Raw genomic sequence first — 57,671 nt, 5'->3', positions numbered from 1 at the left:
TCCGGTACAGGCCCACCACCACCCGGTGCGGGCGCAGTTCGGGGTAGGACTCGGCCGCGTCCTGGAGCACGGTCAGCTCGGCGATCCGGCCGCCCTCGACGTCCAGCACCACCTGCGGAGTGAGGGAGTTGACCCCGGCCGTCTGGAGCCAGGACCGCGACCAGGACGCCATGTCCCGCCCACTGGTCTCCTCGAGCACCGACAGCAGATCGGCGAGGCGCGTGTTGCCGTACGCGTTCCGCTTGAAGTAGCGGCGCGCGCCCTCCAGGAACGCGTCCTGACCGACGTACGCGACGAGTTGCTTGAGCACCGAGGCGCCCTTGGCGTACGTGATGCCGTCGAAGTTGAGCTTGGCGTCCTGGAGGTCGCGGATGTCGGCGGTGATCGGGTGGGTGGAGGGGAGCTGGTCGGCGCGGTAGGCCCAGGCCTTGCGGCGATTGGCGAAGGTGATCCAGCCGTCGGTGAAGCGGGTCGCGCCGACCAGTGCGAACGCGCCCATGAAGTCGGCAAAGGACTCCTTGAGCCACAGGTCGTCCCACCACTCCATGGTGACCAGGTCGCCGAACCACATGTGCGCCATCTCGTGCAGGATGACGTTGGCCCGGCTCTCGTAGGACGCCCGTGTCACCTTGCCGCGGAAGATGTACTCCTCGCGGAAGGTGACCAGGCCCGGGTTCTCCATCGCGCCGAGGTTGTACTCGGGCACGAACGCCTGGTCGTACTTCCCGAAGGGGTACGGGTAGTCGACGTGCTCGTGGAAGAAGTCGAGCCCCTGTTTGGTGACCAGGAAGATGTCGTCCGCGTCGAAGTAGGGCGCCAGGCCCTTGCGGCACAGCGCGCCGAGCGGGATCTCCAGCTTCGTACCGTCCTCGAAGATGCGCTCGTAGGAGTCGGTCACGTAGTGGTACGGGCCCGCCGTCACGCAGGTGATGTACGTCGAGATCGGCTTCGTCTCCGCGAACCGCCACACGCCGTCGGTCAGCGTGCCGGCGCCGTTGGACCACACCGTCCAGCCCTCCGGCGCGCGCACCTCGAAGCGGTAGGGGGCCTTGAGGTCGGGCTGCTCGAAGTTGGCGAACACCCGGCGGGCGTCGGCCGGTTCGTACTGCGTGTAGAGGTAGACCTCGCCGTCCTCGGGGTCGACGAAGCGGTGCATGCCCTCGCCGGTGCGGGAGTAGGCGCAGCGGGCGTCGACGACCAGCTCGTTCTCCGCGGCCAGGTCCTCCAGCTGGATCCGTACGCCGTCGAAGACCGCGCCCGGGTCGAGGTCCCTGCCGTTGAGGGAGAGGGCTGTCACGCTCGGCGCGATCAGGTCGGCGAAGCTGGTGGCGCCCGGCTCGTTGCAGCGGAAGCGGATCGTGGTCACCGAACGGAAGGTGCGCGGTTCGCCGTCCGCGTCGCCGACGGCGGAGCGCAGGTCGAGCGACACCTCGTACCCGTCGACGGACAGCAGGGCGGCCCGCTCGCGGGCCTCGTCACGGGACAGATTCTCACCGGGCACGGACGGCACTCCTTCGAGCATGACGGACAGAGCGGGAATACGGCGGAACAGGACCGATCCTGCCATGTGCCCCTGACGGGGGGCACCCGGGAATGAGGTCGGCCGCCCCCGGTGTTGTTCGCGGAAAGAGCCGTATTTCTTGAGGAGAGCAATGTCCGAGACCGCGACCACCTCCACCAAGACCCCCGTCGACTTCTGGTTCGACCCGCTGTGCCCCTGGGCCTGGATGACCTCCCGGTGGGTGCTGGAAGTGGAGAAGGTGCGGGACATCGAGGTCCACTGGCACATCATGAGCCTGGCGGTGCTCAACGAGCCCAAGCTGGACGAGCTGCCCGAGGAGTACCGCGAGCTGCTGTCCACCAAGGCCTGGGCGCCGATCCGTGTGGTCACCGCGGCCTGGCAGAAGCACGGCGCGGACATCCTCGGCCCGCTCTACACCGCGCTCGGCACCCGCATTCACAACCAGGGCGAGGGCCCCACCCGTGAGGCCATCGCCGGCGCGCTCGCGGACGTCGGCCTGCCCGCCGACCTGATCGACTACGCCGACCAGGAGGACTTCGAGTTCGACGCCGAGCTGCGCGCCTCCCACAAGGAGGGCATCGACAAGGTCGGCCAGGACGTCGGCACCCCCGTCATCGCCGTGCCCGGCCCCGACGGCGAGCAGATCGCCTTCTTCGGTCCGGTCGTCACCCCCGCCCCCAAGGGCGAGGAGGCCGCCCGCCTGTGGGACGGCACGGTCGCGGTCGCCTCGGTCCCGGGCTTCTACGAGATCAAGCGCAGCCGCACGGCGGGCCCGGACTTCAGCAACCTGTAGACATCCTCACTCGGAGGCGGCGGCCTTCTCCTCCCGGAACTTCTCGGGGAGATCGCCGCCGCCTCGCGCGTGGTACGCGGGCTGGTACCGGACACAGCCCTTGACGACGCAGCGCCACAGGTCCTCCACGTAGTGCCGGGACCCCTTCTCGTCACGGACCGCGGCCTTCTCGGCCCCGTTCATCATCTGGAAGTCCTGCCACCCGAGACAGTTCGGGCACCACCGTCGAAGCACAGTCATGAACGCCTCCTCGCCACGCACGACCAGGCCGGTAGTACACCGCGATTCGCCTGCGCCCGCTCCCGAAATCACCGGGTCCGGTAAGGGGGGATCCGGCGAGACGGCGGCCCTTGCGGGGTTTCGCGGGGGCGGGTCGGGTCTCGACGGCGGCCGTCCTGCGCCGCACTTCGAGGCGCGCGACCGCTGCCGGGTACGCGCCGCGCGGCGCGCTCCGGCCGGCCCGGGCGCTCGCCGCGCGTACGTGGCCTCGGGCCCACTGGTTCTTGGGCCCGCCGGCCTCGGGCCCACCCGCCCTGGACGCATCGGGCCTTGGATCCGGCGCCTTGGGCCCGTCGGCCAGAACCTGTCCGCTCCGGTCTCACCGGCTCCGGTGGCGCGCCACCGCCAGCCGGCCGAGGTGGTCCTCGAAACCGGTGGAGTAGTACGCCGCGCGGTCCGGGTCAGGCGCGACGATGCGGGTCGGGCGGGTCCATGCGCTCGTGTCCAGGGAGATGCCGTGGCGGGTGGCCGCCGCCATGACCGCGCCGCGGGCGCCCACTTCGCCCTCGGTCACCCGGAGCGGGCGGCCCAGGACGTCGGCCAGCAGCTGCATCCACGCGGGGCTGCGCGTGCCGCCGCCGCAGACGGCGAGGGTGCCGGTCAGGCCGGCCGCCGTCAGGCAGTGCCGGGCCGCGTAGCCGATGCCCTCGCAGGTGGCGCGGATCAGGTCGCCCTTCGTCGACTCCAGGCTGACGCCGGTGAGTTCGGCGCGCAGGCGGGGTTCCACGAAGGGGGCACGTTCGCCGGACGGGGCGAAGTACGGCAGCACCCGCACACCGTGCGCCCCGGGCGATGTCCCGGCGAGCAGCGTGTCGACCTCCTCGTGCCGGACGCCCGTCGTCGACAGCACCCAGTCCAGGGCCGCCGTACCGACCATCGCCGGCATCGCGCGCAGCCGGTGCCCGGGCCGGTCGGTCGAGATGTACAGGCCGGCCGGCTCGCCGCTCAGATCCAGGTCGGTGGTGGCGACCAGCGCGGCCAGACAGGTACCGACGATGAGCAGACCGTCGCCAGGAGCCGTGACACCCGCGCCGAGCGCGCAGGCCGCCAGGTCGTACGGCCCGTTCGACACCCGTGTCCCGGCCGGCAGGCCCTCGCCGCGCGCCTCGGCGGTCGTGATCGGGTCGCCGACGGGCGCGAGCAGCCCGCGCCGGTGCCCCAGGCCGAGCAGCTCGACGACCGACTCGTCGTACCTCCGGGTCCGCGGGTCGAGGAACGGCATCGACGCGTCGGAGACATCCGTGCCGGCCGGCGCCCCTGTCAGCCGACGGAAGACCATGTCCTTGCAGTACAGGGCGGTGGCGGCCGCGTCGAGGGACTTCGGCTCGTGCCGGTCCAGCCAGGCCAGCAACGGGCCCGGGCAGCCCGGGAACATGGCGCTGCCGGTGCGGCGGAACACCGTCTCGAAGGTGCCGTCCGCCAGCCACCCGTCGAGCAGTTCATGAGCCCGGCCGTCCATCCAGGAGAGGGCGGGACGCACGGGCATCCCCTGTCCGTCGACCAGCCAGACACCGTCGCCCTGCCCGGTCAGCCCCGCCAGCTCGACCGGCCCCGGCACCCGTAGCGTCAGCCGCCCCAGCACTCCGACGACCGCCCGGTACACCTCGTACATGTCCTGCTCGACCCGGCCCTCGTGCAGGGCGAGGCCCACGGGGCTTGCCTCGACGGCCAGTTCACGACCGGCGTGGTCGAAGGCGGCGGCTTTCACGGCGGACGTGCCCACATCGATGCCGATGTACATGCCGGGGGCCTCCTCGGGGCGGACGGTGATGTGTGGGGGTCGGGGTTCACGTCACACGGCGACGGCGTTTCACCTCGTAAGTCGGCGGCCGCTCACGTCAGTTGGTGCGCCAGCGGCTCCCCCCGCACCCACCGCCCGACCTCCTCCGCCGCGATCCGCGCCGCCTTCTCCGCCACCGCGCGCGCCGCCCCGCCCAGATGCGGGGTCATCACCACCCGGTCGCCGAGCCCGAACAGCCGTGACCCCGCGGGCACCGGCTCCCGCTCGTACGTGTCGAGTCCCGCCGCCGACAACCGCCCGCTCTCCAGGGCGTCGCAGAGCGCGTCCTCGTCGAGCAGCGGGCCGCGGGCCGCGTTCACGACCACCGACCCCTCGGGCAGCAGGGCGAGTTCACGGGAGCCGATCAGACCGCGGGTCTCGGGGGTGAGACGGGCGTGCAGGGTGATCACCCGGGAGCGGCGCAGGAGTTCGTCGAGGGAGGAGACCCGCAGCCCGTGGATCTCACCGCGGACATAGGGGTCGTACACCATCACCTGCGCCCCGAACGCGCACAGCACCCGCGCCACCCGGCTGCCGACGGCGCCGTAGCCGACCAGCCCGACAGGGAGGTCCTCCAGCTCCAGACCGCTGTGTTCGTACGTGTAGTAGGCCGAGCCCTGCCAACTGCCCTGTCCGGCAAGGAGGTTGTGCGCCTGCGGGATCCGGCGCAGGGTCGCGAGGAGCAGGCCGACGGCGAACTCGGCGGTGGCGGCGGCGTTTCGGCCCGGCGCGTAGGAGACGCGGACGTCGTGGATCTTCGCCGCGTCGAGGTTGACGTTGACCGGGCCGCCGCGGCACACGACGACCAGGCGCAGCCCCGGGGCGGACTCCAGGACGCGTTCGGTGACCGGCGCCATCTGCGTGACCAGCACCTCGCGGTCGTCGGCGAGCGCCTCGATCAGTCCGTCCTCGGTGCCGCTCGCCTCCTCGACCTCGGCGACCGGACCGAACGGTTCGAGCGGCCACGGCAGGGTCAACTCCCGTACCGACGCTTCTCGTTCGCGCAGCTCGACGGCCACGGCGCGGGTGATCAGACCGGGTACGACGAAGTGGTCACCGGCGGCCAGGACACGGACAGGGTGGTTCGGCGCGGGGAGGGGGCTGTTCATGGCGGTGGCTCTCCCGTCGGGCAGACCTCGTAGCGGACCTTGTGCTCGTCCAGGTCCCGCAGTGCCTCGGCCGGCGCGCCGTCGTCGACCAGGAGCAGGTCGAAGCGGGAGAGCGGGGCGACCCGGTGCAGGGCGGTCCGGGCGAGCTTGGTGTGGTCGATCAACAGCACGTTGCGCGCGGCCGAGTCGAGCATCGCCCGCTTCACCGACACGATGTGCTGCTCCTGGTGGTAGGCGTAACCGCCGTGCACGGCCGACGTCGACGCGAAGCAGACGTCCACCCGCAGGGACTGGACCGCCTCGACGCAGGAGACGCCGAGGAAGGAGGAGTGCAGCGGGTCGTAGTCGCCGCCCAGCGCCATCAGGTGGATACCGCGCTGGTCGGCGAGGAGGGTGATCGCCTCAAGGAAGTTGGTGACCACCGTCAGCGGGGTGATCTCGCCGAGGCGGAGCCTGCGGGCCAGCTCCAGTGCGGTCGTGGAGTCGTCCAGCATGATCGCCATGCCGGGCTCCAGCTGCCGCATCGCGCGGTCGGCGAGCGCGGCCTTCTCGGCGAGCATGGTCTTCAGGCGGTACTGCACGTTCGACTCGAAGACACCGGACGGCTGCGCGGTCACCCCGCCCCTGAACTTCCGTACGATCCCCTGCCGTTCGAGCTCGTCGAGGTCCCGGTGGATCGTCATCAGGCTCACGCCGAAGCGCTCGGCGAGATCGGCGGCGGTCGCGGAGCCCTCGGCCAGGACGAGTTCGGCCAGCGCCGAGCGGCGGACCGCGGGACCCTGCTGCGCGCTGCCGCTCACGGCCTCTCCGATTCATGGTCGTCCGTCGTGGTCATCGGGCGTCGTGATCCGCAGACATCCCGTCGGCATCCGTCGTACTGGACCGCCAACCGAGCGTGTAACGGCGAATGTCGGCCGTCAATCCCTCGCGCGAGCGAAAAACTCGGGTCAATATCGATGATGGGTGTGAAGTTCTCAGAGTCGGTCGTGACGCGTGGGAGGTCCGGATGGCGGCGGATGAGGGCGAGGCGTGGCTGGGCGTCGACCTGGGCACCCAGAGCGTCCGCGTACTGCTGGTCACGGCCGACGGGACGGTCCTCGGCCGCGGCTCCGCACCGCTCGCCGGACGCCGGGACGGGGTACGGCACGAGCAGGACCCGGAGGACTGGTGGCGGGCGCTGCGCACGGCGTCCCGGGCCGCGCTCGCCGACCGGCTGCACGTACGCGTCGGCGGCCTCGCGGTCTGCGGCACCTCGGGAACGGTCCTCCTGACGGACGGCACCGGCCGCCCGGTGACGCCGGCGCTCATGTACGACGACGGGCGCGCGTCGGCCCAGGCCGCGCGGGCGCGCCGGGCGGGCCTAGCGGTGCAGGACACATGGGCACTGCCGAAGGTGCTGTGGCTGGCGGGGGAGTACGAGGGTGCGGGCGGCCGGGGTACGGGCGGCGCGGGTCCGCTCCGGGGTCGGGGCGGGAGTGGCGGACGGCGATCCGGGCAGCCCTCCGGGTCGGCCGCCCACCCCGGATCCACCTCCCGCCCGCACCCCCACCTCCGCCTGGTCCACCCGCCCCGCCCGCCCCGGCTCCGGCTCGCCCACCAGCCCGACCTGATCGTCGCCCGGCTCATCGGTGAGCCGCCGCCCGCCGACTCCAGTCACGCCCTCAAGACCGGCTACGACGCGGAGGCCGGCGCCTGGCCGCACACCGCGCTGGCCGAACTGGGCCTGCCCGACGAGCTGTTCCCCGAGGTCGTACGGCCTGGCACCCGGCTCGGCGAGGTCACGTCGGCCGCCGCCGAGGCGACCGGCATCCCCGCCGGCACGCCGGTGATCGCCGGCATGACCGACGGCTGCGCGGCGCAGATCGCGGCGGGCGCGCTGCGGCCCGGCTCCTGGAACTCGGTGCTCGGCACCACGCTGGTCCTCAAGGGCGCCTCCGTCACCCCGGTCCGGGACGACACCGGCGTGGTCTACAACCACCGTGCGCCGGACGGCACTTGGCTGCCGGGCGGGGCGTCGAGCGTGGGCGCGGGCGTGCTGACCGCGGCCTTCTCGGGCGCCGACCCGGCCGCGATGGACGCACGGGCGGCGGCCTACGAACCGTCCGGCGCGGTGACGTACCCGCTGGTGTCACCCGGTGAACGGTTCCCGTTCCTGGCGCCGGCCGCCTCGGCGATCGTGCTGGGCGAGCCCGCCGACGGGGCCGACCTGTGGGCGTCCCTGCTCCAGGGCGTGGCCTTCGCGGAACGGCTCTGCGTGGACTACCTCGACCAACTCGGCGCCCCGCTGGACGGCCCCCTCACCTTCACCGGGGGCGCCGCCCGCAGCGCGTACTGGAACCAGCTGCGCGTCGATGTCCTGGGCCGCCCCGCCCGCGTACCCCACCAGACCGAACCGGCCCTGGGCATGGCCGCGTTGGCCGCCCACGGCACCGGCCGCGGCCCCCTGCCCGAGATCGCGGAGCGCATGGTCCGCATCCACACGGTCCTCGAACCCGACCCCGCCCGCACGGCCCTGTTCGCCGAGCCGTACGGCCGCCTGATCGACGAACTGACCGCGCGGGGCTGGCTCCCGGCGCCGGTCGCGGCCCACGCGCACGCCCGCCGCACCGGGACGACGGCGGACTGACGTCGCGCCGCGTACGCGTACTCCCGCCGAGCCTGGATACTCCGAAGCCATGAGCACCACCCTTCTGCTGGCCAGGCACGGGCAGACCGTCTGGCACGACGAGAACCGCTACGCCGGTGTCAGTGACGTCCCGTTGACCCCCACCGGGGTGGCGCAGGCCGAGGCGCTCGGGCACTGGATCGCCGCCCGTCCGGTCGACGCGGTGTGGACCTCGCCGCTGTCCCGGGCCGTGGCCACCGCCGAACCCGCCTGCCGCGCCCTAAGCCTGGTCCCGTCCCTCGACCCGGACCTGCGGGAGTGCGACTTCGGCGTGGTGGAGGGGCGCACGCTGGCGGAGTTCGCGGCCGCCTACCCGACCCGGGCCGAGGCCTTCCGCGTGGACCCGGCCGCCAACCCCTTCCCCGGCGCCGAGGACCCACGGGCCGCCGCGGCCCGCGGAGCGGCGGCCCTGCGCCGGATCGCCGCCGCGCACTACGGCGAACGGGTCCTGGTGGTCGCCCACAACACCCTGTTCCGCCTGGTCCTGTGCACCCTGCTGTCGATCCCGGCCAGGGAGTACCGCCGGGTCTTCCCGAGCCTGCGCAACGCGGCGGTCACCGAACTCCGGGTGGGCATCACGGGATCGACGGCGCTGCTGTCCCTGAACGTGCCCTGTGACCCGGACAACCGGTAAGCCGTCGCCCCATGGGAAGCCCCTGGGAGTCACGTCCTCCCAGGGGCTTCCGTCATTCCGCCTGCCGGTGAAGGTTGAGAAGACGATCACGAGGCAGGACGTTCATCGCGCCCTCAGGGGGCGAGCAGCAGCACATCCGCGCGGGACCTGGCGGCCTCGTAACGCCGGGCCACGTCCTGCCAGTTGACGACGGCCCACATGGCGTCGATGAAGTCGACCTTCTGGTTCCGGTACTGGAGATAGAAGGCGTGCTCCCAGGCGTCGAAGACGAGGATCGGGGTCGCGCCCTGTCCGACGTTGCCCTGGTGGTCGTAGACCTGCTCGACGACCAGCCGCCCGCTCAGCGGCTCGTACGCGAGGACACCCCAGCCCGAACCCTGCGTGGTCGCGGCCGCCTTGGTCAGCTGCGCCTTGAAGCCGGCGTACGACCCGAAGGACTCGGCGATCGCGTCGGCCAGGTCTCCCACACCGTCCGCCGCCAGCGGCTCGCCGCCCCCGTCACCGGTCATGTTGTGCCAGTAGATCGAGTGCAGGATGTGCCCGGAGAGATGGAACGCCAGGTTCTTCTCCAGCCCGTTGATCGCCCCCCACGACTCCTTGTCCCGCGCCTCCGCGAGCTGCTCCAGCGTGTCGTTGGCACCCTTCACATAGGCCGCGTGGTGCTTGTCGTGGTGCAGCTCGACGATCTCGGGACTGATCACGGGGGCGAGCGCGGAGTAGTCGTACGGCAGGTCGGGAAGCGTGTAGACGGGCATGGGTGGGTTCCCCTCCGAACCTCTTATTGCACAAGACTTGCAACTACACGTTAGCAACAAGAAGACCCCCGCGGGTGCACCGCGGGGGTCTTTCGGAACGGCGGGTCCTTACGCCGCCACGGACGTGTAGTGCGAGGCGTCGCCCTCGATCGCGTAGCTCTCCTTGCCCTCGATGCCGACGGGGACGTCACCGGCGACGGTCACGCGGTTCAGGCGGCGGGGGAGGCCGTCGTAGTTGTCGACGGCGTAGTGCTGGGTGATGCGGTTGTCGAAGAGGACGAGCTGGTTCGGGGACCAGCGGTGGCGCAGGATGTTCTCCGGGCGGGTGACGTACGACTGGAGCAGGTCGAGGATCTTGCGGGATTCGCCGACCGACAGGCCCACGATCCGCTGCGCGAACCCGCCGATGAACAGGCCGCGTTCACCGGTCAGCGGGTGGACGCGGACCACCGGGTGAGCCGTGCGGAACTTGATGGACGTGAACTGGGCGCGCTGGGCCGCCTTGTCGTCGTCGATGTCCTCCGTCGGCACCGCGTAGTCGTAGTCGTTGGTGTGCTCGGCCCACAGCGTGTCGGCCAACTGGCGCAGCGGCTGCGGCAGTTGGCGGTAGGCGGCGGCCGAGCTGGTGATCAGGGTCTCGCCGCCGTACGGCGGGAGCGTGATGCTGCGCAGGGTGCTGGCCTGCGGCGGGTTGAGGACGAACGTGACGTCCGTGTGCCAGTGGTTGGCGCGGCCCTGCTCACTGTCGACGGGCAGCACGTTCGGGGCACCGGCGACGGAGGGCACGGTCGGGTGGGCGGTGGTGAGGTCGCCGAAGTGCCGGGCGAACGCCTCCTGGCCGGCGTCGTCGAGGTGGACGTCGTCGAAGACCAGGGCCTTGTGGGTGTTGAGGGCCTCGCGGAGGGCGGCGACCGTGTCCTCCGCGAGCGGCTGGGAGATGTCCACGCCGGAGACGCGGGCGCCGATGTGGGCGGTGACCTTCTGGATCTGGATGTCGAGTGTCATGACCTGGGCCTTTCAGACGAGGGCGGGTGTCTGGACGTACTGGTTGGCGGGGCGGGGGAGCCCGTAGCGCTCCCGGAGGGTCTGCCGGGGCCCGTACTCACTGCGCAGCAACCCACGGGCGCGCAGGATCGGGACGACGTGGTCGACGAAGGCCTCAAGACCCGAAGGCAGCACCGCCGGCATGATGTTGAAGCCGTCGGCCGCGCCCTGCGTGAACCACGTCTCGATCGCGTCGGCGACCTGCTCGGGTGTGCCGGCGAAGGTGAGGTGGCCGCGCCCGCCGCCGAGCCGCCCGATCAGCTCCCGCACGGTGAGCCGGTCGCGCCGGGCCAGTTCCACCACGAGGGTGTAGCGGCTCTTGGCACCTTCGACGGTGTCCTCGGAGGGCAGATCGGCCGGCAGTTGGGCATCCAACTCCAGTACCCCGGCGGGCAGTTGGAGCAACCGCTCCAACCGATCCACTCCGTGCTCGTACACGATGTGGTCTTCGAGCAGCCGCTCGTTCGCCCGCGCCTCGGCCTCCGTGGAGCCGAGCACCGGCACGATCCCGGGCAGCACCTTGATGTGGTCGGGGTCCCGGCCGGCCGCCGCCGTACGGGACTTGAGGTCGGCGTAGAAGGCCCGCGCGTCCTCGATCGTCTGCTGAGCGGTGAACACCGCCTCCGCGTACCGCGCGGCGAAGGCTTTCCCGTCCTCGGAGGACCCGGCCTGCACGAGCAGCGGGTAACCCTGGGGCGTACGCGGCACGTTGAGCGCGCCCTCGACGCTGAAGTAGGCCCCCCGATGCCGAGGCGGATGAATCTTCCGGTCGTCCCCCCACACCCCGGCGGCCTTGTCCGCGAGGATCGTGTCGTCCTCCCAGCTGTCCCAGAGCTTGAGCGCCACATCGAGGAACTCGGCGGCCCGCGCGTACCGCTCCGCGTGCGCGGGCTCGGCATCCAGCCCGAAGTTCCGAGCGGCCTCGGCTCCTGCGGTGGTGACGATGTTCCAGCCCGCCCGGCCGCCGCTGATGATGTCCAGCGAGGCGAACTTACGGGCCAGGTTGTAGGGCGAGTTGTAGGACGTCGACGCGGTGGCGATCAGCCCGATGTGCTCGGTCGCCGTGGCGAGCGCGGTGAGCAGCGTGAGCGGCTCCAGCGCACCGGCCGGCCGCTGGGCCAGGTTGTTCCACAACTGCGGCCCGTCGGCGAGAAAGAGCGAGTCGAAGGTGCCGCGCTCGGCGGTCCGAGCGAGCTGCACGTAGTGGTCGAGCCGGACGTGCGCGTACGGATCGCTCTCCGGCAACCGCCAGGAGGCTTCGTGGTGGCCGGTGTTCATGAGGAAGGCGTTGAGGTGGAGGGTGCGGGGCATGAGGTGTCCTTCGTGTGTTTCAGCCCGTCCGGCGTTTGAGGACGAGGCCGTTCAGGCCGAAGCGGGGTCTGGGGGCGCAGCCCCCAGTGGGGTCGAAGGGGCAGCGCCCCTGGGATGGGACGGGTAGGGGCGGCGGGGGCGAGGAAATCCGGCGTCACCCGACGTCCTCGGTCACACCGAGCGCCGTCAGCAACCGCTCCCGGTATTCGCCGAGCAGAGGATCGCGATAGGAGCGGGGATGGGGACGATCGATGGCCAGGTCGAGCCCGACGCGCCCGGCATCCAGCACCAGCACCCGGTCCGCGAGGACGATCGCCTCGTCCACGTCGTGCGTGACCAGCAACACCGACGGCCGATGCCGCTCCCACAACTCCCGCAACAGCGCATGCATCTTGATCCGCGTCAACGCGTCCAGCGCCCCGAACGGCTCATCCGCGAGCAACAGCTCCGGCTCCCGCACCAACGACCGCGCAAGAGCCGCTCGCTGCTGCTCACCCCCCGACAACTCACCCGGCCAGGCCCGCTCACGCCCGGCGAGCCCGACCTCCGCGAGAGCGGCCCGCCCCTTCTCCTCCCCACCGGTCCCCAGCCCCAGCAGTACGTTGTCCAGCACCCGTCGCCACGGCAGCAGCCGAGAGTCCTGGAAGACGACCGACACCCTTTCCGGGGCGGCGAGTTGACCACTCCCGGCGACCTCGTGGTCCAGGCCCGCGACGGCCCGCAGCAGCGTGGACTTGCCGGAGCCGCTGTGCCCGAGCAGGGCCACGAACTGTCCGGCGGGGATGTCCAAGTCGAGGCCGTCGAGGACCGTACGCCCCTCGAACGACCGGGTCAGGCCGCGCAGTCGGACCGCGGTGGGCCGGGTCAGTTGCTCAGTGTGCGGCGCCACGACAGCACCCTCCGTTCGATGAGACGGACCGTGCTGTCGGAGATCAGGCCGAAGATCCCGTAGATGAGCAGACCGACGAGGATCACGTCGGACTGGCCGTAGTTGGTGGCCTGGAACATCATGTAACCGAGGCCGCTGGTGGCGTTGATCTGCTCCAGGACCACCAGGCCCAGCCAGGAGCCGGTGACGCCGAGCCGGAGTCCCACGAAGAATCCGGGCAGCGCGCCGGGGATCACGATCTGCCGGACGAACTGGATCCTCGACAGCCCCTGGACCTCGGCGAGTTCGACGTACCGGCTGTCGATGCCGGACAGCGCGGCATGCGTGTTCAGGTAGATCGGGATGTAGACGACGATCGCGATGATGGCGATCTTGAAGGTCTCGCCGATGCCCAGCCAGAGGATGAACAGCGGGATGAGACCCAGCGTCGGGATCGCCCGGTTGAGCTGCACGGTCCCGTCGATCAGCGCCTCCCCGACCCGGCTGAGCCCCGAGGCGAGCGCCAGCAGCACCCCTGCGGTGAGCCCGATCGCGAAGCCGTACGCGGCCCGTTCCAGCGAGGTCAGCACATCGGTCGGCAGTGTGCCGTCGGTCCACAGCCGCCCGGCGGTCCGCGCCACCGTCCAGGGCGCCGGGATCGCCCCGGGATCCAGCTGCCCGGCGGCGGAGGCGATCGCCCACAGGCCGATGAACAGGGCGGGCCCGATCATCCGGGCGGCGGGCAGCCGCTTGCCGGGGGAGAGGCGCCGGCGCCTGCGCACCCGGTGGACGGTGTCGTCCTCGACGGCCACGGCGTCCGCGCCCGCGCTCACGGTGGTGGTGCTCACGGCGCTCATTTGCGGTACTCCGCCGGTACGGCCCGCGCGGCGATGGCCTCGAAGCGGCGGTCGAAGAGCGAGTCGACCTTGAAGCTCTTCACGAAGCCGCCCTCGGCGAGCAGCTCGGCGGTCTCCTGCTCCCACTTCACCGCCTCGTCCCAACTCGGCGGGAACAGCGGCTTGTTGGCGAGCTTCGTGATGCCCTCGGCCTGGGCGAGGGTCAGGTTCTGCGTCTTGACGTAGAACTCCTCGTTCCAGATCTCGGGGTGCTCGTACTGCCACACCTGGCCCTGCGCCCACTGCGGGATGTACGCGGCGACGGCCGCCGCCTTCGCCGGGTCGGCCAGCACGGAGGCCGGCGCCCACAGCAGGTTGAGCAGGTCGACGACGTCCGTGTCGATGGTGCGGGCGCCCTTGGGCCCGTACTGCTGGAGGTAGGCGGGCGCCTGGCTGTTGCCGAGCGGGGCGATGTCCACCTGGCCCGACTGGAGGGCGGTGAGGAACTGGTTGCTGGTCAGCGGCACCAGCTTCACGTCGTCGTACGCGATCCCCGCCTCCTTCAACGCCCGCAGCAGCACGACGCCTTGGGCCTGGCCCTGCGAGAAGGCGAGCTTGCGGCCCTTGAAGTCGGCGACCGTGCGGATGTCGCTGCCGGGCTTGGTGGCGAAGAGGTAGTTGGGTTTCCGGGTGACGTTGATCGCGACGATCTTCGCGTCGAATCCCTGGTAGTGCGCCTGGATCGGTGGAATACCGGCGTTGTTCGCCAGGTCCAGGGACTTCGCGCGGAATGCGTTGATGACATCGGGACCGGCCCCGATGTTCAGCCAACTCGACACCGTGAACGGCAATTTCGGCAGCTTCGCCAGCTTGAACTGGAGTTGCTGGGTGTTCAGATACGAGGAGATCTTCAGACTGGTGCCGGCCGGGACCTTCTCGGCGAGCGGGGCGGAGAGGTCGGCCGCCGACTTCGCGGAGGCCGTGGTGGAGCCCGCGCAGCCGGTCAGTCCGACGGCCGCGACACCGAGCGCGGAGGCCAGGAAGAGACGCCGGTCGACACCGGAAAAAGTGGGAGAAGACATGGGAGGGCCCCTTGAGTACGGAGGTGGGAAAGCAGGCGGAATTCCGGGCACGGAAGGCCCGAGGAAGGGGAATTCACGCAGGAAGAGATACGCGCTCCGGGCGCGTCACCGCGTCAGCAACAAAGGGTGCGACAGGTCATGAGAAGAATGCTCCTGGTCATCCGTGATCCCTGTCAACATTCGGAGTTTCTGAATTAAGTAGCCTCAGGTGAGGCACTCAACGGATCCCGGTACAGCACGTCGAGCACGACCGAACCGCCCGCCACCGCGAGCACGGAGTCCGGGAAGCTCGTCGGCACGACGGACCCGGCGCGCTCGTCGCCGACCCCTTCGCGCAGCGCGGCGAGGCAGTCCTCCCGGTGTATGACACCGATCTCGGTCACCACCACCGTCTCCGGGTTGAGCACGTCGAGCAGCAGCCGCACGGCCCGGCCGACGGCACCCGCCCGCTCCACCAGCAGCCGTACGGCCCGTTCGTCGCCGGCGGTCGCCGCGGCGAGCACGTGCATCGGGTTCACCCCGTCGACGACACCGGCCCGCCGGGCCCGCAGGCACAGCGTCCGTTCGCTCAACTCGGCCTGGAGGCAGCCCGTTCGGCCGCACTCGCAGGGCTCCGTGCCGCCCGGCACCGGCAGATGCGCGATGACGCCGGCCTGCGAGCGCGGCCCGTGGTGCACCTCGTCGCCCGAGGCGAACGCCGAGTCGACGACGTTGCCGACGAACAGGTGCAGCACGCTCCGGCTGCCCCGCGCCCGCCCGAAGAGCCGCTCCCCGTTCACCAACGCCCGCGCGTGGCCGTCGACATGGACCGGCAGCCCGGTGCGCGCGCCGAGCGTCTCCCGCACCGGGACGTCCCGCCAGCCCAGCAGCCCGTGCTCGACGACGGTCCCCGAATCGCGGTCCACCCAGCCGCCGACGGCCACCCCGACACCCAGCGGCCGGCTGCCGCGCGCCTCGGCGAGCAGCGCGTCCAGCCCCTCGGCGGCGCGTGCGAGGACCCACCCCGGATCGGTGCGCTCGTGCTTCAATTCCCGCCGGGCGACGACCTGTCCCCGCAGATCCAGCAGCGCGACCGTGGTGTACGGCACCGCCACATGCACCCCGCCGACCACGAACCGCGAGTCGTCGAGATCGACCGGCACATGCGGCCGCCCCACGCCCTTGGACCGCCGGGGCGCCGACGCCTCGCGGATCAGGCCGAGTTCGGTGAACCGGGCGCAGTAGTCCGTCACCGACGCCGGCGACAGACCCGTGAGCCGGGCGATGGTGCTGCGCGCCACCGGCCCGTGCTCCAGCACGGACCGCAGCACGTAACTCGCGCTCGTCCGCCGCCGATCGGGATCGGCGGCGCGCTGCACGGACGTGGAGGTGGAGAGGGGAAGGGCAGGAACGGAGGTGAGCATGGATGCCATGGCGTTTTCATCCTCGGGAACGGGTCCGACAGTGCGCCGTCACTCGATTCGAGGCGCGTCCGGATCCGCTCCGCCCGCCCCGCTAGCTCCGGCGACAGCCGCTCGCGCCGACGCGTCGCAGGTCGACGTGGCGACGCGACGAGAAGTTCCGGGCCTGGGCATCCATGGGGGAAGGGTAGGCCAGAGAAGGTGAATCCGACCAGACCACTAGGATTCGTTTGGTGAGACCCGACAGCTCGGCTCGCGGCCCGGAAGTGAGCGAAACGCTCCTGCCTCAGTGACGGGTATCACTCCCAACCCGGTGTAGCGGACACTCTTTGTCCGAAACCCACGAACGCCTCGCACCCCCCTTTGTCGGGCGCTGACGGTGATCGGCGCGCGCACCCCGGGTTAGCGTCACTCTGTCCCGACTGCCCCGAACCGCGGAGTCCCCATGAGCACCGCCACAGCCGCCCCCGTCGCCACCGGCAAGGTCATCGCCGACCTGCTCCCGGCCTCCCGCGTCCGCGACCTCGCGCTGGTGCTCGGCGGCGCCGCGCTCACCGGCCTCGCGGCCCAGATCGCGGTCCCCGTGCCCGGCTCCCCGGTGCCGGTGACCGGCCAGACCTTCGCCGCCCTGCTCGTCGGCACCAGCCTCGGCGCCCGCCGCGGGGTCGCCGCCCTCGCCGTGTACGCGCTGGCCGGCCTGGCGGGCATGCCGTGGTTCGCCTCCGGGACCTCCGGTCTCTCGGTCTCCTTCGGCTACATCCTCGGCATGATCCTCGCCTCCGCCGCCGTCGGCGCCCTGGCCCGCCGCGGCGCCGACCGCTCGGTGCTGCGCATGGCGGGCACGATGCTCCTGGGCGAGGCGATCATCTACGCCGTCGGCGTGCCGTACCTGGCCGTCGCCGCCGGCATGTCGGTGTCCGCCGCGATCGCGGCCGGGCTCACCCCGTTCCTGCTCGGCGACGCCCTGAAGGCCGCCTTGGCGATGGGCGTGCTCCCCACCGCCTGGAAGTTCGCGAACAAGGGCTGAGCCCGTCGTTCACCCTAGGCCGGTCGGCTTGAGCGGAGTTCGGTGCGCCGCTCAGTAGCTGGGCGGGATGCGGTCCTGCGGCATGTCGGCGACCTCTGCCGCGCCGTCGTTCATCTGCACCCGCTCGGCCACGGCCGGGTCGATCGAGTCCGAGACCAGCTCCGCGATGCGCAGCGTGCACTCCCACTCCGACAGCTTGCCTCTGATCACCACCAGGTATGACTCCTGGCCGGCGAAGCGGTACACGCGACGCCGCTTCTCGACGATGTTCTTGCTCGGCACGTAGGTGTGGGCGGCAGCACGGAGTGCCTTGAGTGCCTGGTCCTTCGTCTCCAGCCCACGGTGGATGAACTCGGTCCTGTAGATGTCGCTGTAGTACTCCGCGATCACGACCCAGTTGCCCATCCACTCCCCCTCGGCGCCGCTGCCAGTCAGCCACAGCCCGGTCGCCGGAGCAAGGGTGTCGGCCATGGGAAAGGCCGGGGCGCTCACGCACCCCGGCCCTGCACCGCCCCGATCAGGCGCGCTGCTTCGACGGTCGCCGTGTCGACCACCACAGCCCGGCCGCGCCGGCCGCCAGCAGGGTCGCGCCCGCCGCCCCCAGCGGCAGCACATCACTGTCGGGACCGGTCTTCGGCAGCTCGTCGCCGCCCGGCGCCACCGGCTTGTTGTCGGTGCCGAGGAGCAGCGGGGTGGCCGGGGCGTTCGGCGACGGGTTGGTCGTACCGAACGGGACCGGGCCCTGCTGCCAGTACGTCTTCTTCCCGTCGCCGGTCTGGACGGGCAGACAGATCTTGCCGGTCTTGCTCAGGTCGTACGTGGCGTCCACCGCGTACGACTTCGACTTTCCGGCCGCGAGATTGTCGATGGGACAGGCGAAACCGCTGTTCGAACCCTCCGGAAGATTCGCTTTGTCGATCTGGGAACAGCCTTGAACGTTTTTGACCGTGAGGCCGTCGAAACCGACGACCAATAGCTGGATCTTTCCGCTGTCCTTGGTCCCTTCGTTCTTCACCGCGGCGGTGATCGCCGTCTTTTGCGAGCCGTTGTCGACCGAGATCTTCGAGGGCAGGGTGGTGGTCAGCTTTACACCCGCGGGCGCCTCGTCGACGGCCTTTCCGCCCTTGCCGCTGCCGGGACCCTGGTCGTCCGCGCTGGCAGTGAAGGAAAGGATCATCACCGTCGAGAAAGATGCCGCGACCAGCGATCCCGCGATGGTCGTCGTGCGACGAGAACTCATGTTCACATCCCCCTTGGCTGCGCCTGAATTCGCAGTACTTGAAGAGCTACCACAAGATTTCTCACCACTATGCTGGTACGGCATGAAGTGTGACCATTGTGTATCCGTAGAAGCGTGGTGGGGATAACCGAGGGGGTGCAGCGGATTGCCGGGGAATACGGGAAACACGAGAAGCGGTGGGGTTCCAGGGTTGCTCGTGACGGGGCGCTATCGCCTGGTCGAAAGTATCGGCCAGGGGGGAATGGGGCGGGTGTGGCGAGCCTCCGACGAAATACTCGACCGCCCGGTCGCCGTCAAGGAGATGCGCATAGACGGACTGGACGCGGAGGACACCAGGACCCGGCGCGAGCGCACCCTGCGCGAGGCCCGGGCCACCGCCCGGATCGACCATCCCAACGTCGTGCGCGTGTACGACGTGGTGGACGAGGGCGAACGCCTGTGGATCGTCATGGAGCTGGTCGTCGGCCGCTCCCTGGAACAGATGACCGTGCAGGACGGGTCGCTGAACCCGCGCCAGGCCGCCCGTATCGGCGTCGGCCTGGTCACCGCGCTGCGCCAGGTGCACGAACGCGGTGTCCTGCACCGGGACATCAAGCCGGGGAACGTCCTGGTGGAGGACGCCGGCGAGCGCGTCGTCCTCACCGACTTCGGCATCGCGGCGATGCAGGACGCCAAGGCGCTGACCATGGTCGGCATGCTCGTCGGCTCGCCCGACTACATGGCGCCCGAGCGCATATCCGGCCGCCCCCAGGGCCCGCCCTCCGACATCTGGTCCCTCGGCGCGACCCTGTGCGCGGCGCTCGGCGGCCGCTCCCCCTTCTCCCGTGACACCACACTGGCCACCCTGCACGCGGTCCTCTACGAGGAGCCCCAACTGCCCCTCGCGGCAGGCCCGTTGCAGGACATCCTGGCCGCACTCCTGGAGAAGGACCCCACGGTCCGCCCCGGCCTGGACGAACTGGAGGCGGCCCTGCGCCCGGTGGCGTTCCCGCCGACGCTGGTGACGTTGCCGGTGGGCGGGGGAGAGGCACCGACGGGAGAGCCGGAGGAGGCAGCGGAGGCAGAGGACGTACGAGAGACAGAAGAGGTACGAGAGGTACGGGAGGAGGTCGGGGGAGAGGAAGAGGAACCGGCGCGCGCGGAGGAGCCCGAGCCGCTGTCGCCCCCGGTGTCCGAGCCGTCCACCCCGGCCCACGTCCGGACCCGGGTCCTCCGCCAACTGCGCGACCCACGGCTGCCCGAACCCGTCGAGGACGCGCCGCCGACCCAGCGGCCCGCCACCGCGTCCTCCTCGGTCGAGAACCGGGCCGACACCCATGACTTCCGGATCTCCAACGCCTCCACCGAAGTCCCGTCCGAACTCCGCTCGGAACCACCCGCGGGCGCGATCACCCCACAGGCCACAGGCGTCTCCCTGGTCCGCGCCCAGGCCGTGACCCAGCAGCGTCCCGAACCCGCCAACAGCCCTGTCCCGGCCGCCCGTTCCGCCGCACCCCGTCCCGACCTCGGCCCCCACCCCCTCCGCACACCCGCGAGCGACCTCCCCGACCCCGCGGTCCCGGCCGCCCCGAGCCGTGGCCGTCGCCGTGCGGCTGCCGTGGCCGCCGTCGGAGTGGTCACCGCCGGCGCGGTCGTGGCGGTCGTCCTGCTGGCCGACTCCGGCTCACCGGGCGGCGACCGGGCGGACGGGTCCACATCCCCGCAGGCGTCCACCTCCGCCTCCACCTCCCCCTCGACCCCCTCCAGCCCGTCGCCCACCGTCGAAGGCACCGCACGCCCGCAGAGCCTGCCGCCGGGCGCGCATCGCGAAGCCGGCGGGTTCGCGTGGGCGACACCCACCGGCTGGCGGCGCGATCTGAAGACGGGGGCGGAGGTGCACTACACCTCGCCGGACGGCGGACAGGAGCTCGTGGGCAAGTCGTCCATCGCCCGCGGCGATCTGATGCGGAGCTGGGAGACCTCCGAGCAGAACGCTCACCAGGGCGAGGGCTACCAGAAGATCCGCCTGGAGAGGACGACGTTCCGCGGCAACCCGGCGGTCGTGTGGGAGTACACCTTCACGCTCAAGGGCGTGCAGTGGCATGCCCGGTTGCTGGGCTTCGACCAGGAGGGAAGGTCGTACCAGATCAACACCTGGTACCAGCCGCCGATCGAAGCCCAGGCCCTGAAGACCTACGGCAAGGTCAAGGACAGCTTCACGGTGCTTTGACCTTGGCCACCGGCGCGTCGGCGGGCTCGCCCTGGGCGGGCACGCCCGCGGCGGCCGTCGAAGTGCCCGGCCGCAGCCGCTCCTTGACGAAGGCGATGGCGAGCACGACCGCCGCGACCAGCAGCGACAGCAGCACGGTCTCGCGTCCGTCGTGCTCGGTGTCCGTGAGCATGTAGCCGAGCACGAAGACGATCAACGCGGCCGTCGCCCAGGTCAGATACGGGTACAGCCACATCTTCACGACCAGCTTCTCCGGCGCCTCGGCCTGGATGATCCGCCGCATGCGCAGCTGCGAGAAGCAGATGACCAGCCAGACGAACAGGGCCACCGCGCCACTGGAGTTGACCAGGAAGAGGAAGACCGAGTCCGGGAACTTGTAGTTGAAGAAGACGGCGACGAAGCCGAACACGACGGAGCAGACGATCGCGGCCAGTGGCACACCGCGCGAGGTCGTCCGCGCGAACGCCTTCGGCGCGTCCCCGCGCTCGCCGAGCGAGAAGGCCATGCGGGAGGCCGTGTAGAGGCCGGAGTTGAGACAGGACAGCACCGACGTCAGCACGATGAAGTTCATGATCTGGCCGGCGTGCGCGATACCGAGCGAGTCGAGGGCGGCGACGTACGAGCCCTGTTCCTTGATCGACGCGTCGTCCCACGGGAGCAGGGTGACGACGACGAAGATCGAGCCGAGGTAGAAGACGCCGATCCGCCAGATGATGCTGTTGGTCGACTTGGTGACCGCCCGCCGCGGGTCCTCGGACTCGCCGGCGGCCAGGGTGGCGATCTCGCTGCCCATGAAGGAGAAGACGACGAGCAGGACGCCGGTGAGGATGGCACCGGGGCCGTTGGGCAGGAAGCCGCCGTGGCCGGTGAGGTTGCCGAGGCCCGCCTTGTCGGTGTCCGCGCCGGGCAGCACGCCGGCCACCGCGAGCGCGCCGACGACGATGAACGCGCCGATCGCGACGACCTTGATGCCGGCGAACCAGAACTCGAACTCGCCGTAGGAGCCGACCGAGACCAGGTTGGTGGCGGTCAGCACCACCATCACGATCAGCGCCCAGCCCCACTGGGGCACGGCCGGGATCCAGCCCTCCAGGATCTTGGCACCCGCGGTGGCCTCCACCGCCAGCACCACGACCCAGAAGAACCAGTACAGCCAGCCGATGGAGAACCCGGCCCAGCGGCCGAGCGCCCGGTCGGCGTGGGCCGAGAAGGAGCCGGAGGTGGGGTTCGCGGCGGACATCTCGCCGAGCATCCGCATCACGAGGACGACGAGCGTGCCGACGAGGGCGTACGACAGCAGGATGCCGGGGCCCGCGGTCGCGATGCCGGAGCTGGAACCGACGAAGAGGCCGGCGCCGATGACGCCACCGATGGCGATCATCGTCAGATGCCGGTTCTTGAGTCCGGCCTGCAGACCAGTCATGGGGGGAAATTCCTTTGGTCCGGGTGAGCGGTCTCCCGTACCGGGGGGTGTACGGGCCGGTCCAGTGAATCCGAGGTGAATTGATTCGTGAACCTCTGAATCCAGATTGTTACTTGAGGTTTTCTTGAGGTTCGGTGGTAGGGGGCAGATTTTTCCGGCTGGACACCCGGCGCTGCTTCCCGGAAACAGCCGTGTCACACTCGGACCATGCGTGTGTATCTCGGTTCCGACCATGCCGGCTTCGAACTCAAGAACCACCTCGTGGAGTGGCTCAAAGAGGCAGGCCACGAGCCCGTCGACTGCGGCCCGCACATCTTCGACGCCGAGGACGACTACCCGCCGTTCTGCCTGCGCGCCGCGGAGCGCACGGCGGCCGACCCCGAGGCCCTGGGCATCGTGATCGGCGGCTCGGGCAACGGCGAGCAGATCGCCGCGAACAAGGTGAAGGGCGTCCGTGCGGCCCTCGCCTGGAGCGAGGAGACCGCCTCGCTCGGCCGGCAGCACAACAACGCGAACGTCGTCGCCGTGGGCGCCCGTATGCACACCGCCGACGAGGCCACGAAGTTCGTCGAGACCTTCCTGGGCACCCCGTTCTCCGAGGGCGAGCGCCACATCCGCCGGATCGAGATGCTCAGCACGTACGAGACGACGGGCGAACTGCCCCCGATCCCGGCCCACCACCCGCAGCAGGACTGAACAGCGAGACCGGCCGGTACGACATCGCCGCCCTCGGGGGTCCGACGGACTCCCGAGGCGGACTTCCGGAGCGGACTTCCGGGGGCCGGAAAGGAACAGGCACCGTGCCAGAGGGGCACACGATCCACCGGCTGGCGTCGGACTACGCCGACCGCTTCGCCGGCACGGCACCACGCGTGACCAGCCCCCAGGGCAAGTTCTCGGACGCCGCGGCCCTCCTCGGCGGCGCCGGGCTCACCCGCACCGAGGCCCACGGCAAGCACCTCTTCCTGGGCTTCCGCGACAGCGACTGGGTCCACATCCACCTCGGCCTGTTCGGCAAGGTGACCTTCGGGGACGCGCCCGCCCCGCCGCCCACCGACACGGTCCGGCTGCGGCTCGCGAACACCACGTCGTACGTCGATCTGCGCGGCCCCACCACCTGCGCGCTGATCACGGACACCGAGAAGCACGAGATACACGGGCGCCTCGGCCCCGACCCGCTGCGCGCGGACGCCGACCCGACGACGGCGTACCGGCGGATCTCCCGCAGCCGTACGACGATCGCCGCACTCCTCATGGACCAGAAGGTGATCGCGGGCGTCGGGAATGTCTATCGCGCCGAGGTCCTCTTCCGGCACGGCATCGACCCCTACCGCGCCGGCAAGGACCTCACCCCGGCCGAATGGGACGCCGTCTGGGCCGACCTGGTCGGCCTCATGCGCGAGGGCGTCCGCAACAACCGTATCGACACCGTCCGCCCCGAGCACCTGCCGGAGGCGATGGGCCGCCCGCCGCGCGTCGACGACCACGGCGGCGAGGTGTACGTCTACCGCCGGGCGAACCTGCCCTGCTACATCTGCGGCGGCGAGATCAGCACCGCCGGCCTCGCCGCCCGCAATCTGTTCTGGTGCCCGGGCTGCCAGCGGCGCTGACCCAAGTCCGGGCGGGCCGCGCCGCGTTGTGGGGCGGGTGCGGCGGCCGCGGTGTCATCCACGGCCGTGCCACCCGAGCGACATCCCCGCGCCACGTCCGCGGCGGCGCGGCCGACACTGCCGGACCCGCCGCCCGCGATCCTTCTTGCTGCCTCAACCACCGGCAGCAGCGGGCGTGTTCAGGTGAGCCCCGCGCCCTGGGCGACGTACTAGAACCCGTGCGGCAACCACGGCGTGACCGTGGACGCGAACGCGAGTGACGCCTCCGCCAGCGCGCCGGGCCGCAGTTCTCGCACCCGGCCGGCGTCGGCGAGTGCGCCCAGGGTCACGCCGCCGAGGTAGGCCGCGCCCAACTCCCGTACGGACAGGGCGAGATCGGCCCGGTCCTCGGTGCGGGCGCAGGACGCGCCCTTCGGGTCGCCGGACAGCCGCCAACGGCCCGTGTTCCAGGGGCAGAAGGCGTCCTCGACGTCGAACACCACGTCCACCGGCGCCTGGTAGGTGCGCGCCTCCAGCGCGGCACCCACGTCCACCAGGCGCACGTGCAGCGAGTCGCGGACGCGCAGCCCGCAGCGCCGGACGTCGGACACCATGTGCAGCCACGCCTCGTCCAGCGGACGCCCGCGCGCGGTCAGCGACGACGTGAGGTCGATCCCGAACAGGAACCGCCACACCGCAGCGTGCGCCGCCGGGTCGAGGGACTCCGAGTCCTGCACCACCACCGTGCCCTTGGGCCCGCTGATCTCCCAGTCGGGCTTCACCCGGAACCGCGCGTACCCGACGACCTCGCCGTCCCGCTCCGCGAGCACGCACTGCAACGGGGACGCGCCGTCCCGCTCGCTCTCCGGGTCCAGCACCCACAGCCGCTCCCAGCCGGGCACCCGGGCGAGCATGCCGGGCCGGCCGGCCACCTTGCGCGCGTACACCGCCTCGCAGGCCTCGATCGCGTCGACCGGAGTGACGTACCGCAGCCGCACGTCGTCGGTGCCCGGCGGCACGGCCAGCCCGACGCGGGTGGTCTCCACCTCGACGTTGGTGTGGTGCGTGCCGACGCCGTACCCGAACCGCCCGTAGATCGCGGGCTCGGAGGCCGTCAGCACGGCCAACGGCTCGCCCCAGGACCGCACGTCGTCCAACTGCCGTCGCATCATCGACGTCAGCACCCCGCGCCGCCGGTGCGTGGCGGCCACCGAGACCATGGTCACACCGGCCGCCGGTACCGCGGCGCCGCCCGGCACGGTCAGCCGGAAGGCGAAGGCGCCGGCCGTGCCGACGCACGCGTCACCGTCCCAGACACCGATGGACCGGTCGATCTCCGTACGCTCGCGCCACAGCGCCCGCTCCTCCGATGATTCCGGCACTCCGCCGAAGGCCCGGATGAGGCTGTCGTACCACTTGTCCCAGTCGTCCTGCCGAAGCACCCGCAAGTCAGTCCCCATGAACCATGCCTATCAGGGCATTGCGTGACGAGCGAGGGAATTTCTCCTTGACGGCGACGGATCGGCTTCCTGTGAAGTTCACTGTGAAGTTGAGCCTCGGACGGGGGACAAGTGGGACCTCCCGTGCCAAGCGGCTGGTCCGATGGATAGGGTCCCGAACTAATGGCAGCAGGACGAGAGCGGCGCGCGGAAGCCGACACGTTCACGGCCCGGTTGAAGATGCAGTGGCACCGGGCTCGCGTCGGCATGCGCCGAAGCGCCGTGGACTACTTCCGCGGCGACGGCTCCGACTGGGTCGCGCTGGCCGGACTGCTGCTCACCGTCCCGATCATCGCGGCCACGACCCTCGCCAACTCGGTGTGGTGCTCGCCGGCCGCGCTGGTCCTGCCGATCGTCGCGGGCGGCCTGCTGCTGCGCCCCGCGAGCCTGCTCGCCCTGTACGCGGCCGCTGCCACCGCGCTGATCGTGGAGTCCGTCGAGCTGGGCCCGTACACCGAGGGGCCCTCGCGGGTCACGCCGGGTGTGGTGCTGGTGGTCGCCGCGTGCGGGTTCTTCGGGCTCCTTGTCGCGCAGTTCCGCAGCCGGGTGGGTGTGCCGTGGCGGCGGGGCGGCACGATGCTGTTCGACCTGCGTGAGCGGATCCGGGTGCAGAGCAAGCTGCCCACGCTGCCGGACGGCTGGCACCGGGAGATGGCGCTGCGGCCGGCGGGCGGCCAGTCCTTCTCGGGCGACTTCGTGGTCGCGGCCCGTACGAACGGCGGCCGCACGATGGAGGTCGTCCTCACGGACGTCTCCGGCAAGGGCATGGACGCGGGGTCGCGTGCGCTGCTGCTGTCGGGCGCGTTCGGCGGCCTGCTGGGCTCCCTGCCCCCGCACGCGTTCCTCCCGGCGGCCAACGGCTATCTCCTCCGCCAGGACTGGGACGAGGGCTTCGCGACCTCCATCCACCTGGTCCTGGACCTCGACTCCGGCGACTACGAGCTCTACTCCGCGGGCCACCCGCCGGGGCTCCAGCTCAGCGCGGGCAGCGGCCGCTGGGAGGAGAAGGCCGCCGACGGCCCGCTCCTGGGTGTGTACGACGGTGCCCAGTTCGACCCTGTGAAGGGCTCGCTGCGGCCCGGGGACGTGTTGATGCTGTTCACAGACGGCCTGGTCGAGACCTCCGACCGGGACATCGTCGAGGGCATCGACCGCCTCACCGGCGAGGCCGACCGGTATGTCGCGGGCGGCTTCCACGGCGCGGCCTGGCACTTGATCGAGGCAGTGGCCAAGGATGTGAACGACGACAGGGCGCTGCTGCTGGTGTGCCGGGAGGGCCCGACGGCGGCGGCAACGTCAACATCAAGGCCCGCCTAGCCTCCCGGAGGGACCGGCACGGTGGGGTTTACCCCCGCCCCGATCCGCCAGCCGCCCTCATCGTCCCGACCCCTCTCCGATCCGTACGTTCGAGACATGTCATCGGACCGGAAGAAATCAGGCATGCCGGACGTGCCGGGCGAGTGGGCGGTCGAACTCCACGGAGTGACCCGTCGCTACGGCCGCGGCAGCACCGCCGTACACGCCCTGCGCGGCATCGACCTCACCCTCCCGCGCCGCAGCTTCACCGCCGTGATGGGCCCCTCCGGCTCCGGCAAGTCCACCTTCCTCCAGTGCGCGGCCGGCCTCGACCGCCCCACCCGCGGCACCGTCCGCCTCGGCGGCACGGACATCACCGGCATGAAGGAGAACAAGCTCACCGCGCTGCGCCGCACCCGCCTCGGCTTCGTCTTCCAGGCCTTCAACCTTCTGCCGTCCCTCACCGTCGAGCAGAACGTCGTCCTGCCGACCCGCCTGGCAGGCCACCGCCCCGACCGCCGCCGCGCCGCCGAGGTACTCGCCCAGGTCGGCCTCGCCGACAAGGCCCGCCGCCGCCCCGGTCAGCTCTCCGGCGGCCAGCAGCAGCGCGTCGCGATCGCCCGCGCCCTGGTCAGCCGCCCCGACGTGGTCTTCGCCGACGAGCCCACCGGCGCCCTGGACACCACGACGGCCGCCGAGATCCTCGCCCTGCTCCGCGACGCCGTCGACACCCACGGCGCCACGGTCGTCATGGTCACCCACGACCCCACGGCCGCCGCCTGGGCCGACCGCGTCCTGTTCCTCGCGGACGGCGAGATAGCCGACCACCTCAACCGCGCCCCGGCCGCCACGATCGCGTCCCGCATGACAGCCCTCACCACCCGCCCGACCTACGCACCGGCGGCGGCGTGATGTTCGCGCCCAACGGCCTCGCCCGCGCGGCCCTCCGCTTCCGGCCCTCCGCGTTCGTCGGTACGTTCATCGCGCTCGCCATGGCCGCGATGATCACGTCGGCCTGCGGCATCCTCCTGGAGACCGGCATACGGGCCAAGGTCCCGGCCGGCCGGTACGCCGCCGCCCCCGTCGTGGCCGCCGCCGACCAGCGCGCCCACTACGGACACGGCGACGGCGCGGACAGCGAACCGATCACCGACCGGGCTCGGCTCGACGACTCGCTCGTGGCCAGGGCCGCCTCGGCACCCGGCGCCCGCGCCGCCGTAGCCGACGTCACCTTCCCCGTCGGCGGCCCCAACGGGCCCCTCACCGCCCACAATTGGACCTCCACCACCTTCACCGGCGAGCGGCTCACCGCCGGCCGCGCACCGCATCCCGGCGAGATCGTCCTGAGCGGGAAGACGGCCTCCGTCGGGGAGCGCGTCAGCCTCAACACCCCCGACGGCGCCCGCACTTACCTCGTCTCCGGCATCACCGGCACCCGCGCCGGCACCGCCTGGCTCGCCGACTCCGACGCGCTGCGGGTCTCCGGTCACCCAGGGAAGATCGACGCCGTCGCGGTGCTCCCGAAGGACGGAGTCAGTACGCAGGACCTCAAGTCCCAGGTGGCGCACGCCCTCGGCGACCGGGCCGAGGTGCACACCGGCGCCGACCGAGGCGGTGTCCAGGACCCGACGCTGGCCGAGGCGAAGGAGGTGCTGATGGGCATCGGCGGTTCCTTCGGCGGCGTCGCCACGATGGTCGCCGTCTTCACCGCGGCCGGCACCGTCGCCCTCGCCGTGGGCCAACGCGCCCGCGAATTCGCCCTGTTGCGCGCCCTCGGCACCACCCCGCGCCAGATCCGCCGCACGATCGCCACCGAGACCCTCCTGATCGCCCCGCTCGCCGGCGCCCTCGGCTGTCTGCCCGGAATCGCCCTGGCCCGCTGGTGGTTCGGCCAGCTGAAGGACAAGGGCGCGATCCCGGAGGCCGTCGACTTCGCCGTCTCCTGGATCCCGCTCGTCTCCGCGACCGGTGCGGTCCTGCTCACCGCCCTCGGCGCCGGATACATGGCCGCACACCGCAGTTCCCGCATCAAGCCGGGCCAGGCGCTCACCGAGGCGTCGGTGGAACGGCTGCGCCCCGGCTGGATCCGCACGCCCCTCGGCATCGCCGCCGCGGCCGGCGGCTGCGTCTGCGCGGGCCTGTCCGCCTCCCTCACGGGCGAGGACGCGGCCAACGCGGCCCTGGGCATCGTCTGCCTCTTCATGCTCGCCGTGGCGCTGCTGGGTCCCTTCGTGGCCCGCGCCTGCGCCGCCCTGTTCGGACTCCCGCTGCGCGGCGCCGGCGCCCCGGCCGCGCTGGCCGCCGCCAACTCCCGTACCAACGCCCGCCGCCTGGCCTCCGCGATCACTCCGATCGTGCTCGCGATGGCCTTCTCCTCGGTGCTGGTCTTCATGCACACCAGCGAGGAACGCGTCACCGCCGACCAGCAGCACGCCGGCCTCCTCGCCGACCACGTCGTCACCGCCGACCCGGGCCTGACCCCGGAGGCGGTACGGCAGGCCGGGCGCGCCCCCGAAGTCACCGCCGCCGTCGGCCTGTTGAAGACCTCCGTGCTCGTCCCGATCACGGGCGGCCTGGACTCGGCCACCGCACAGGGCGTCACCGGCTCCGTCCGCGACCTGACCGCCGTACAGGACCTGGACGTGAAGCACGGCCAACTGTCGCTGAAATCAGGGGAGATCGCCGTCGACGCCTCGCTCGCCGACAACGCCGACGTCAAGGTCGGCGACCGGTTCCCGCTGCGCCTGCCCGACGGCACCAAGGCCTCGCCGGTGCTCGTGGCGACATACGGACGTGGCATGGGGCTGTCCCAGGTCACCATGGCACGCGCCGACCTCGCCACCCACGTCAGCTCCGCCTTCGACACCGAACTGTGGACCAAGGGCGGTACGGAGAAGGAGTTGAAGGCGTACGGCACGGTCCTGGACCGCGCCGACTACACCACCGCGCAGTCCGTGGACCGCGAGCTCAACGCCTGGGCGAACGGTGTGATGGCCGGCGTCCTCGGCGGCTTCGCGGCCGTCGCCGCCGTCAACACCCTGGTGATGACCGTCCTCGACCGGCGCGGCGAACTCGGCACGCTCCGCCTCATCGGCTCCACCCGCCCCCAGGTGCTGCGCATGATCCGCTGGGAGGCCCTCCTGGTCGCCCTCGCGGGCATCGCCCTCGGCACGGCCATCGCCCTCGCCACGCTGATCCCGATGATGAACGGGCTGACCGGACAAGGGCCTTACATCCCGCCGCTGGTCTACGGCTCCTTCGCCGGCGCGATCGTCGTCCTCGGCCTGACCGCCGCGACCCTTCCCGCCCGCGCGGCCCTGCGCAAGGAGACACTGGACGAGTGACCAGCACCGAGACGATGACCCTGACCGAGGTCGAGGCCACCGCCCGCGCCGCCCACGAGGGCCAGACCGACAAGGCGGGACGGCCGTACGCCGAACACCTGGCGGCCGTCGCCGAGGGCGTAAGCGTGCGGGGTGGCGACGACGACCAGATCGCGGCGGCCTGGCTGCACGACGCCGTCGAGGACGACGCGCTCTCCGCGCACTGGCTGGAGCAGGCCGCGCTGAGCCGGCGTACGAAGGACATCGTGCTCGCCGTCACCAAGCGGGCGGGGGAGGCCCCGGAGGCGTACGCGCAGCGCATCCTCGACACCCCGGGCGCCCTGCTGGTGAAGCGCGCGGACCTGGCGCACAACGCGGACCCGGCGCGTATCGCCCGCCTCGACGACGAGGCGACCCGGGCACGACTGACCGAGAAGTACGCACGGATGCGCGCGCTTCTCGGTCTGGTCGGTGAACGGTGAACGCTGACTGAGGGGTTCTAGGCCGAGACCTTCTCGCGCTGCTCCCGCTGTTCTTTCTGCTCCCGCGTCTCGTCGCGTCCGCGGGCCGCCTCCGCCGGGTCGGGCCTGAAGGCCCACCTCATCTCGGGCTCCATCGCGAACTTGAAGACCCGCCGCACCGGCGCGGTGCACAGCGCGGTGATGACGGCGCCCGCGACGAGCGTCACGAAGATCTCGCCGAGCGGCCGGTGCAGCCACTTCGGCTCGAACCAGCCGTAGTACTCACCGGCCTTGATGACGAAGCCGTGCAGCAGATAGCCGTAGAGCGTGCCCGCGCCGAGCGTCGTGAACCACATCCGGCGGCCCGGCACCCAGGCGAAGAAGCAGGCGGTCAGCAGTACCGAGCAGCCGAACAGCGCGAGCACCATGACCGGCCCGGACCACCAGGGCGCCACCAACTCCTGTGCGGAGTCCCGGTGGAAGAACCACGCGGTGTTCATCCGCGGCACCGCCCACCAGCCGACGGCCAGCGCGACGGTGAAGACCGGCACGGCCACGATCCGCATCCTGCGGGTGCGCACCATCCGGAAGTGCTCCGGCTTCAGGCACAGCCCGAGCACGAAGTACGGCAGGAACTGCAACACCCGCTGGAGGTCCAGGTCGTCGCCGATCTCCGGCGAGACGGAGGCGAACATCGCCACGCCGAGCGCGAGGGGCAGCGGCCAGCGGACGGCCTTCCACAGCGGGGTGGTCAGCCGCCAGATGAACAGCGCGACCAGGAACCAGGTCAGGAACCACGGGTCGAGCAGCGTGATCCGCATGCCCGGGTCGTCGTTGCCGTAGCGCTGGAAGAGGCTGTACGCCGTCTCGAAGATCACGTACGGCACCAGGACGCCGGTGACCAGCCGCCTGAGGCGGTCGGGGCGCATGTCGAAACTGCGCGAGAAGAAGCCGGAGATGATGATGAACGCCGGCATGTGGAAGGCGTACACGACCGTGTAGACACCCTCGAGGATGCGGCTGCCGCCCTTCAGCGGCTCCCACGAGTGGCCCATGGCCACCAGCACGATCGCCAGGTACTTGGCGTTGTCGAAGAACGCGTCGCGCTGTTTGTCGGGTGTGCGCCGGGTCGCCTCTTGGAACATCTGAGGCACCTTAGTGGCGCCTCCGCGTATTCGTAAAACTCGCCGCGTTATTCCTGGTTGGAGCGTTGGAGGCGCCTGGAAGGTCTTCTTGACGTCCGGCTTGTCACGTTTAATCCCGACGAAAGGGCGCATAAGGGCAGGCGGTCAACTCCTGTGAATTTTCTGCTCGAAATGCCTGCGAACACACTGTGTGGGTATGGAAACGATGCTGCCGAATTACCGGCCGGGGCGCTCCGGGGCTCATGGCCAAGGCAAAGGTCGGGCACAGGAGTGGCCGACGATGCCTCACGCGCCGCATACGGAGGCCGGGTTGGTGGCACGATGGTCCTGGCGGGGTGCGCGAGGTCGCGTCCCCCGGGCCGGGTGAGCGGACCGACCGAGGGTGTGATGAGTTGTGGCCATTTCGCTGTCAGTGGTGTTGCTGTTGGCGATCATCCTGGTGGTGTTGCTCAGGGGGGGATCCATCAAGGCGGGCCCGGCGATCGTCGCCGTGCTGTTCGGCTTCTTCCTCGCCTCGACCGGCATGGCCGACGACATCCAACGGTTCCTGAACTCCATAGCGGAGACCATCAACTCGATCCAGTTCTAGGTCTCCCGCGGTGCCGTGAACGCCGCAGGGCCCGGTTCGTCAGAACCGGGCCCCGAGGTCGTATGGAGCGGGCGACGGGAATCGAACCCGCGTAGCCAGTTTGGAAGACTGGTGCTCTACCATTGAGCTACGCCCGCACAGCACGCGCCGCAGGTCGGAGCGACCGCGGCACACAAGGCATCGTAGCGGGTCACCACCCCTCGTCGCACACCCCGTTTCCCGTCCGTACCGGCCGGTGACCGGCGCTGGTGAAATGCGGCGATCCCGGGGCCTGCGGGCATGTACCCTACGTGTCGCACCAGACGGGGTGTGGCGCAGCTTGGTAGCGCGTCCGCTTTGGGAGCGGAAGGCCGTGGGTTCAAATCCCGCCACCCCGACCAGCTGCCGGTCGACACCGGCGCACTCACGCGATCACGTCCGGTGATCGCGTCCCGTGATCGCCTTTGGGGCGTGTCGCCGCTGCCGTTACTATGCAAGCTGCATGCCCGCGTGTCTCTGCAGCCGGGCACGATCCCTAAAGTCAGCCCCCAAGGAGACCCAACCGTGAAGAGCGCCGTCGAGACCCTGAACCCGACTCGGGTTCGGCTCAGCATTGAGGTGCCCTTCGAGGAGCTCAAGGACAGCCTCGACGCGGCGTACAAGAAGATCAACCAGCAGGTCACGGTGAAGGGCTTCCGGAAGGGCAAGATCCCGGCGCGCGTCATCGACCAGCGGTTCGGCCGCGGTGCGGTCCTGGAGGAGGCGGTCAACGACGCGCTCCCGAAGTTCTACACGGAGGCGGTCAACGAGGCCGAGCTCAACGTCCTGGGCCAGCCCGAGGTCGACATCACGGACCTGAAGGACGGCGAGACGCTGAACTTCACGGCCGAGGTCGACATCCGTCCCGCCCTCGAGATCCCGGACTACTCCGGCATCGAGGTCGAGGTGGACGCCGTCGAGGTCACCGAGGAGGACATCGACCAGTCCGTCGAGCAGCTCCGCGAGCGCTTCGCGTCGACCTCCCCGGTCGAGCGGGCCGCCGAGGACGGCGACGTCGTCACCATCGACCTGGAGGCCAAGGTCGACGGCGAGGTGCTGGAGGACGGCATCGCCAGCGGCGTCTCCTACACCATCGGCTCGGGCGAGCTCCTGGACGGCATCGACGACGCCGTCAAGGGCCTGGAGTCCGGTGCCGAGGCCACCTTCGCCTCCGAGCTCAAGGGCGGCTCCGCGGCCGGCCAGGAGGCCGAGGTCACCGTCAAGGTCACCCAGGTCGCCGCGCGCGAACTGCCCGAGCTGGACGACGAGTTCGCACAGCTCGCCTCGGAGTTCGACACCCTGGAGGAGCTGCGGGCGGACAGCCGCAAGCGCCTCGAGAACATGAAGCAGTACGACCAGGCCACCCAGGCCCAGGAGCGCGTGCTCGACAAGCTCCTGGAGCTCATCGAGGTGCCCGTCCCCGAGAAGCTGCTCGAGGACGAGATCAACACCCGCAAGCACAACCTGGAGCACCACCAGCTCGGTCAGATGGGCCTCGACCTCCCGAAGTACCTGGAGATCCAGGGCAAGACGGAGGAGGAGTTCGAGACCGAGACGCGTGAGGCCGCGGTCAAGGGCATCAAGACCCAGTTCGTCCTCGACGAGCTGGTCAAGCAGGAGAAGCTGAACGTCAACCAGGAGGAGCTCACCGAGCACCTCATGCGTCGCGCGGCCTCCTCCGGCATGTCCCCCGACCAGTTCGCCCAGGCCGTCGTCGAGGGCGGCCAGGTCCCCCTCCTCGTCGGTGAGGTCGCCCGCGGCAAGGCCCTGGCCGTCGTCGTCGAGGCCGCCACGGTCAAGGACACCAACGGCGAGGTCATCGACCTCGACGACGAGGACGAGACCGCGGAGACGGTCGAGGCGACCGAGGCTGCCGCCGAGGAGACCTCGGCCGAGGAGAAGACCGAGGCCTGAGCCACGGCGCCTCAACAGGTCGTAGGGCGGGCCCTGGGGACTTTGACCCCGGGGCCCGTTCGCTTACCCAGGTATGCCGACCTCAGGGGCGCGGGCCTGTATCGATTTGCGGCTCCGCCGCGTGGGCGCGCTGAACCCCCACCGGCCGTGAGCCGCCTACGCAACAGGTCCACCACGGCGAGTGGGCGACTGCGGACCGCCGGTGGCACTACGCCCCCGGCGAACACCCCCCTTCCCGGGATTCACTGGACGAGCCTGCGCGTTAGGGTCCATGAATACGGGGAGCAGGGGAGTACCCCGAAACCCCCGGACGGGAACACGTGAAGACGGCCCGGCGCCGTCGTAAGACGAGCAGGTGGATACGTGACGAATCTGATGCCTTCCGCCGCCGAGCCTTCCTTCGGTGGTGGCCTCGGCGACCAGGTCTACAACCGGCTGCTCAACGAGCGGATCATCTTCCTCGGCCAGCCGGTCGACGACGACATCGCCAACAAGATCACCGCGCAGCTGCTGCTTCTCGCCGCTGACCCGGACAAGGACATCTACCTCTACATCAACAGCCCCGGCGGCTCGATCACGGCCGGCATGGCGATCTACGACACCATGCAGTACATCAAGAACGACGTGGTGACGATCGCCATGGGCCTCGCCGCCTCCATGGGCCAGTTCCTGCTCAGCGCGGGCACCCCCGGCAAGCGCTTCGCGCTGCCGAACGCCGAGATCCTGATCCACCAGCCGTCCGCCGGACTGGCGGGCTCGGCCTCCGACATCAAGATCCACGCCGAGCGTCTGCTGCACACCAAGAAGCGCATGGCGGAGCTGACCTCCCAGCACACCGGTCAGTCGTTCGAGGAGATCACCCGCGCCTCCGACCGCGACCGCTGGTTCGACGCCGACGAGGCCAAGGACTACGGCCTCATCGACGAGGTCATCACGACGGCAGCCAACATGCCGGGCGGCGGCGGCACCGGGGCCTGAGGCCCCCTGCAAGCCCCCAGCCGACCGCCTCAGCCCCTAGGAGAGAGACAGTGAACGACTTCCCCGGCAGCGGCCTGTTCGACCGCACGCGCGCCGAGTACACGGGTCCCGCGGCGGAGTCCCGTTACGTCATCCCGCGCTTCGTCGAGCGCACCTCGCAGGGCGTGCGCGAGTACGACCCGTACGCGAAGCTCTTCGAGGAGCGCGTGATCTTCCTCGGCGTCCAGATCGACGACGCCTCCGCCAACGACGTCATGGCGCAGCTGCTGTGCCTGGAGTCGATGGACCCCGACCGGGACATCTCGGTCTACATCAACAGCCCCGGCGGCTCCTTCACGGCGCTCACGGCCATCTACGACACGATGCAGTTCGTGAAGCCGGACGTCCAGACGGTCTGCATGGGTCAGGCGGCCTCCGCCGCCGCGATCCTGCTCGCCGCCGGTACGCCGGGCAAGCGCATGGCGCTGCCCAACGCGCGCGTGCTGATCCACCAGCCCTACAGCGAGACCGGCCGCGGACAGGTCTCCGACCTGGAGATCGCCGCCAACGAGATCCTGCGGATGCGTGCGCAGCTGGAGGAGATGCTGGCCAAGCACTCCACCACGCCGATCGACAAGATCCGCGAGGACATCGAGCGCGACAAGATCCTGACCGCCGAGGAGGCGCTCTCCTACGGTCTGATCGACCAGATCATCTCCACCCGGAAGATGAACAACGCCGCCGTCTCCTAGACGGAAGGCTGTATCGTCTGCCGCCCCTTGGCATGGTTCATGTGCTTTGACACGCTGCACGTCAAAGTGAACCGCGCCAAGGGGGGCCCGAACGGGGGGCCCGGCAAGGTACCGTCGGATTAAGGCAGCACCAGGAGCCGCTGGATCTAGGCGTCTCCCAGGCGAAGGGGAAGCACACCGTGGCACGCATCGGTGACGGCGGCGATCTGCTCAAGTGCTCGTTCTGCGGCAAGAGCCAGAAGCAGGTCAAGAAGCTCATCGCAGGGCCTGGTGTGTACATCTGCGACGAGTGCATCGATCTCTGCAACGAGATCATCGAGGAAGAACTCGCGGAGACCAGCGAGGTCCGCTGGGAGGAACTCCCCAAGCCGCGGGAGATCTACGAGTTCCTGGAGGGCTACGTCGTGGGCCAGGAGCCCGCGAAGAAGGCCCTGTCCGTCGCGGTCTACAACCACTACAAGCGCGTCCAGGCCGGCGAGAACGGTGGCGCCAACGGCCGTGACGACGCGATCGAGTTGGCGAAGTCCAACATTCTTCTGCTCGGTCCCACGGGCTCCGGCAAGACGCTGCTCGCCCAGACCCTGGCCCGCATGCTGAACGTGCCGTTCGCCATCGCGGACGCCACCGCGCTGACCGAGGCGGGGTACGTCGGCGAGGACGTCGAGAACATCCTGCTGAAGCTGATCCAGGCGGCGGACTACGACGTCAAGAAGGCCGAGACCGGGATCATCTACATCGACGAGATCGACAAGGTCGCCAGGAAGAGTGAAAACCCTTCCATCACCCGCGATGTCTCCGGCGAGGGCGTTCAGCAGGCCCTCCTGAAGATCCTCGAGGGCACCACGGCCTCGGTCCCGCCGCAGGGCGGACGCAAGCACCCGCACCAGGAGTTCATCCAGATCGACACGACGAACGTGCTGTTCATCGTGGGCGGTGCCTTCGCCGGTCTGGAGAAGATCATCGAGTCGCGGGCCGGCGCCAAGGGCATCGGCTTCGGCGCGACGATCCACTCGAAGCGGGAGCTCCAGGCCAAGGACCAGTTCGAGGACGTCATGCCGGAGGACCTGGTCAAGTTCGGCATGATCCCCGAGTTCATCGGCCGCCTCCCCGTCATCACCTCGGTCCACAACCTGGACCGCGAGGCCCTGCTCCAGATCCTGATCGAGCCGCGCAACGCGCTGATGAAGCAGTACCAACGTCTCTTCGAACTCGACGGTGTGGAACTGGACTTCGAGCGCGAGGCCCTGGAGGCCATCGCCGACCAGGCCATCCTCCGCCAGACCGGCGCGCGCGGCCTGCGCGCCATCATGGAGGAAGTCCTCATGTCCGTGATGTACGAGGTCCCGTCCCGCAAGGACGTGGCCCGCGTGGTCATCACGGCGGACGTCGTCCACTCCAACGTGAACCCGACGCTGATCCCGAGGGACGCGCGCAACGGGCGGGGGCCGGGGGAGCAGAAGACGGCGTAGTCACACATCCAAGTAAGCAGACGGTGCCCGGCGCTTGAGAAGCGCCGGGCACCGTTTGTTCACGCCACTGGGCGAAGCGATCAGGCCAGATGCACGTCAGAGCTTGATCCGGGTGCGCTGCATTGATTGGGTAAATCCGACCACATCGGCCATGTGTTCGAATGGCTGGTGATTCAGAAACGGGAGGATTCCGATGGGTAGGACGAGGCGGATCTTGACAGTGGTAAGTGTGCTTGCAGCCGCAGGCGTTGTGCCGCTGGTGACGGCTACATCGGCGAGCGCGGACCAGAGCCGCTGTGTGAACTACATAGGCGAGCAGGGCTATTTGGTTGGCCCCAAAGTGAAAAAGGCGTGCAACTACCCTGCTCTGCATGGGGGGGCGGTCATAGCGAACCCGTTCTGTATCGAGCAGCTCACCCAGGCGGGCGTTCGCCTGGGGCATGCCCAGGTTGCGTGCGTCCGCGCCTGATCGGGGACGTTCAGGACAGGGAAGGGGCGCCCGCAACTCTGAGTGCGGGCGCCCCTTCATGCTGACGCGTACGGTGTCAGGCCTTCACACGCACGTCGTTGCGGACCTTGGCGGTCAGCGCGGCCGCGTCGTCCATGGATGTGCTCTTGCCCGCGGCGACGGAGGCGATGTCGTACGAGACCACGTAGGTGATCGTGCTGTGGTCGCCCCAGATGCAGAACGGCATCGTCGTCTTCTTGCCGGACTCCGCGGTCTCGACGTTCTGGCACTTCAGGACGCCGTTCTCGAACCCGGCGGGCTTGAACTCCTGCGGGGTGCCCACGAGTTTGCCGTCGCCGGCCGAGGCGTCCTTCTCGGAGTCCTTCTTCATCTGGGCGAACATGGCGTCGACGGTCTTCGCGGGATCGTCGATGGTGCCGTACACGCCCGCGAACAACAGGTTCTTCGCGGCGAGACCCGTCCCCGAGGAGTAGCTCGCGCTGACGTCCTTGGGGTTCTTGACACCCCAGGACTCGGCGTCCTTGATGTCCTCGGCGGTCAACGTGTCGGCCTCGCCGTCGTTGCCCTTCTTGTACTTCCCGTCGAGGATCGTCGCCGGCGCCGAGAGCTTGTGCGGGCCGTCGTCCTTCACGCTGCCCGAGCCGCTGTCGCTGCCCCCGCCGATCACGAAGTACGCGCCGACCGCGATCGCCGCCACGACCGCCACCGCGCCGATGATCACGCCCGTCTTCTTGCCGCCGCCACCGGAGGCCGGCGGCTGCGGCGGGTAGGGCTGCTGGCCGTAAGGAGGCTGCTGGCCGTACGGGTCCGGCTGCGGCGGCACGCCCTGCGGGGGCTGCTGCGGGTAGCCGTAACCGGGCTGCGGCTGGGTGGGCGGCTGCTGGGGGTAGCCGTAGCCGGGCTGGGGCGCCTGCGGCGGCTGCTGGCCGTACGGGCCCGGCTGGCCGTACGGACCGGGCTGCTGGGGCTGCCCGCCGTACGGGCCCGGCTGGTTGTGACTCATTACTGGGTTCCCCTCCAGATGTTTATGTGGCCCTGACATCCTGGCGCAGGCACAGGAACCTCACTGCATCGGGGGCCGCACCGTTACAGAACAAAGGCGTTTCGGGACACCCCCGCGACACCCCTAAACTGGGCCCGTGACCGAGAATGCTCAGCAGCAGCCCACAGCGCCCGACACCGAACTGCCGACTCAGTACGCGCCGGCCGATGTAGAGGGACCGCTGTACGAGCGCTGGGTAGAACGGGGTTACTTCGCCGCCGACGCGAAGAGCGAGAAGCCGCCGTACACCATCGTCATCCCGCCGCCGAACGTCACCGGCTCCCTGCACCTGGGCCACGCCTTCCAGCACACGCTCATGGACGCCCTCACCCGCCGCAAGCGCATGCAGGGCTTCGAGGCACTGTGGCTGCCCGGCATGGACCACGCCGGCATCGCCACCCAGAACAAGGTCGAGCAGCAGCTCGCCGAGGAGGGCAAGTCCCGCCAGGACCTGGGCCGCGAGGAGTTCGTCGAGCGGGTCTGGCAGTGGAAGGAGGAGTACGGCGGCAGGATCCTCGGCCAGATGCGCCGCCTCGGCGACGGCGTCGACTGGAGCCGCGAGCGCTTCACCATGGACGAGGGTCTGTCCCAGGCCGTCCAGACCATCTTCAAGCGGCTGTACGACGACGAGTTGATCTACCGCGCCGAGCGCATCATCAACTGGTGTCCGCGCTGTCTGACGGCCATCTCGGACATCGAGGTGGAGTACCAGGAGGACGACGGCGAGCTGGTCTCCATCACGTACGGCGAGGGGGACGAGACGCTGGTCGTCGCGACCACCCGCGCGGAGACGATGCTCGGTGACACCGCGGTCGCCGTCCACCCGGACGACGAGCGGTACAAGCACCTGGTCGGCAGGCGCATCAAGCTGCCGCTGACCGACCGTACGATCCCCGTCGTCGCGGACACGCACGTCGACCCCGAGTTCGGCACGGGTGCCGTCAAGGTCACCCCGGCCCACGACCCGAACGACTTCGCGATCGGCCAGCGCCACGGCCTGGAGTCGATCACGGTCATGGACGAGCGCGCGGTCATCACCGTCCACGGTCCCTTCGAGGGCCTGGACCGCTTCGAGGCGCGCTCCGCGATCGTCGCCGCACTGCGCTCGCAGGGCCGGATCGTCGCCGAGAAGCGGCCGTACGTCCACAGCGTCGGCCACTGCTCGCGCTGCGGCACGACCATCGAGCCGCGGCTGTCCATGCAGTGGTGGGTCAAGGTCGGCCCGCTCGCCAAGGCCGCCGGTGACGCGGTCCGCGACGGCCGGGTCAAGATCCACCCCGAGGACATGTCGAAGCGGTACTTCGACTGGGTCGACAACATGCACGACTGGTGCATCTCACGCCAGTTGTGGTGGGGCCACCGCATCCCCGTCTGGTACGGCCCCGAGGGCGAGGTCGTCTGTGTCGGCCCCGACGAGGAGCCGCCGGCGGGCGAGGGCTGGCGCCAGGACACCGACGTCCTCGACACCTGGTTCTCGTCCGGCCTGTGGCCCTTCTCCACCCTCGGCTGGCCCGAACAGACCGCGGATCTGCGGAAGTTCTACCCGACGGACGTCCTGCTGACCGGCCACGACATCATCTTCTTCTGGGTCGCCAGGATGATGATGTTCGGTCTGTACGCGATGGACGGCGAAGTCCCCTTCAAGACCATCGCGTTGACGGGCCTGGTCCGTGACGAGCGCGGCAAGAAGATGTCGAAGTCCTTCGGCAACGTCGTCGACCCGCTCGACTGGATGGACAAGTACGGCTCCGACGCGGTCCGTTTCACCCTGGCCCGCGGCGCCAACCCCGGTACGGACGTGCCGATCGGTGAGGACTGGGTCCAGGCGTCCCGGAACTTCGCGAACAAGATCTGGAACGCGACGCGCTTCGCGCTGATGAACGGCGCGACGGTCGAAGGCCCGCTCCCGTCCCCGTCCGAGATGTCGGCGACGGACCGCTGGATCCTGTCCCGTCTGAACAAGACGGTGGCCGAAGTCGACGCGTTCTACGACGACTTCCAGTTCGCGAAGCTCTCCGACGCCCTCTACCACTTCGCGTGGGACGAGGTCTTCGACTGGTACGTCGAGCTGTCGAAGACGACGTTCCAGGCGGGCGGTCCGTCGGCGGAGGTCTCGAAGCGGGTCCTCGGCGAGGTCCTCGATGTCACCCTCCGGCTCCTCCACCCGGTCGTCCCGTTCGTCACGGACACGTTGTGGACGACGCTGACGGCCGGCGAGTCGGTGGTCGTCGCGGAGTGGCCGAAGGACAGCGCCTTCCGTGACGAGGCCGCCGAGCGCGAGATCGAGACGCTCCAGGCCGTCATCACGGAGGTCCGGCGCTTCCGTGCGGACCAGGGCCTGCAGCCGGGCCAGCGGGTTCCGGCCCGCCTCACGCTCGACGGCACGGCGCTGGCCCCCCACGAGGCGGCGATCCGCCAGCTCCTCCGCCTCCAGCCGGAGGGCGAGTCCTTCACGGCGACGGCGACCCTGCCGGTCTCGGGTGCGGAGGTCGCCCTGGACCTCTCCGGCACGATCGATGTCGGCGCGGAACGCAAGCGCCTGGCGAAGGACCTGGCGGCGGCGGAAAAGGAAAAAGCCCAGGCGACAGCCAAGCTCGGCAACGAGGCGTTCCTGGCCAAGGCCCCGGACAACGTGGTCGACAAGATCCGAGGCCGCTTGACGAAGGCGGACGAGGACATCACAAGGATCAAGTCCCAACTGGACAGGCTGCCGTCCGCGTAGGGATCTGTACGTGAGTGAGGGCCCCGGAGTTCCAAGCCTCCGGGGCCTTCGTGTGCCGTCAGGGGGTTTTCGCTCCCCGGCGCTGGCCGGTGCCGCTGCGCCCACCCGTGCCGCCCCAGCGGCACGACTGCCCGCAGCTGGGTGGGTTGGGGGCGGCGAGGGGCTGCGCGGCGGCGAGCTGAGTGGGTTGGGGGCTGCGCGGCGCCGAGTTCTGGGCGCCGAGTTACGGGACGGCTGGGTGCCGCTGGCCTGTGGTTTTTAGGGGCGCGGGGAACTGCGCGGCCAGCCGCAACGCACCCGCACTCGCCCACGAAGACCAGCCACCCCACTCCCTGGGCGCACCGTCACTCCGGCTCCGTAGACTGGGACCGTGAGCGACACCGACCCCTTCGACGAGATCATCGCCAACGAGACCGACCGCGATCCCGACCTCGCGGTCATCGAGGCCGGCAGCCGCACCCTGCGTACCCAGGGCGCACCGCCGGAGGCAGACGTGCCGGCGCGTCCCGAGGACCCGGAGGTCGACAAGGCGCTGCGCGCGGTCGAGGCGGAACTCGCCGGCCGCTGGGGCGAGACCAAGCTGGAGCCCAGCGTCACCCGCATCGCCGCGCTGATGGATCTCCTGGGCGACCCCCAGCGCTCGTACCCCTCGATCCACATCACGGGGACGAACGGCAAGACGTCGACCGCCCGCATGATCGAGGCCCTCCTCGGCGCCTTCGAACTGCGCACCGGTCGCTACACCTCCCCGCACGTCCAGTCCGTCACCGAGCGGATCAGCCTGGACGGCGCCCCGATCTCCGCCGAGCGGTTCATCGAGACGTACGAGGACATCAAGCCGTACATCGAGATGGTCGACGCGCAGCAGCCCTACCGCCTGTCCTTCTTCGAGGTGCTCACCGGCATGGCGTACGCCGCCTTCGCCGACGCCCCCGTGGACGTGGCCGTCGTCGAGGTCGGTATGGGTGGGACCTGGGACGCCACCAACGTGATCGACGGTGACGTCGCCGTCGTCACCCCCATCGACCTGGACCACACCGACCGGCTCGGCGAGACGCCCGGCGAGATCGCCAAGGAGAAGTCCGGTGTCATCAAGCAGGACGCGACGGTCATCCTGGCCCAGCAGCCGGTGGACGCGGCCCAGGTGCTGCTGAAGAAGGCCGTCGACGTCGACGCCACCGTGGCCAGGGAGGGACTCGAGTTCGGGGTCGTCGCCCGCCAGGTCGCCGTCGGCGGACAGCTGCTCACCCTGCGCGGCCTGGGCGGCGAGTACGGCGAGGTGTACCTCCCCCTGCACGGCGGCTACCAGGCGCACAACGCGGCCGTCGCCCTCGCCGCCGTCGAGGCGTTCTTCGGCGTCGGCTCCCAGCGCCCCGAGCCGCTCGACCTCGAGACGGTCCGCAAGGCTTTCGCGGCCGTGTCCTCGCCGGGCCGCCTCGAAGTCGTACGCCGCTCGCCCACCGTCGTGCTGGACGCGGCGCACAACCCGGCCGGCGCCCGCGCCACCGCCGAGGCGGTCGGTGAGGCCTTCGACTTCAGCCGGCTGATCGGCGTGGTCGGGGCGAGCGCCGACAAGAACGTGCGGGGGCTGCTCGAAGCCTTCGAACCGATCTTCGCCGAGGTCGTCGTCACCCAGAACTCCAGCCACCGCGCGATGGACACCGACGAGCTCGCGGGCATCGCCGTCGAGGTGTTCGGCGAGGACCGCGTCCAGGTCGAGCCGCGGCTGCCGGACGCGCTGGAGGCGGCGATCACGCTGTCCGAGGAGGACGGCGAGTTCGCGGGCGGCGGCGTGCTCGTGACCGGCTCCGTCATCACCGTGGGCGAGGCCCGACTGCTCCTGGGGAGGGGCTGACCACCCGTGCGTACGCTCTGTTCTTCCACCCTGATCGGCGAGTTCTTCGTGATCGGCTTCGCCGGTCTGGTGGCCATGAAGGACCCCGACCTGTCCATGTCGACGGTGTGGACGGTCAGCGGCATCGCGATGCTCCTGTCTGTCCTGCTGTGCGCCGTGGTGACCCGCCCCGGCGGGATCGCCATGGGCTGGGCCCTGCAGATCGCGCTGATCGCGTCCGGCTTCATCGTGCCGTCGATGTTCTTCCTCGGCGCGATCTTCGCGGCCCTGTGGTGGGCCTCGGTGCACTACGGCAGAAAGATCGACGAGGCGAAGGCGAGATTCGCCGAGCAGGCCGCCTCGGCCACGGTCGCGCCGGCGGGCTCAGCGGGCTCCTCTACACCTGACGCTGTGTGACAAGGGCCCCGACACGCCCTGTAATCTTCGAACACCCCGCACGAATCTTGATCCAAGGAGCCCCGCCGTGACTCAGCGCACCCTCGTCCTGCTCAAGCCCGACGCGGTCCGCCGTGGCCTGACCGGCGAGATCATCGGCCGCATCGAGCGCAAGGCCGACTGGCGGATCACCGCGCTGGAGCTGCGCACCCTGGACCAGGAGACGCTGGAGCAGCACTACGGCGAGCACAAGGGCAAGCCCTTCTACGAGCCGCTGGTCGAGTTCATGGCGTCCGGTCCGGTCGTCGCGCTGATCGTCGAGGGCGAGCGGGTCATCGAGGGCGTCCGCGCCCTGGCGGGCCCGACCGACCCGATCGCCGCCGCCCCCGGCTCCATCCGCGGCGACTTCGGCGTCATCGTGCGGGAGAACCTGATCCACGCGAGCGACTCCGTCGAGTCGGCGGAGCGCGAGGTGAAGATCTTCTTCCCGGACCACGCATAGCCCCTCCGGGACCACGCACAGCCCTCCGGGTGACCGCTTACGGAGTTTTCGTGGACGTTTCTGACTGGGTGTCAGCCGGGGGGCTCTCCTGACCTGGGACGGGTGGCCCTTTTCGGCCGTCCCTCGGCATATGCGTGCCGATCGGGGGAACGAGTGCCCCCGATGGGCCGTCTCCACAAGCGGGGCCGCGCATCATCTGCTGACAATGGCGAAGACCCTCACGCGGTGTTCGCGAAGGCGCGTCTACGATGGAAGCCTTCACGTCACTGCACCCACTTCGCCGACCTGAAAAGCCCTCAAAAGCTCCCAGGAAGGCCAGACGAATCCTGATGGGGAACTCAATGTCGTTCATCGGCCGTGACATGGCTGTCGACCTCGGGACCGCCAACACGCTGGTGTACGTCAGGGGTCGCGGGATCGTACTCAACGAGCCGTCCGTCGTCGCGATCAACACGAACACCGGTGGAATTCTGGCGGTCGGCGCCGAAGCGAAGAAGATGATCGGGCGGACCCCCGGCAACATCGTTGCCGTGCGCCCGCTGAAGGACGGCGTGATCGCCGACTTCGAGATCACCGAGCGAATGCTCCGCTACTTCATTCTGAAGATCCACAAGCGGCGGTATCTCGCGCGGCCGCGCGTCGTCGTGTGCGTGCCCTCGGGCATCACCGGCGTCGAGCGCCGTGCCGTCATCGAGGCGTCGTCCCAGGCCGGGGCGCGCCAGGTGCACATCATCGAGGAGCCCATGGCCGCGGCCATCGGTTCCGGCCTGCCGGTCCACGAGGCCACGGGCAACATGGTGGTGGACATCGGCGGCGGCACCACGGAGGTCGCGGTCATCTCGCTCGGCGGCATCGTCACCGCCCAGTCCATCCGCGTCGCGGGCGACGAACTGGACAACGCGATCATCCAGCACATCAAGAAGGAGTACAGCCTTCTGCTGGGTGAGCGGACGGCCGAACAGATCAAGATCACGATCGGTTCGGCGTACGACCTCGACGCTGACGAACACACCGAAATCCGCGGCCGGGACCTGGTCTCCGGCCTGCCCAAGACCGTGGTCATCTCCGCCGCCGAAGTGCGCAAGGCGATCGAGGAACCCGTCAACGCGATCGTCGACGCCGTGAAGACCACCCTCGACAAGTGCCCGCCCGAGCTGTCCGGCGACATCATGGACCGCGGGATCGTCCTGACCGGCGGCGGCGCCCTGCTGCGCGGCCTGGACGAGCGGCTGCGCCGGGAGACCGGTATGCCGATCCACATCGCCGAGGACCCGCTGGACAGCGTGGCGCTCGGTTCCGGCAAGTGCGTCGAGGAGTTCGAGGCACTTCAGCAGGTTCTCGACGCCTCGCCGCGCAGATGACGTAACTCTTCGATTCCGCCGTACGAGACGATCTCCTCTCGTGCGGCGGATCGTTGATATAGAGGCATAAGCTCGCGGATAAACAACCACCTGCATGGCACACACACCCCCTGCACATTCCTATGAGGAAGGCACGGCCGCCGCACGTGAGGGACACACGAGAGAGCCGGCTGCTCCTGGTGCTGCTGATCGCCGTCGCGTTCGCGCTGATCACGGTGGACATCCGCGGCGGAGAGGATTCGCCGGTCGACGGTGCCCGCCAGGCCGCGGCCACGGTCTTCGGCCCGATCGAGAACGGTGTGTCGTCCGCCGTCGACCCGGTCGGCAACGCCGTCTCCGCCATCCGCGACTCGGGTGAGCGGCACGACCGGCTCGCCCGTCTTGAGCAGGAGAACGCGGCCCTCAAGGCGAAGCTCGGCAGCGACGACCGCAACGCCAGCCGCCTCAAACAGCTCGACAAGATGCTGAAGGTCGCCGGCGAGGGCCAGTACGGCATCAAGGGCGCCCAGGTCATCGGCATAGGAGCGGCCCAGGGCTTCTCCTGGACGGTCTCCATCGACATCGGCGCCAACGACGGCATCAAGCGCGACATGACCGTCCTCAACGGCGACGGTCTGGTCGGCCGCGTGACCACCGTCGGCCCCAACACCTCCACCGTGCTGCTCGCCAACGACCCCGACTTCACCGTCGGCACCCGCATGGAGGGCAGCGACGAACTCGGCTTCGCCTCCGGACAGGGCGACCGCCCGCTGCGCGTCGAACTCCTCAACGGCAAGGCCGAGGTGAAGAAGGGCGACCGGCTGGTCACCTTCGGCTCGCAGGCCGACAAGCCCTTCGTGCCCGGCGTACCGGTCGGCGTCGTCTCCCGCGTCGAACCCTCCGCGGGCGGCCTGACCCGCACCATCTACGTCACGCCGTACGTCGCCTTCACCAAACTCGACGTCATCGGCGTCGTCGTGGAGGCCCCCAAGCAGGACCCGCGGGACACGGTGCTCCCGAAGAAGCCCAAGCCGACCCCCACACCGACGGTCACCGTCACGGTCACCCCGTCCGCAGGCGCACCCGTCGACGGTCAACAGCAAGAGCAGCAGTAGGAGCTGAGTCACCCCCATGCGCGTCAACCGGATCCTGCTTTCCTCGGCCCTGGTCGTCGTCGCCCTGGTGCTCCAGGTGAGCGTCCTCGCCCGCCTCCACCTCCCGGGTGCCGTCCCCGACCTGCTGCTCCTGACCGTCCTCGGCCTCGCCATGGTCTACGGCCATGTCGGCGGCGCCCTCGTCGGCTTCGGCGCGGGACTGCTCGCCGACCTCGCGCCACCCGCCGACCACGCGGCCGGGCGCTACGCCCTGGTGCTGTGCGTCGTCGGCTACCTCGCGGGCCTGGCCAGACCGGAGAACGGCCGGCTCAAGTCGGCCACCGGACCCATGGTCGTCGTGGTCGCCGCCGCGGTCGGCTCGACCCTGCTGTACGCGGGCGTGGGCGCCCTCGTCGGCGACACCGCCGCCCGCCATGTCGGCCTGCCCAGCCTGCTGTTCTCGGCCGCCCTGTACGACCTGCTGCTCGCCCCGTTCGTCGTGCCCGGCATCATGGCGCTGGCCCGCAAGGCGGAGAACGACCCGCTCGCCGAGACCAACTCCGCCGCCGGCAAGGCCACCGACATCTCCTCCGGCTGGCTGTCGGCCGGCACAGGCCTGAAGATCGGCGGCCAGCGCGGCGGCCTCGGCTCCCTGAAGACCAAGGCGCGCGCCCGTACCACCCGCGTGGGCCGCATCAAGGGGGTCAAGCGGCTGTGAGCGCGCGGGAGTTGGCGGCGGCCATTCACAGGTCCGTCGGATATGACACAGACACACACTGAGAGGGGGAGGCAGCCGCAGTGACCAACATCCCCGAGACCGGTCGGACCCCACGCGTCCAGATCAGGCTCGTCGTCATCCAGATCCTCGTCCTCTCCCTGCTCGGCACCCTCGGCGGACGCCTGTGGTACCTGCAGATCCGCGAGGGCAACGAGTACGCCAAGGAGGCGTCCGGCAACCACGTCCAGCAGGTCGTCCAGCCCGCCGTACGCGGCTCGATCCTGGACGCGCGCGGCGTGCCGCTCGCCGACAACGAGACCCGGCTCGTGGTCTCCGCCTCACGCACCGACCTGCTGAAGATGAAGGACGACGGCAGGGCCGTCCTCACCAAGCTGGCCGGCGTCCTCGGGATGAAGCCCCAGGAGGTCATCCAGAAGGTCCGGCTCTGCGACGCGCAGACGCCCAAGCCCTGCTGGAACGGCTCGCCCTACCAGCCGATCCCGATCACCGACGAGGCCACCGCCAAGCAGGCCCTTCAGATCCGCGAGCGCGCCGAGGACTTCCCCGGCATCACCGCCGAGCCGGAGGCCGTGCGCCGCTACGCGAGCCCCGGCAAGTCCAACACCGCCCAGGTCCTCGGCTACCTCTCGCCCGTCACCGACGACGAGATCACCAAGGCCCAGGACACCGACTCGCCCTATCTGCGCTCCGACCAGGTCGGCCGCTCCGGCCTCGAGCGCGAGTACGACAAGGAACTGCGCGGCAAGGCCGGCGTCACCCGCTACGAGGTCGACAACCTCGGCCGCGTCATCGGCAAGGCCGAGTCCGACGCCGCTGTGCCCGGTGCCAACCTCGTCACCAGCATCGACGCCCGCGTCCAGCGGGTCGCCGAGTACGAGCTGAACCAGGCCATGAAGAAGGCCCGGGACGTATACGACAAGATCACCGGCGAGAACTACAAGGCCGACTCCGGCGCCGTCGTGGTGATGGAGGCCAAGACCGGCCGGGTCGTCGCCATGGCGTCCGCGCCGACCTACGACCCGAACGTCTGGGTCGGCGGCATCTCCGCCAAGGACTACAAGAAGCTCACCGGCAAGAACTCCGACTACCCGCTGCTCAACAGGGCCATACAGGGTCAGTCCGCGCCCGGTTCGACCTTCAAGGTGGTCTCCACGGCCGCCGCGGTCGAGGCCGGCTACGAGTGGGACGGCGGCTACCCCTGCACCAGTTCGTACTCCGTGGGTGGCCAGGTCTTCAAGAACTTCGAGGGCGAGAGCTTCGGCCCCATCTCACTGGGCCGCGCCCTGGAGGTCTCCTGCGACACCGTCTTCTACGGTCTCGCCGACCGCGAGTGGAAGAAGGACGGCGGCATCAACCCGAAGAAGGGTGAGCCCAAGGACTACTTCTACAAGGCGGCCCACCAGTTCGGCCTCGGCAAGGTGACCGGCATCGACCTCCCCAACGAGGTCACCGGCCGCGTCCCGGACCGCAAGTGGAAGCAGGAGACCTGGGAGGCCAACAAGGCCTACTGGTGCAAGACCGGCAAGAAGGGCGGCACGTACGTCCAGCAGATCGCGTACGAGAACTGCCTCGAAGGCAACAAGATGCGCGAGGGCGACTCGATCAACTACTCCATCGGCCAGGGCGACACCCTCGTCACGCCGATCCAGGAGGCCGCGATCTACGGTGCCCTCGCCAACGGCGGCACCATGTACCAGCCGACCATCGGCAAGGCGATCGTCAGCCCCGACGGCAAGTCCGTCCAGGAGATCAAGCCGAAGGCCGTGGGCAAGCTCCCGGTCGACCAGGCGACCATCAAGGGCATGGACTCCGCGCTCGCCGGCGTGGTCACCCGCGGTACCGCCGCCTGGAAGTTCGGCGGCTGGCCGCAGGACAAGATCCCGCTGCACGCCAAGACCGGTACCGCCGAGGTCTACGGCAAGCAGACCACGTCCTGGCTCGCCACCTACTCCAAGGACTACACGGTCATCATGACCATCGCCCAGGCCGGTACCGGTTCGGGCGCCTCCGGTGAGGCCGTGCGCGGGATCTACAACGCCCTCTACGGCGTCCAGGCCGACGGCTCGATCGACAAGAAGAAGGCGATGCTGCCGACCCCGCAGAAGGGGCTGCCGAAGGTCAGGACGGACGGCACGATCAACTCCCCGAAGATCGCCAAGGACCCCGTCAAGGAGCTCAAGGCGACCGACAAGGGCACGGCCGCGCCGGACGAGACCCAGCCGGGCGCGACCACCAACACGCCGACGACCAACCAGAACACGCGAAGGCGACCCCGTAAGCGAGGCAGCCGGAGGATGCTCACATGACCGGCAACAGCTTCTCCGTCTCCGGCTACGGCCCCGAGCGGGCCGGCTGGACCCGGGTCTTCGCCCGCGACTCGCTCGCCCGCCGGCTGGACTGGCCGATACTGCTGGCCGCCCTCGCCCTGTCGATGATCGGCGCGGTCCTCGTCTTCTCGGCGACCCGCAACCGTACCGAGATCAACCAGGGCGACCAGTACTACTTCCTCCTCCGGCACCTCATGAACACCGGCATCGGCTTCTGCCTGATGATCGGCACCGTCTGGCTAGGCCACCGCACCCTGCGCACCGCCGTCCCGATCCTCTACGGCGCCTCGGTCTTCCTGATCCTGCTGGTGCTCACCCCGCTGGGCTCCACGGTCAACGGCGCGCACTCCTGGATCGTGCTCGGCGGCGGCTTCTCGCTCCAGCCCTCGGAGTTCGTGAAGATCACGATCATCCTCGGCATGGCGATGCTGCTCTCCGCCCGGGTCGACGCCGGCGACAAGAAGTACCCCGACCCCCGTACGGTCCTCCAGGCCCTGGGCCTGGCCGCCGTACCGATCCTGGTCGTGCTGCTCATGCCCGACCTCGGGTCGGTCATGGTCATGGTGATCATCATCCTCGGCGTGCTGCTCGCCTCCGGCGCCTCCAACCGCTGGGTGTTCGGGCTGATCTCCGCGGGCGCGCTGGGCGCGATCGCGGTCTGGCAGCTGCACATCCTGGACGACTACCAGATCAACCGCTTCGCCGCCTTCGCCAACCCCGACCTCGACCCGGCGGGCGTCGGCTACAACACCAACCAGGCGCGCATCGCGATCGGCTCCGGCGGGCTGACCGGCTCCGGGCTGTTCCACGGCTCGCAGACCACCGGCCAGTTCGTGCCCGAGCAGCAGACGGACTTCGTCTTCACGGTCGCGGGGGAGGAGCTCGGCTTCGTCGGCGCGGGCCTGATCATCCTCCTGCTCGGCGTCGTCCTGTGGCGGGCCTGCCGCATCGCCCGCGAGACGACCGAGCTGTACGGCACGATCGTGGCCGCCGGGATCGTGGCGTGGTTCGCCTTCCAGGCCTTCGAGAACATCGGCATGACGCTGGGCATCATGCCGGTCACCGGCCTGCCGCTGCCCTTCGTCTCGTACGGCGGCACCTCCATGTTCGCGGTGTGGGTGGCGGTCGGGCTGTTGCAGTCGATCAGGGTGCAGCGACCGATGTCGGCGTAGGCAATCGCCTGTTGTCCCTGCGTTTCCCCGGGATTCACACACGACGGGCCCTGCCGCTGAGCAGGGAATCCCATTACATTCAGGTCATGGCGGACACAAAGCGTGAGATCGAGCGGAAGTACGAATCCGACGACAGTGGACTGCCCGACCTGACCGGCGTCTCCGGTGTCGCGACCGTGGTCGACAAGGGCGTCGCGCACCTGGACGCCACCTACTACGACACCGCCGACCAGCGGCTGGCCGCGGCCCGCATCACGCTGCGCCGGCGCACCGGCGGCTCGGACGCCGGCTGGCACCTCAAGTTCCCGGTCGCCCCCGACATCCGCGACGAGATCCACGCCCCGCTCGCCGACACCCTCCCGCCCGACCTCGCCGGGCTGGTCCGCTCCCGGGTCCGGGACGCCGAACTGGTCCCGGTCGTCCGGCTGCGCTCCGACCGCGACCTGCGCCACCTCGTCGACGCCGACGGCCGCCTCCTCGCCGAGGTGAGCGTGGACGCCGTACACGCCGAGGGGCTCGTGGCCGGCGCCGGTACCGCGCAGTGGACCGAGCTGGAGGTCGAGCTGGCCGACGGTGGTGACCCGGCCTTCCTCGACAAGGTCGACAAGCGGCTGCGGAAGGCGGGCGTACGGCCCTCGAAGTCCTCGTCGAAGCTGGCCCGGGCGCTGACGGAGACGGCACCGAGGCGGAAGGGCGGCGGCAAGAAGAAGCAGCCGTCGCAGCCGTCGCCCGCGGACCCGGTGACCGCGGGCGACCACGTCCTCGCGTACGTCCGCGAGCAGCGGGACGCGCTGCTCGAACTCGACCCCGCCGTACGGCAGGACGCACCCGACTCCGTGCACCGCATGCGGGTCGCCACCCGTCGGACGCGCAGCGCCTTCCGCTCGTACGCGAAGGTCCTCGATCGTACGGTCACCGACCCGATCGGCGAGGAACTGAAGTGGCTGGCCGGCGAACTCGGCGTCGACCGCGACCGCGAGGTGATGACCGAACGCCTGACCGCCGCCGTCGACGCCCTGCCCCCCACCCTCGTCCACGGCCCCCTCCGCACCCGCCTGCACACCTGGGCCAACGCCAGCCGTGGCGGATCACGCAGCCGGCTGACCGGCGTCCTGGACTCCGCGCGCTACCTGGCCCTGCTCGACGCGCTGGACGCCCTCGTCGCGGACCCGCCGCTGCGCGCGGACGCCGCCGGGAAACCGGAGAAGGTGATCGCCAAGGCCGTACACAAGGACTTCGGGAAGCTGTCGGTCCTGGTGGACCGGGCCATCGACCTCGAACCCGGCGCCGAGCGCGACGTGGCCGTCCACGAGGCGCGCAAGAAGGCGAAGCGGGCCCGGTACTCGGCCGAGGCCGCCGCACCCGCCCTCGGCTCTCCCGCCTCCGCGCTGGTCAAGTCGATGAAGTCGGTGCAGAGCCTGCTCGGCGACCACCAGGACAGCGTGATGACCCGCCAGACCCTGCGCGAGCTGGCCGCCGTGGCGCACGCGGCAGGAGAGGACACCTTCACGTACGGGCTGCTGTACGGGCGTGAGGAGCAGGTCGCGGCGACCGTGGAGGCGCGGCTGCCGGGGGTGTGGGAGGGGATCAGGACGTCGGCCGTGCTCTGAGGGATGCGGGGGTCCCGGGGGGCTCTCGGCGGTCGGGGAGGTCCCCGGGGCGGGTCCCGGGCGGTCGGGGAGGTCCCGAGGTCGCGTTAGGCTGGATGGTCACCCCAGTCCTTTCAGTCCAGCCCACGAAGGTGCGCGAGATGCCTGCCGAAGTCGCTGCGGCCGCAGAGTCCGTGTTTCCGCAGCTCGAAGCCCTGCTCCCGCATGTGCAGAAGCCGATCCAGTACGTCGGCGGTGAGCTCAACTCCACGGTCAAGCCGTGGGAGTCCTGCGATGTCCGCTGGGCGCTCATGTACCCCGACGCCTACGAGGTCGGGCTGCCCAACCAGGGCGTCATGATCCTCTACGAGGTCCTGAACGAGCAGCAGGGCACCCTCGCCGAGCGCACGTACAGCGTGTGGCCGGACCTGGAGGCGCTGATGCGGGAGCACGGCGTCCCGCAGTTCACGGTGGACAGCCACCGCCCGGTGGGCGCGTTCGACGTGTTCGGTCTGTCCTTCTCCACGGAGCTGGGCTACACGAACATGCTCACGGCCCTGGACCTGGCGGGCATCCCGCTGGAGTCGAAGGACCGGGGCCTGGACGACCCGATCGTCCTGGCGGGCGGCCACGCGGCCTTCAACCCGGAACCCATCGCGGAGTTCATCGACGCGGCGATCATCGGCGACGGCGAGCAGGCGGTCCTCGACATGACGAGGATCATCCGCGAGTGGAAGGCGGAGGGCCGCCCCGGCGGCCGCGAGGAGGTCCTCCTCCGCCTCGCCAAGACGGGCTCGGTGTACATCCCGGCCTTCTACGACGTCGAGTACCTCGCCGACGGCCGGATCGCCCGCGTGGTCCCCAACCGGTCGGGCGTCCCGTGGCGGGTGTCGAAGCATACGGTGATGGACCTCGACGAATGGCCGTACCCCAAGCAGCCGTTGGTCCCGCTGGCGGAGACGGTCCACGAGCGCATGTCCGTCGAGATCTTCCGCGGCTGCACGCGCGGCTGCCGCTTCTGCCAGGCGGGCATGATCACCCGCCCGGTGCGCGAGCGCTCGATCACGGGCATCGGCGAGATGGTGGAGAAGGGCCTCAAGGCGACGGGCTTCGAGGAGGTGGGCCTGCTGTCGTTGTCGTCCGCCGACCACTCGGAGATCGGAGACATCGCGAAGGGCCTGGCGGACCGGTACACGGAGGACAAGATCGGCCTGTCCCTCCCGTCGACGCGGGTGGACGCCTTCAACGTGGACCTGGCGAACGAGCTGACGCGCAACGGGCGTCGCTCGGGCCTGACCTTCGCGCCGGAGGGCGGCTCGGAGCGCATGCGCAAGGTCATCAACAAGATGGTCACGGAGGAGGACCTGATCCGGACCGTCTCCACGGCGTACGGCAACGGCTGGCGCCAGGTGAAGCTGTACTTCATGTGCGGCCTGCCGACGGAGACCGACGAGGACGTCCTCCAGATCGCCGACATGGCGATGAACGTGATCGCCGAGGGCCGCAAGGTCTCCGGCCAGAACGACATCCGCTGCACGGTGTCGATCGGCGGCTTCGTCCCCAAGCCCCACACCCCGTTCCAGTGGGCCCCGCAGCTGTCGGCGGCGGAGACGGACGCGCGCCTCGGAAAGCTTCGGGACAAGATCCGCGGCGACAAGAAGTACGGCCGCTCGATCGGCTTCCGCTACCACGACGGCAAGCCGGGCATCGTCGAGGGCCTGCTGTCGAGGGGCGACCGGCGGGTGGGTTCGGTGATCCGCGCGGTCTACGAGGACGGCGGCCGCTTCGACGGCTGGCGCGAGCACTTCTCCTACGACCGCTGGATGCGCTGCGCGGAGAAGACGCTGCCGGCCTTCGGCGTCGACGTCGACTGGTACACGACCCGCGAGAAGACGTACGAGGAGGTCCTGCCCTGGGACCACCTCGACTCGGGCCTGGACAAGGACTGGCTCTGGGAGGACTGGCAGGACGCGCTGGACGAGACGGAGGTGGAGGACTGCCGGTGGACGCCCTGCTTTGACTGTGGGGTGTGTCCACAGATGGACACTTGGCCACAAGTAAGTAACAGCGGGAAGAAGTTGCTGCCGCTGACGGTCAAGAAGGACGGCCCGACCAGCGGACACACGCACTGACGTGAGCGAGGCGTTGGGGCGGATCGCAGAGGTGTTGGGGGACGGCGGCGAGGATGAGGTTGCTGCCGTCCTGGGGGCGCTTGGGGCGCAGTTTGGACGGCAGCCGCCCGTGCAGGAGACGCCGAGGACGCCTCTGCCACCGCGTGGAGGCTCTTCCGCTATCCACTCCGAGGTGGAGTGGGTCTAGGGGCTCCCAAGCCTTGACGGGCGCGATCGCGACGGCAGCACGCGATGGTGTCCGTTCGGCAGAGACCCGGTCGACGGTGGAGATGTTGACCGGGTCGACGGGATGTATGTATGGGGCCGCGTCGCGGCCCACTCGGTCCAGGAGCCGTTGTAGTTCTTGACGCTGTACGGGTGTTCCGGCTCACTGAGCACAGCGTTGCTGAAGTGAGGTCAGGCAGGGGGCGTCGATCTGCACCAGCCGGACTGTACGACGGGTCATCCACGTGAGCGAGACCCCCGCTCCGATCCCTTCGCCGTACAGGCCCACCCCTGGCGCCCCTCCGACGCCCCGGAACTCGACGTGTGGACGTGGCCTCGCGGCTGCTGAGCATTGTGGTGCAGGCGACCGGCCGCAGGCGCTGCGGGCAGGTGATGGCTAAGGAGATGTGGGCGGACGGCTCGGTCTACTACCAACTCGAACTCGACGTGCACGGCGATACGCGTGTCACGCCCCGCTTGTATCAGTAGCCACAATCTGGGCTCAGCGTCGCCTGCACTCCCCGCTCACAACCGACCAGGGACGTCTGCGAGCAGCACCAGGGAGGCATGCCAAAGCAGGCGTGGATCCGCTAGCATTCGGCTAGCTACCGCCGGAGCATGGCGGTCAACCAGGGGCCGGATCACTAGCGACGCTCACCCGAGTCCCGAGGACCAAAAAATCTCGTGTTGATAACAGAGCGCCACCTATTCGTTATCTGAACCCGCACGAGATCGGTTCTCGGTCCACGCCTGCGCCCCCCTCGATCCGCCTTCGGGGTCGAGAACCTCAAAAAAAACGCCGCTCGATGTGACGCACATCACCCCGGAGCCATTCGTTCCACGAAACACTTCTTGGGTGTTGTGCGTAAGCAGGCGCCGAGCGGCTTGGTTCTCGACTCGAAAGCGGTCCTCCAATGCCGTCCCTGCCGCCCCTCCCACCCGGCATAGCCAAGGCGCTTCTCGTCGCCGTGCGTATGCTCCCGCTGCTCGTGATCGTCTGTTTGTCCGCCCCGGCCTGGGTGCTCTGGCCTTTCCTCTCCGCGCCCCGGCAGCAGGTCGTGTTGGAGATGGTCAAGGCGCTAGGAACCTGGGTTGGCGTCGCCAGCGAGCCCGCGGGCAAGGAGGAGAAGCCCGAACTCCCACCCCCGGACAAGCAGAAGGCCCAACTCCCGCCCGCGCGCGAGGCGAAGGGAGCTGCGGCCAAGCCCTCCCAGAAAATTAGGCAGTCGCCTCAACGTCAGCCTGGTCGAGGGAGACGGCGCGGTCAGCGTGCTTGAGGACCATGCGCGTGGCGACCAGCGCGCCGCCCGTGATTACGCTCCTGCGCGCAGCGCTGCCACTCGCGTGCCTGCACGGCTGCCGTGGCCGTCCGCTGCTCCTCGAACAGCCGGTCGCACTCTGCGGCTTCCTCGTCCGTCCAGCCGGGCGACGCGGGCCGGTCGGGATGCTCGCGGCCCGGGTCGGTCACCTCTTCCCATCCGGGGTGAGGCTTTCGCGACCACGGGAGCATGGCCTGGTACGCGAGCAGCCGGCGGGCGAGCTCGACGGCCTGGCGCTGCTTGCCGCGCAGGTCATCAGGGAAGGCGTGCGCATCGAACGCGTCAGGGGCAGTGGTGCTTCCTTGGATGCTAGTTCGATGCAACGACAACGCCCGGCCGCCGCAGCAGGGGTGGGGCCGGGCGGTGAGGTGACGTGATGTGGGAGTAGCAGGCAGGGCCGCGTCACGTCACGTCGAGGCCGGAACAGGTCTTTGATGTAGGCGCGGTGCGCCACGAAGAGGCCGACCGTGGCCCCTTCGGCTTCCACTTGCGTCACGTCAGGGCTTATGCCGACCGCGGTGACCGCAGATGGACACTTCCATCCAAATCGGGCCTACGGGGAAGAAGTTGCTGCCTCTTACGGTCAAGAACGCGGCTGCTGCGCCTGGGGGGCACTCGCACTGACGTGGTGCCGTTGGCGGTCCTGGAGTGGCGTTGTTGCGCAGCCGGCCCGGTCGCGTCGTTCGACGTGGCCGGGCCGAGGGCGTGAGGGGTGGTCAGGTGCCGCTGTTGACGTTGCCCGGCTCGGGTGAGTTCAGGGGGGACCAAGGGCCGGGGCAGGTCAGGGTGGCCGGGGTGTTCATCGCGTGGCTCTCGGTGCAGATGGTCTCGAAGACCAGGCCCGTGGTCGTGATGATGTCGTACTTGATGCCTGCCAGGTCCTGGTTGCCCTGGCTGTGTTCGTTGACGGACACGGCGCACGCGTAGCCGTTGGTGCCGCCGTTCGGATAGCCCGTCAGCGTGCTGAGGTCGGTCCATCTCATGGCGTGGTTCTCGTTGGGGCGGACGTCGCGGATGCCCGCGTAGGTGATGGTTCCGCTCACCGCGCCGCGTACCTCGTACACCTGCTGGTCCTGGAAGCCGTCGATGTCGGCACAGGGGCCGGTGGCACCGGTCGCGCCGGTGGAGCCAGGGGTGCCGGGAGTGCCGGGGGCGCCCATGGGGCCGGTGGGGCCCCGATCGCCCTGTGGGCCGGTCGGGCCGGCGGGGCCGGTCGGACCCGGGGCTCCCGGCTGGCCGGGTTGACCGGGCTGGCCCTGTGGGCCGGTGGCTCCTGTGGGTCCCTGCGGGCCGGTGGCTCCCTTGTCGCCCTTCGGGCCCTTGTCACCCTTTTCGCCCTTGGGGCCTCGGGGACCCCTGGGGCCGGTGGGGCCCGTCGGTCCCTTGCAGTTGGTCTTGTGGCCGGGGGTCCGGGACTCGTGCGGGTGGCCCGGTTTGCAGTGGTCGCCGCCGTTGCCGGCCGTCGCCCTCGCCTGGTCGGTCACGCTGCGCGTCGCCGCGGCGGTCGGGTCGGCGACGCCGGCTGCCAGGACCAGGGCGAGCGAGGTGACCATGCCGGCCTTCCTGAACCTGTCCCGCGCCAGCGGCCCGAGGAGTGCTGTCCGGAACTCGGCACTCGTCTTCATCCACATGCTCCTTGCTCGACCGGTTCGGGTGACGTCCCGAATTCAAGTGCGAGCTTGACCTGGGCAGGGCGAGGTGATCGGCAGGGCAGATCGGAACGCGCCCGCTTGTCGTCATATCGGACTAATCCATGCGTTCTGATGGGGCATTTTTTACCCGCGATCACCCGTCTTGGCTC

General features: G+C 70.0%; 48 protein-coding genes and 2 tRNA genes (1 of these 50 only partly in view). 30 read left to right on the top strand and 20 right to left on the bottom strand.

Annotation, left to right across the window (positions count from 1 at the left end; genetic code table 11):
- Positions 1-1,501, bottom strand: the 5' portion of a protein-coding gene (gene pepN / locus ACWD5F_RS14060; protein WP_451254139.1) for an aminopeptidase N. 1,076 nt of this gene lie to the left of the window's left edge; only the first 1,501 of its 2,577 coding nucleotides appear in the window; the start codon lies at positions 1,499-1,501; its stop codon lies off the left edge, out of view.
- A 151-nt stretch (positions 1,502-1,652) separates the two neighbouring features.
- Between pepN and ACWD5F_RS14055 the strand changes: the two genes are divergently transcribed.
- The gene (locus ACWD5F_RS14055; protein ID WP_451254093.1) at positions 1,653-2,315 is read left to right on the top strand and encodes a mycothiol-dependent nitroreductase Rv2466c family protein; all 663 of its coding nucleotides are present in this window, start codon (positions 1,653-1,655) and stop codon (positions 2,313-2,315) included.
- 6 nt (positions 2,316-2,321) lie between these two features.
- On the opposite strand, the gene ACWD5F_RS14050 is transcribed toward ACWD5F_RS14055, so the two are convergent.
- From ACWD5F_RS14050 to ACWD5F_RS14035, 4 genes are all read right to left on the bottom strand, one after another.
- Positions 2,322-2,555, bottom strand: a complete 234-nt coding sequence (locus tag ACWD5F_RS14050; protein ID WP_451254092.1) for a hypothetical protein — start codon at positions 2,553-2,555, stop codon at positions 2,322-2,324.
- A gap of 358 nt (positions 2,556-2,913) precedes the next feature.
- A complete protein-coding gene (locus tag ACWD5F_RS14045) occupies positions 2,914-4,335 on the bottom strand; it encodes an FGGY family carbohydrate kinase (protein ID WP_451254090.1) in 1,422 nt (473 codons plus the stop codon).
- A gap of 92 nt (positions 4,336-4,427) precedes the next feature.
- Positions 4,428-5,483, bottom strand: a complete 1,056-nt coding sequence (locus ACWD5F_RS14040) for a 2-hydroxyacid dehydrogenase (RefSeq protein ID WP_451254088.1) — start codon at positions 5,481-5,483, stop codon at positions 4,428-4,430.
- A complete protein-coding gene (locus tag ACWD5F_RS14035; protein WP_401721138.1) occupies positions 5,480-6,283 on the bottom strand; it encodes a DeoR/GlpR family DNA-binding transcription regulator in 804 nt (267 codons plus the stop codon). Before ACWD5F_RS14035 ends, ACWD5F_RS14040 begins: the two co-directional genes overlap by 4 nt.
- A 206-nt stretch (positions 6,284-6,489) precedes the next feature.
- Here ACWD5F_RS14035 and ACWD5F_RS14030 point away from each other — a divergent pair, with 206 nt between their 5' ends.
- Entirely contained in the window at positions 6,490-8,109 is a 1,620-nt protein-coding gene (locus ACWD5F_RS14030) for an FGGY-family carbohydrate kinase (RefSeq protein ID WP_451254086.1), read from the top strand.
- 49 nt (positions 8,110-8,158) lie between these two features.
- On the top strand, positions 8,159-8,782 hold the full coding sequence (locus tag ACWD5F_RS14025; RefSeq protein WP_451254084.1) for a histidine phosphatase family protein: 624 nt from the start codon (positions 8,159-8,161) through the stop codon (positions 8,780-8,782).
- Positions 8,783-8,895: 113 nt separating this feature from the next.
- Here the strand turns inward: ACWD5F_RS14025 and ACWD5F_RS14020 are convergent, their stop codons facing one another.
- The 7 genes from ACWD5F_RS14020 to ACWD5F_RS13990 all read right to left on the bottom strand — a co-directional run bounded on the left by ACWD5F_RS14020 (position 8,896) and on the right by ACWD5F_RS13990 (position 16,090).
- Positions 8,896-9,537, bottom strand: a complete 642-nt coding sequence (locus ACWD5F_RS14020) for a superoxide dismutase (protein ID WP_401721129.1) — start codon at positions 9,535-9,537, stop codon at positions 8,896-8,898.
- Positions 9,538-9,645: 108 nt separating this feature from the next.
- Positions 9,646-10,542: a TauD/TfdA dioxygenase family protein gene (locus ACWD5F_RS14015; protein ID WP_451254082.1), complete on the bottom strand. Its 897-nt coding sequence runs from the start codon at positions 10,540-10,542 to the stop codon at positions 9,646-9,648.
- A gap of 12 nt (positions 10,543-10,554) precedes the next feature.
- Positions 10,555-11,892, bottom strand: a complete 1,338-nt coding sequence (locus tag ACWD5F_RS14010; protein WP_451254081.1) for an LLM class flavin-dependent oxidoreductase — start codon at positions 11,890-11,892, stop codon at positions 10,555-10,557.
- A gap of 154 nt (positions 11,893-12,046) precedes the next feature.
- On the bottom strand, positions 12,047-12,781 hold the full coding sequence (locus ACWD5F_RS14005) for an ABC transporter ATP-binding protein (RefSeq protein WP_451254079.1): 735 nt from the start codon (positions 12,779-12,781) through the stop codon (positions 12,047-12,049).
- Positions 12,757-13,617 carry an ABC transporter permease gene (locus ACWD5F_RS14000; protein WP_451254077.1) on the bottom strand — a complete coding sequence of 287 codons (861 nt, stop codon included), beginning with the start codon at positions 13,615-13,617 and terminating at the stop codon, positions 12,757-12,759. Before ACWD5F_RS14000 ends, ACWD5F_RS14005 begins: the two co-directional genes overlap by 25 nt.
- Complete coding sequence (locus ACWD5F_RS13995) at positions 13,614-14,678, bottom strand: ABC transporter substrate-binding protein (RefSeq protein ID WP_451254075.1); 1,065 nt, start codon at positions 14,676-14,678, stop codon at positions 13,614-13,616. Before ACWD5F_RS13995 ends, ACWD5F_RS14000 begins: the two co-directional genes overlap by 4 nt.
- A gap of 194 nt (positions 14,679-14,872) precedes the next feature.
- On the bottom strand, positions 14,873-16,090 hold the full coding sequence (locus ACWD5F_RS13990; RefSeq protein ID WP_451254073.1) for an ROK family protein: 1,218 nt from the start codon (positions 16,088-16,090) through the stop codon (positions 14,873-14,875).
- A 433-nt stretch (positions 16,091-16,523) separates the two neighbouring features.
- Here ACWD5F_RS13990 and ACWD5F_RS13985 point away from each other — a divergent pair, with 433 nt between their 5' ends.
- Positions 16,524-17,105, top strand: a complete 582-nt coding sequence (locus tag ACWD5F_RS13985; RefSeq protein ID WP_401721115.1) for a biotin transporter BioY — start codon at positions 16,524-16,526, stop codon at positions 17,103-17,105.
- Between the two features lie 51 nt (positions 17,106-17,156).
- Here ACWD5F_RS13985 and ACWD5F_RS13980 read toward each other — a convergent pair whose 3' ends face one another.
- Positions 17,157-17,576 carry a hypothetical protein gene (locus ACWD5F_RS13980; RefSeq protein ID WP_451254071.1) on the bottom strand — a complete coding sequence of 140 codons (420 nt, stop codon included), beginning with the start codon at positions 17,574-17,576 and terminating at the stop codon, positions 17,157-17,159.
- A 46-nt stretch (positions 17,577-17,622) separates the two neighbouring features.
- Positions 17,623-18,345, bottom strand: a complete 723-nt coding sequence (locus tag ACWD5F_RS13975; RefSeq protein WP_451254069.1) for an LPXTG cell wall anchor domain-containing protein — start codon at positions 18,343-18,345, stop codon at positions 17,623-17,625.
- 241 nt (positions 18,346-18,586) lie between these two features.
- On the opposite strand from ACWD5F_RS13975, the gene ACWD5F_RS13970 reads away from it, so the two are divergent.
- On the top strand, positions 18,587-20,554 hold the full coding sequence (locus ACWD5F_RS13970) for a protein kinase domain-containing protein (RefSeq protein WP_451254137.1): 1,968 nt from the start codon (positions 18,587-18,589) through the stop codon (positions 20,552-20,554).
- On the opposite strand, the gene ACWD5F_RS13965 is transcribed toward ACWD5F_RS13970, so the two are convergent.
- Positions 20,541-21,977, bottom strand: a complete 1,437-nt coding sequence (locus ACWD5F_RS13965; RefSeq protein WP_451254067.1) for an amino acid permease — start codon at positions 21,975-21,977, stop codon at positions 20,541-20,543. The genes ACWD5F_RS13970 and ACWD5F_RS13965 overlap by 14 nt on opposite strands.
- Before the next feature lie 207 nt (positions 21,978-22,184).
- Between ACWD5F_RS13965 and ACWD5F_RS13960 the strand changes: the two genes are divergently transcribed.
- Both ACWD5F_RS13960 and ACWD5F_RS13955 read left to right on the top strand, forming a co-directional pair.
- Complete coding sequence (locus ACWD5F_RS13960; protein ID WP_401721104.1) at positions 22,185-22,673, top strand: ribose-5-phosphate isomerase; 489 nt, start codon at positions 22,185-22,187, stop codon at positions 22,671-22,673.
- Between the two features lie 104 nt (positions 22,674-22,777).
- Positions 22,778-23,587: an Fpg/Nei family DNA glycosylase gene (locus tag ACWD5F_RS13955; RefSeq protein ID WP_451254065.1), complete on the top strand. Its 810-nt coding sequence runs from the start codon at positions 22,778-22,780 to the stop codon at positions 23,585-23,587.
- Between the two features lie 209 nt (positions 23,588-23,796).
- Here the strand turns inward: ACWD5F_RS13955 and ACWD5F_RS13950 are convergent, their stop codons facing one another.
- Positions 23,797-25,026, bottom strand: coding sequence for a GNAT family N-acetyltransferase (locus ACWD5F_RS13950; protein ID WP_451254063.1), 1,230 nt, complete (start codon positions 25,024-25,026; stop codon positions 23,797-23,799).
- Positions 25,027-25,188: 162 nt separating this feature from the next.
- Between ACWD5F_RS13950 and ACWD5F_RS13945 the strand changes: the two genes are divergently transcribed.
- The 4 genes from ACWD5F_RS13945 (at position 25,189) to ACWD5F_RS13930 (ending at position 30,166) form a co-directional block, all read left to right on the top strand.
- The gene (locus ACWD5F_RS13945) at positions 25,189-26,382 is read left to right on the top strand and encodes a PP2C family protein-serine/threonine phosphatase (protein ID WP_401721097.1); all 1,194 of its coding nucleotides are present in this window, start codon (positions 25,189-25,191) and stop codon (positions 26,380-26,382) included.
- A 96-nt stretch (positions 26,383-26,478) separates the two neighbouring features.
- Complete coding sequence (locus ACWD5F_RS13940; RefSeq protein ID WP_451254060.1) at positions 26,479-27,273, top strand: ABC transporter ATP-binding protein; 795 nt, start codon at positions 26,479-26,481, stop codon at positions 27,271-27,273.
- On the top strand, positions 27,273-29,705 hold the full coding sequence (locus ACWD5F_RS13935; protein WP_451254058.1) for an ABC transporter permease: 2,433 nt from the start codon (positions 27,273-27,275) through the stop codon (positions 29,703-29,705). The genes ACWD5F_RS13940 and ACWD5F_RS13935 overlap by 1 nt, the downstream gene beginning before the upstream one ends.
- 14 nt (positions 29,706-29,719) lie before the next feature.
- Positions 29,720-30,166, top strand: coding sequence for an HD domain-containing protein (locus tag ACWD5F_RS13930; RefSeq protein WP_451254135.1), 447 nt, complete (start codon positions 29,720-29,722; stop codon positions 30,164-30,166).
- Between the two features lie 17 nt (positions 30,167-30,183).
- On the opposite strand, the gene ACWD5F_RS13925 is transcribed toward ACWD5F_RS13930, so the two are convergent.
- Complete coding sequence (locus tag ACWD5F_RS13925; protein WP_451254056.1) at positions 30,184-31,290, bottom strand: acyltransferase family protein; 1,107 nt, start codon at positions 31,288-31,290, stop codon at positions 30,184-30,186.
- A 394-nt stretch (positions 31,291-31,684) separates the two neighbouring features.
- Between ACWD5F_RS13925 and ACWD5F_RS13920 the strand changes: the two genes are divergently transcribed.
- Positions 31,685-31,879, top strand: a complete 195-nt coding sequence (locus ACWD5F_RS13920; RefSeq protein ID WP_123999966.1) for a hypothetical protein — start codon at positions 31,685-31,687, stop codon at positions 31,877-31,879.
- 63 nt (positions 31,880-31,942) lie between these two features.
- Here the strand turns inward: ACWD5F_RS13920 and ACWD5F_RS13915 are convergent.
- A tRNA-Gly gene (locus ACWD5F_RS13915) sits at positions 31,943-32,016 on the bottom strand.
- A gap of 166 nt (positions 32,017-32,182) precedes the next feature.
- Between ACWD5F_RS13915 and ACWD5F_RS13910 the strand changes: the two genes are divergently transcribed.
- From ACWD5F_RS13910 to clpX, 5 genes are all read left to right on the top strand, one after another.
- Positions 32,183-32,259 (top strand) — tRNA-Pro (locus ACWD5F_RS13910).
- 163 nt (positions 32,260-32,422) lie between these two features.
- Positions 32,423-33,811, top strand: coding sequence for a trigger factor (tig, locus tag ACWD5F_RS13905; RefSeq protein WP_451254054.1), 1,389 nt, complete (start codon positions 32,423-32,425; stop codon positions 33,809-33,811).
- Positions 33,812-34,186: 375 nt separating this feature from the next.
- The gene (locus ACWD5F_RS13900; RefSeq protein WP_450357577.1) at positions 34,187-34,789 is read left to right on the top strand and encodes an ATP-dependent Clp protease proteolytic subunit; all 603 of its coding nucleotides are present in this window, start codon (positions 34,187-34,189) and stop codon (positions 34,787-34,789) included.
- Positions 34,790-34,839: 50 nt separating this feature from the next.
- Positions 34,840-35,520, top strand: coding sequence for an ATP-dependent Clp protease proteolytic subunit (locus ACWD5F_RS13895; RefSeq protein ID WP_401721084.1), 681 nt, complete (start codon positions 34,840-34,842; stop codon positions 35,518-35,520).
- Between the two features lie 179 nt (positions 35,521-35,699).
- On the top strand, positions 35,700-36,989 hold the full coding sequence (gene clpX / locus ACWD5F_RS13890; protein ID WP_280876679.1) for an ATP-dependent Clp protease ATP-binding subunit ClpX: 1,290 nt from the start codon (positions 35,700-35,702) through the stop codon (positions 36,987-36,989).
- 545 nt (positions 36,990-37,534) lie between these two features.
- Here clpX and ACWD5F_RS13885 read toward each other — a convergent pair.
- Entirely contained in the window at positions 37,535-38,461 is a 927-nt protein-coding gene (locus ACWD5F_RS13885) for a hypothetical protein (RefSeq protein ID WP_451254051.1), read from the bottom strand.
- Between the two features lie 136 nt (positions 38,462-38,597).
- Here ACWD5F_RS13885 and ACWD5F_RS13880 point away from each other — a divergent pair, with 136 nt between their 5' ends.
- The 13 genes from ACWD5F_RS13880 to ACWD5F_RS13820 all read left to right on the top strand — a co-directional run bounded on the left by ACWD5F_RS13880 (position 38,598) and on the right by ACWD5F_RS13820 (position 56,247).
- On the top strand, positions 38,598-41,222 hold the full coding sequence (locus ACWD5F_RS13880) for a valine--tRNA ligase (RefSeq protein ID WP_451254049.1): 2,625 nt from the start codon (positions 38,598-38,600) through the stop codon (positions 41,220-41,222).
- A 370-nt stretch (positions 41,223-41,592) separates the two neighbouring features.
- The gene (gene folC / locus ACWD5F_RS13875; RefSeq protein WP_451254047.1) at positions 41,593-43,077 is read left to right on the top strand and encodes a bifunctional tetrahydrofolate synthase/dihydrofolate synthase; all 1,485 of its coding nucleotides are present in this window, start codon (positions 41,593-41,595) and stop codon (positions 43,075-43,077) included.
- 6 nt (positions 43,078-43,083) lie between these two features.
- On the top strand, positions 43,084-43,473 hold the full coding sequence (locus ACWD5F_RS13870; protein WP_451254045.1) for a DUF4233 domain-containing protein: 390 nt from the start codon (positions 43,084-43,086) through the stop codon (positions 43,471-43,473).
- 67 nt (positions 43,474-43,540) lie between these two features.
- Positions 43,541-43,954: a nucleoside-diphosphate kinase gene (gene ndk / locus ACWD5F_RS13865; protein WP_451254043.1), complete on the top strand. Its 414-nt coding sequence runs from the start codon at positions 43,541-43,543 to the stop codon at positions 43,952-43,954.
- Between the two features lie 341 nt (positions 43,955-44,295).
- Positions 44,296-45,315, top strand: coding sequence for a rod shape-determining protein (locus tag ACWD5F_RS13860; RefSeq protein WP_123999956.1), 1,020 nt, complete (start codon positions 44,296-44,298; stop codon positions 45,313-45,315).
- Positions 45,316-45,461: 146 nt separating this feature from the next.
- A complete protein-coding gene (gene mreC / locus ACWD5F_RS13855; RefSeq protein ID WP_401721067.1) occupies positions 45,462-46,409 on the top strand; it encodes a rod shape-determining protein MreC in 948 nt (315 codons plus the stop codon).
- Between the two features lie 16 nt (positions 46,410-46,425).
- On the top strand, positions 46,426-47,106 hold the full coding sequence (gene mreD / locus ACWD5F_RS13850) for a rod shape-determining protein MreD (RefSeq protein WP_401721064.1): 681 nt from the start codon (positions 46,426-46,428) through the stop codon (positions 47,104-47,106).
- Positions 47,107-47,186: 80 nt separating this feature from the next.
- Positions 47,187-49,433 carry a penicillin-binding protein 2 gene (gene mrdA / locus ACWD5F_RS13845; RefSeq protein ID WP_451254040.1) on the top strand — a complete coding sequence of 749 codons (2,247 nt, stop codon included), beginning with the start codon at positions 47,187-47,189 and terminating at the stop codon, positions 49,431-49,433.
- Positions 49,430-50,626, top strand: a complete 1,197-nt coding sequence (gene rodA, locus ACWD5F_RS13840) for a rod shape-determining protein RodA (RefSeq protein WP_451254038.1) — start codon at positions 49,430-49,432, stop codon at positions 50,624-50,626. Before mrdA ends, rodA begins: the two co-directional genes overlap by 4 nt.
- A gap of 86 nt (positions 50,627-50,712) precedes the next feature.
- Positions 50,713-52,236: a CYTH and CHAD domain-containing protein gene (locus ACWD5F_RS13835; RefSeq protein ID WP_451254036.1), complete on the top strand. Its 1,524-nt coding sequence runs from the start codon at positions 50,713-50,715 to the stop codon at positions 52,234-52,236.
- Positions 52,237-52,376: 140 nt separating this feature from the next.
- Positions 52,377-54,347, top strand: a complete 1,971-nt coding sequence (locus ACWD5F_RS13830) for a TIGR03960 family B12-binding radical SAM protein (protein WP_451254034.1) — start codon at positions 52,377-52,379, stop codon at positions 54,345-54,347.
- A 528-nt stretch (positions 54,348-54,875) separates the two neighbouring features.
- Positions 54,876-55,040 carry a hypothetical protein gene (locus tag ACWD5F_RS13825; protein WP_451254032.1) on the top strand — a complete coding sequence of 55 codons (165 nt, stop codon included), beginning with the start codon at positions 54,876-54,878 and terminating at the stop codon, positions 55,038-55,040.
- 799 nt (positions 55,041-55,839) lie between these two features.
- Positions 55,840-56,247, top strand: coding sequence for a hypothetical protein (locus tag ACWD5F_RS13820; RefSeq protein ID WP_451254030.1), 408 nt, complete (start codon positions 55,840-55,842; stop codon positions 56,245-56,247).
- 339 nt (positions 56,248-56,586) lie between these two features.
- On the opposite strand, the gene ACWD5F_RS13815 is transcribed toward ACWD5F_RS13820, so the two are convergent.
- A complete protein-coding gene (locus tag ACWD5F_RS13815; protein ID WP_451254028.1) occupies positions 56,587-57,495 on the bottom strand; it encodes a hypothetical protein in 909 nt (302 codons plus the stop codon).
- Between the last annotated feature and the right edge of the window lie 176 nt (positions 57,496-57,671).

The organism is Streptomyces sp. NPDC002499 (assembly GCF_053595415.1).
Note: the sequence above shows the minus strand (reverse complement) of the source record. Positions and strands in the feature narration are given on the sequence as shown.

Bases quoted from the DNA above. Each gene is read 5' to 3' on its own strand.
- ACWD5F_RS13940 (WP_451254060.1), top strand. From the start codon at position 26,479: ATGTCATCGGACCGGAAGAAATCAGGCATGCCGGACGTGCCGGGCGAG.
- ACWD5F_RS14010 (WP_451254081.1), bottom strand. From the start codon at position 11,892: ATGCCCCGCACCCTCCACCTCAACGCCTTCCTCATGAACACCGGCCAC.
- ACWD5F_RS14000 (WP_451254077.1), bottom strand. From the start codon at position 13,617: ATGAGCGCCGTGAGCACCACCACCGTGAGCGCGGGCGCGGACGCCGTG.
- ACWD5F_RS13835 (WP_451254036.1), top strand. From the start codon at position 50,713: ATGGCGGACACAAAGCGTGAGATCGAGCGGAAGTACGAATCCGACGAC.
- mreD (WP_401721064.1), top strand. From the start codon at position 46,426: ATGCGCGTCAACCGGATCCTGCTTTCCTCGGCCCTGGTCGTCGTCGCC.
- ACWD5F_RS14050 (WP_451254092.1), bottom strand. From the start codon at position 2,555: ATGACTGTGCTTCGACGGTGGTGCCCGAACTGTCTCGGGTGGCAGGAC.
- ACWD5F_RS13990 (WP_451254073.1), bottom strand. From the start codon at position 16,090: ATGGCATCCATGCTCACCTCCGTTCCTGCCCTTCCCCTCTCCACCTCC.
- ACWD5F_RS13975 (WP_451254069.1), bottom strand. From the start codon at position 18,345: ATGAGTTCTCGTCGCACGACGACCATCGCGGGATCGCTGGTCGCGGCA.
- ACWD5F_RS13885 (WP_451254051.1), bottom strand. From the start codon at position 38,461: ATGAGTCACAACCAGCCGGGCCCGTACGGCGGGCAGCCCCAGCAGCCC.
- ACWD5F_RS13965 (WP_451254067.1), bottom strand. From the start codon at position 21,977: ATGACTGGTCTGCAGGCCGGACTCAAGAACCGGCATCTGACGATGATC.
- ACWD5F_RS14025 (WP_451254084.1), top strand. From the start codon at position 8,159: ATGAGCACCACCCTTCTGCTGGCCAGGCACGGGCAGACCGTCTGGCAC.
- ACWD5F_RS14020 (WP_401721129.1), bottom strand. From the start codon at position 9,537: ATGCCCGTCTACACGCTTCCCGACCTGCCGTACGACTACTCCGCGCTC.
- ACWD5F_RS13980 (WP_451254071.1), bottom strand. From the start codon at position 17,576: ATGGCCGACACCCTTGCTCCGGCGACCGGGCTGTGGCTGACTGGCAGC.
- ACWD5F_RS13930 (WP_451254135.1), top strand. From the start codon at position 29,720: ATGACCCTGACCGAGGTCGAGGCCACCGCCCGCGCCGCCCACGAGGGC.
- ACWD5F_RS13925 (WP_451254056.1), bottom strand. From the start codon at position 31,290: ATGTTCCAAGAGGCGACCCGGCGCACACCCGACAAACAGCGCGACGCG.
- ACWD5F_RS13900 (WP_450357577.1), top strand. From the start codon at position 34,187: ATGCCTTCCGCCGCCGAGCCTTCCTTCGGTGGTGGCCTCGGCGACCAG.
- ACWD5F_RS13830 (WP_451254034.1), top strand. From the start codon at position 52,377: ATGCCTGCCGAAGTCGCTGCGGCCGCAGAGTCCGTGTTTCCGCAGCTC.
- ACWD5F_RS14040 (WP_451254088.1), bottom strand. From the start codon at position 5,483: ATGAACAGCCCCCTCCCCGCGCCGAACCACCCTGTCCGTGTCCTGGCC.
- ACWD5F_RS13860 (WP_123999956.1), top strand. From the start codon at position 44,296: ATGTCGTTCATCGGCCGTGACATGGCTGTCGACCTCGGGACCGCCAAC.
- ACWD5F_RS13815 (WP_451254028.1), bottom strand. From the start codon at position 57,495: ATGAAGACGAGTGCCGAGTTCCGGACAGCACTCCTCGGGCCGCTGGCG.
- ACWD5F_RS13995 (WP_451254075.1), bottom strand. From the start codon at position 14,678: ATGTCTTCTCCCACTTTTTCCGGTGTCGACCGGCGTCTCTTCCTGGCC.
- ACWD5F_RS13935 (WP_451254058.1), top strand. From the start codon at position 27,273: ATGTTCGCGCCCAACGGCCTCGCCCGCGCGGCCCTCCGCTTCCGGCCC.
- ACWD5F_RS13960 (WP_401721104.1), top strand. From the start codon at position 22,185: ATGCGTGTGTATCTCGGTTCCGACCATGCCGGCTTCGAACTCAAGAAC.
- ACWD5F_RS14045 (WP_451254090.1), bottom strand. From the start codon at position 4,335: ATGTACATCGGCATCGATGTGGGCACGTCCGCCGTGAAAGCCGCCGCC.
- ACWD5F_RS14030 (WP_451254086.1), top strand. From the start codon at position 6,490: ATGGCGGCGGATGAGGGCGAGGCGTGGCTGGGCGTCGACCTGGGCACC.
- ACWD5F_RS13970 (WP_451254137.1), top strand. From the start codon at position 18,587: ATGGGGCGGGTGTGGCGAGCCTCCGACGAAATACTCGACCGCCCGGTC.
- ACWD5F_RS14015 (WP_451254082.1), bottom strand. From the start codon at position 10,542: ATGACACTCGACATCCAGATCCAGAAGGTCACCGCCCACATCGGCGCC.
- ACWD5F_RS13950 (WP_451254063.1), bottom strand. From the start codon at position 25,026: ATGGGGACTGACTTGCGGGTGCTTCGGCAGGACGACTGGGACAAGTGG.
- rodA (WP_451254038.1), top strand. From the start codon at position 49,430: ATGACCGGCAACAGCTTCTCCGTCTCCGGCTACGGCCCCGAGCGGGCC.
- ACWD5F_RS13985 (WP_401721115.1), top strand. From the start codon at position 16,524: ATGAGCACCGCCACAGCCGCCCCCGTCGCCACCGGCAAGGTCATCGCC.
- ACWD5F_RS13945 (WP_401721097.1), top strand. From the start codon at position 25,189: ATGGCAGCAGGACGAGAGCGGCGCGCGGAAGCCGACACGTTCACGGCC.
- ACWD5F_RS14055 (WP_451254093.1), top strand. From the start codon at position 1,653: ATGTCCGAGACCGCGACCACCTCCACCAAGACCCCCGTCGACTTCTGG.